General features: G+C 50.7%; 44 protein-coding genes and 1 tRNA gene (2 of these 45 cut by a window edge). 18 read left to right on the plus strand and 27 right to left on the minus strand.

Going from position 1 to position 57,671, the window contains the following annotated elements; genetic code table 11:
* The 3 genes in view from ACYVH9_RS23305 to ACYVH9_RS23315 are tightly spaced (at most 7 nt apart) and all read left to right on the plus strand, a layout consistent with a single transcriptional unit that may run on beyond the window.
* Nucleotides 1–564, plus strand: the 3' portion of a protein-coding gene (locus ACYVH9_RS23305) for an ABC transporter transmembrane domain-containing protein (protein ID WP_460638820.1). It extends 477 nt beyond the left edge of the window; the window shows 564 of its 1,041 coding nt (coding positions 478–1,041); its start codon lies beyond the left edge, outside the window; it ends in the stop codon at nucleotides 562–564.
* A 7-nt stretch (nucleotides 565–571) separates the two neighbouring features.
* A complete protein-coding gene (locus ACYVH9_RS23310) occupies nucleotides 572–1,933 on the plus strand; it encodes an HlyD family secretion protein (protein WP_460638821.1) in 1,362 nt (453 codons plus the stop codon).
* Entirely contained in the window at nucleotides 1,930–3,372 is a 1,443-nt protein-coding gene (locus ACYVH9_RS23315) for a TolC family protein (protein WP_460638822.1), read from the plus strand. The genes ACYVH9_RS23310 and ACYVH9_RS23315 overlap by 4 nt, the downstream gene beginning before the upstream one ends.
* A 325-nt stretch (nucleotides 3,373–3,697) precedes the next feature.
* On the opposite strand, the gene ACYVH9_RS23320 is transcribed toward ACYVH9_RS23315, so the two are convergent.
* Complete coding sequence (locus tag ACYVH9_RS23320; RefSeq protein WP_460638823.1) at nucleotides 3,698–4,387, minus strand: hypothetical protein; 690 nt, start codon at nucleotides 4,385–4,387, stop codon at nucleotides 3,698–3,700.
* Nucleotides 4,388–4,421: 34 nt separating this feature from the next.
* The gene (locus tag ACYVH9_RS23325; RefSeq protein ID WP_460638824.1) at nucleotides 4,422–4,763 is read right to left on the minus strand and encodes a PadR family transcriptional regulator; all 342 of its coding nucleotides are present in this window, start codon (nucleotides 4,761–4,763) and stop codon (nucleotides 4,422–4,424) included.
* 315 nt (nucleotides 4,764–5,078) lie between these two features.
* Between ACYVH9_RS23325 and ACYVH9_RS23330 the strand changes: the two genes are divergently transcribed.
* Nucleotides 5,079–5,474, plus strand: coding sequence for a BLUF domain-containing protein (locus ACYVH9_RS23330; protein ID WP_460638825.1), 396 nt, complete (start codon nucleotides 5,079–5,081; stop codon nucleotides 5,472–5,474).
* Nucleotides 5,475–5,509: 35 nt separating this feature from the next.
* On the opposite strand, the gene ACYVH9_RS23335 is transcribed toward ACYVH9_RS23330, so the two are convergent.
* From ACYVH9_RS23335 to hflX, 5 genes are all read right to left on the minus strand, one after another.
* On the minus strand, nucleotides 5,510–7,528 hold the full coding sequence (locus ACYVH9_RS23335) for a family 20 glycosylhydrolase (RefSeq protein ID WP_460638826.1): 2,019 nt from the start codon (nucleotides 7,526–7,528) through the stop codon (nucleotides 5,510–5,512).
* Between the two features lie 874 nt (nucleotides 7,529–8,402).
* Complete coding sequence (locus tag ACYVH9_RS23340) at nucleotides 8,403–9,230, minus strand: helix-turn-helix domain-containing protein (RefSeq protein ID WP_460638827.1); 828 nt, start codon at nucleotides 9,228–9,230, stop codon at nucleotides 8,403–8,405.
* Nucleotides 9,231–10,202: an aldo/keto reductase gene (locus ACYVH9_RS23345; protein ID WP_460638828.1), complete on the minus strand. Its 972-nt coding sequence runs from the start codon at nucleotides 10,200–10,202 to the stop codon at nucleotides 9,231–9,233.
* A 370-nt stretch (nucleotides 10,203–10,572) separates the two neighbouring features.
* Nucleotides 10,573–10,647, minus strand: a tRNA-Arg gene (locus ACYVH9_RS23350).
* Nucleotides 10,648–10,711: 64 nt separating this feature from the next.
* Nucleotides 10,712–11,980 (minus strand): GTPase HflX, encoded by a 1,269-nt coding sequence (hflX, locus tag ACYVH9_RS23355; protein WP_460638829.1) that lies wholly within the window; start codon nucleotides 11,978–11,980, stop codon nucleotides 10,712–10,714.
* 445 nt (nucleotides 11,981–12,425) lie between these two features.
* On the opposite strand from hflX, the gene ACYVH9_RS23360 reads away from it, so the two are divergent.
* The 3 genes from ACYVH9_RS23360 (at nucleotide 12,426) to ACYVH9_RS23370 (ending at nucleotide 18,569) form a co-directional block, all read left to right on the plus strand.
* Nucleotides 12,426–13,811, plus strand: coding sequence for an MATE family efflux transporter (locus ACYVH9_RS23360; protein ID WP_460638830.1), 1,386 nt, complete (start codon nucleotides 12,426–12,428; stop codon nucleotides 13,809–13,811).
* 165 nt (nucleotides 13,812–13,976) lie between these two features.
* The gene (locus tag ACYVH9_RS23365; RefSeq protein ID WP_460638831.1) at nucleotides 13,977–14,903 is read left to right on the plus strand and encodes a DUF389 domain-containing protein; all 927 of its coding nucleotides are present in this window, start codon (nucleotides 13,977–13,979) and stop codon (nucleotides 14,901–14,903) included.
* A 213-nt stretch (nucleotides 14,904–15,116) separates the two neighbouring features.
* Complete coding sequence (locus ACYVH9_RS23370; RefSeq protein WP_460638832.1) at nucleotides 15,117–18,569, plus strand: pyruvate carboxylase; 3,453 nt, start codon at nucleotides 15,117–15,119, stop codon at nucleotides 18,567–18,569.
* A gap of 61 nt (nucleotides 18,570–18,630) precedes the next feature.
* Here ACYVH9_RS23370 and ACYVH9_RS23375 read toward each other — a convergent pair whose 3' ends face one another.
* Entirely contained in the window at nucleotides 18,631–18,909 is a 279-nt protein-coding gene (locus ACYVH9_RS23375) for an Rdx family protein (protein WP_460638833.1), read from the minus strand.
* A gap of 174 nt (nucleotides 18,910–19,083) precedes the next feature.
* Here ACYVH9_RS23375 and ACYVH9_RS23380 point away from each other — a divergent pair, with 174 nt between their 5' ends.
* Both ACYVH9_RS23380 and ACYVH9_RS23385 read left to right on the plus strand, forming a co-directional pair.
* The gene (locus ACYVH9_RS23380) at nucleotides 19,084–19,476 is read left to right on the plus strand and encodes a DUF4870 domain-containing protein (protein ID WP_460638834.1); all 393 of its coding nucleotides are present in this window, start codon (nucleotides 19,084–19,086) and stop codon (nucleotides 19,474–19,476) included.
* An 84-nt stretch (nucleotides 19,477–19,560) separates the two neighbouring features.
* The gene (locus ACYVH9_RS23385) at nucleotides 19,561–20,385 is read left to right on the plus strand and encodes a DUF2490 domain-containing protein (protein ID WP_460638835.1); all 825 of its coding nucleotides are present in this window, start codon (nucleotides 19,561–19,563) and stop codon (nucleotides 20,383–20,385) included.
* 6 nt (nucleotides 20,386–20,391) lie between these two features.
* On the opposite strand, the gene ACYVH9_RS23390 is transcribed toward ACYVH9_RS23385, so the two are convergent.
* The 9 genes from ACYVH9_RS23390 to tamL form a co-directional block, all read right to left on the minus strand.
* Entirely contained in the window at nucleotides 20,392–21,504 is a 1,113-nt protein-coding gene (locus tag ACYVH9_RS23390) for an oxidoreductase (protein ID WP_460638836.1), read from the minus strand.
* Nucleotides 21,505–21,589: 85 nt separating this feature from the next.
* Complete coding sequence (locus ACYVH9_RS23395; protein WP_460638837.1) at nucleotides 21,590–22,168, minus strand: Crp/Fnr family transcriptional regulator; 579 nt, start codon at nucleotides 22,166–22,168, stop codon at nucleotides 21,590–21,592.
* 32 nt (nucleotides 22,169–22,200) lie between these two features.
* A complete protein-coding gene (locus ACYVH9_RS23400) occupies nucleotides 22,201–22,794 on the minus strand; it encodes a hypothetical protein (protein ID WP_460638838.1) in 594 nt (197 codons plus the stop codon).
* A gap of 166 nt (nucleotides 22,795–22,960) precedes the next feature.
* The gene (gene secG / locus ACYVH9_RS23405; protein ID WP_460638839.1) at nucleotides 22,961–23,278 is read right to left on the minus strand and encodes a preprotein translocase subunit SecG; all 318 of its coding nucleotides are present in this window, start codon (nucleotides 23,276–23,278) and stop codon (nucleotides 22,961–22,963) included.
* A 101-nt stretch (nucleotides 23,279–23,379) separates the two neighbouring features.
* The gene (locus tag ACYVH9_RS23410; protein WP_460638840.1) at nucleotides 23,380–24,255 is read right to left on the minus strand and encodes a hypothetical protein; all 876 of its coding nucleotides are present in this window, start codon (nucleotides 24,253–24,255) and stop codon (nucleotides 23,380–23,382) included.
* 115 nt (nucleotides 24,256–24,370) lie between these two features.
* Nucleotides 24,371–24,931 (minus strand): LptE family protein, encoded by a 561-nt coding sequence (locus ACYVH9_RS23415; RefSeq protein WP_460638841.1) that lies wholly within the window; start codon nucleotides 24,929–24,931, stop codon nucleotides 24,371–24,373.
* Nucleotides 24,918–26,222 carry a sigma-54 interaction domain-containing protein gene (locus ACYVH9_RS23420; RefSeq protein ID WP_460638842.1) on the minus strand — a complete coding sequence of 435 codons (1,305 nt, stop codon included), beginning with the start codon at nucleotides 26,220–26,222 and terminating at the stop codon, nucleotides 24,918–24,920. Before ACYVH9_RS23420 ends, ACYVH9_RS23415 begins: the two co-directional genes overlap by 14 nt.
* A 22-nt stretch (nucleotides 26,223–26,244) precedes the next feature.
* Nucleotides 26,245–27,669: a tRNA (N6-isopentenyl adenosine(37)-C2)-methylthiotransferase MiaB gene (gene miaB, locus ACYVH9_RS23425; protein ID WP_460638843.1), complete on the minus strand. Its 1,425-nt coding sequence runs from the start codon at nucleotides 27,667–27,669 to the stop codon at nucleotides 26,245–26,247.
* Between the two features lie 184 nt (nucleotides 27,670–27,853).
* Nucleotides 27,854–30,574: a translocation and assembly module lipoprotein TamL gene (gene tamL, locus ACYVH9_RS23430; protein ID WP_460638844.1), complete on the minus strand. Its 2,721-nt coding sequence runs from the start codon at nucleotides 30,572–30,574 to the stop codon at nucleotides 27,854–27,856.
* Between tamL and ACYVH9_RS23435 the strand changes: the two genes are divergently transcribed.
* The 5 genes from ACYVH9_RS23435 (at nucleotide 30,573) to ACYVH9_RS23455 (ending at nucleotide 36,461) form a co-directional block, all read left to right on the plus strand.
* A complete protein-coding gene (locus tag ACYVH9_RS23435) occupies nucleotides 30,573–31,328 on the plus strand; it encodes a TrmH family RNA methyltransferase (RefSeq protein ID WP_460638845.1) in 756 nt (251 codons plus the stop codon). The two genes, tamL and ACYVH9_RS23435, sit on opposite strands and share 2 nt — an antisense overlap.
* Nucleotides 31,329–31,508: 180 nt before the next feature.
* A complete protein-coding gene (locus ACYVH9_RS23440; RefSeq protein ID WP_460638846.1) occupies nucleotides 31,509–34,736 on the plus strand; it encodes a sensor histidine kinase in 3,228 nt (1,075 codons plus the stop codon).
* Between the two features lie 121 nt (nucleotides 34,737–34,857).
* Nucleotides 34,858–35,508 carry a response regulator gene (locus ACYVH9_RS23445; RefSeq protein ID WP_460638847.1) on the plus strand — a complete coding sequence of 217 codons (651 nt, stop codon included), beginning with the start codon at nucleotides 34,858–34,860 and terminating at the stop codon, nucleotides 35,506–35,508.
* Between the two features lie 137 nt (nucleotides 35,509–35,645).
* Entirely contained in the window at nucleotides 35,646–35,954 is a 309-nt protein-coding gene (locus ACYVH9_RS23450) for a hypothetical protein (protein ID WP_460638848.1), read from the plus strand.
* Between the two features lie 66 nt (nucleotides 35,955–36,020).
* A complete protein-coding gene (locus ACYVH9_RS23455; protein WP_460638849.1) occupies nucleotides 36,021–36,461 on the plus strand; it encodes a hypothetical protein in 441 nt (146 codons plus the stop codon).
* Between the two features lie 56 nt (nucleotides 36,462–36,517).
* On the opposite strand, the gene ACYVH9_RS23460 is transcribed toward ACYVH9_RS23455, so the two are convergent.
* The 7 genes from ACYVH9_RS23460 to gltB form a co-directional block, all read right to left on the minus strand.
* Nucleotides 36,518–37,864, minus strand: coding sequence for a tetratricopeptide repeat protein (locus ACYVH9_RS23460; protein WP_460638850.1), 1,347 nt, complete (start codon nucleotides 37,862–37,864; stop codon nucleotides 36,518–36,520).
* Between the two features lie 121 nt (nucleotides 37,865–37,985).
* On the minus strand, nucleotides 37,986–38,777 hold the full coding sequence (locus ACYVH9_RS23465; RefSeq protein ID WP_460638851.1) for a hypothetical protein: 792 nt from the start codon (nucleotides 38,775–38,777) through the stop codon (nucleotides 37,986–37,988).
* Between the two features lie 741 nt (nucleotides 38,778–39,518).
* Nucleotides 39,519–40,388 (minus strand): YybH family protein, encoded by an 870-nt coding sequence (locus ACYVH9_RS23470; RefSeq protein WP_460638852.1) that lies wholly within the window; start codon nucleotides 40,386–40,388, stop codon nucleotides 39,519–39,521.
* Nucleotide 40,389: 1 nt separating this feature from the next.
* The gene (locus ACYVH9_RS23475) at nucleotides 40,390–41,175 is read right to left on the minus strand and encodes a queuosine precursor transporter (RefSeq protein ID WP_460638853.1); all 786 of its coding nucleotides are present in this window, start codon (nucleotides 41,173–41,175) and stop codon (nucleotides 40,390–40,392) included.
* A 96-nt stretch (nucleotides 41,176–41,271) separates the two neighbouring features.
* Nucleotides 41,272–42,483: a pyridoxal phosphate-dependent aminotransferase gene (locus tag ACYVH9_RS23480; protein WP_460638854.1), complete on the minus strand. Its 1,212-nt coding sequence runs from the start codon at nucleotides 42,481–42,483 to the stop codon at nucleotides 41,272–41,274.
* A 141-nt stretch (nucleotides 42,484–42,624) separates the two neighbouring features.
* On the minus strand, nucleotides 42,625–44,112 hold the full coding sequence (locus ACYVH9_RS23485) for a glutamate synthase subunit beta (protein WP_460638855.1): 1,488 nt from the start codon (nucleotides 44,110–44,112) through the stop codon (nucleotides 42,625–42,627).
* A gap of 89 nt (nucleotides 44,113–44,201) precedes the next feature.
* A complete protein-coding gene (gene gltB, locus ACYVH9_RS23490; protein WP_460638856.1) occupies nucleotides 44,202–48,776 on the minus strand; it encodes a glutamate synthase large subunit in 4,575 nt (1,524 codons plus the stop codon).
* A 639-nt stretch (nucleotides 48,777–49,415) separates the two neighbouring features.
* Here gltB and ACYVH9_RS23495 point away from each other — a divergent pair.
* Both ACYVH9_RS23495 and ACYVH9_RS23500 read left to right on the plus strand, forming a co-directional pair.
* Nucleotides 49,416–49,865: an FAD-binding oxidoreductase gene (locus ACYVH9_RS23495; protein ID WP_460638857.1), complete on the plus strand. Its 450-nt coding sequence runs from the start codon at nucleotides 49,416–49,418 to the stop codon at nucleotides 49,863–49,865.
* 24 nt (nucleotides 49,866–49,889) lie between these two features.
* Nucleotides 49,890–53,150, plus strand: a complete 3,261-nt coding sequence (locus ACYVH9_RS23500) for a M4 family metallopeptidase (protein WP_460638858.1) — start codon at nucleotides 49,890–49,892, stop codon at nucleotides 53,148–53,150.
* 85 nt (nucleotides 53,151–53,235) lie between these two features.
* Here the strand turns inward: ACYVH9_RS23500 and ACYVH9_RS23505 are convergent, their stop codons facing one another.
* Nucleotides 53,236–54,147 carry a ribonuclease Z gene (locus ACYVH9_RS23505; RefSeq protein WP_460638859.1) on the minus strand — a complete coding sequence of 304 codons (912 nt, stop codon included), beginning with the start codon at nucleotides 54,145–54,147 and terminating at the stop codon, nucleotides 53,236–53,238.
* 138 nt (nucleotides 54,148–54,285) lie between these two features.
* Here ACYVH9_RS23505 and ACYVH9_RS23510 point away from each other — a divergent pair, with 138 nt between their 5' ends.
* Together ACYVH9_RS23510 and ACYVH9_RS23515 are read left to right on the plus strand one after the other, a co-directional pair.
* Nucleotides 54,286–55,200: a sugar phosphate isomerase/epimerase family protein gene (locus tag ACYVH9_RS23510; RefSeq protein ID WP_460638860.1), complete on the plus strand. Its 915-nt coding sequence runs from the start codon at nucleotides 54,286–54,288 to the stop codon at nucleotides 55,198–55,200.
* Nucleotides 55,201–55,320: 120 nt separating this feature from the next.
* Nucleotides 55,321–56,352, plus strand: coding sequence for a Gfo/Idh/MocA family protein (locus tag ACYVH9_RS23515; protein WP_460638861.1), 1,032 nt, complete (start codon nucleotides 55,321–55,323; stop codon nucleotides 56,350–56,352).
* Nucleotides 56,353–56,434: 82 nt separating this feature from the next.
* Here ACYVH9_RS23515 and ACYVH9_RS23520 read toward each other — a convergent pair whose 3' ends face one another.
* Nucleotides 56,435–56,842: an STAS domain-containing protein gene (locus ACYVH9_RS23520; protein WP_460638862.1), complete on the minus strand. Its 408-nt coding sequence runs from the start codon at nucleotides 56,840–56,842 to the stop codon at nucleotides 56,435–56,437.
* A gap of 22 nt (nucleotides 56,843–56,864) precedes the next feature.
* A protein-coding gene (locus ACYVH9_RS23525; RefSeq protein WP_460638863.1) for a phosphoribosylaminoimidazolesuccinocarboxamide synthase crosses the window boundary here: on the minus strand, nucleotides 56,865–57,671 show its 3' portion. Its footprint extends 153 nt past the window's final position; only the last 807 of its 960 coding nucleotides appear in the window; the start codon falls outside the window, past its right edge — the gene reads right to left on this strand; it ends in the stop codon at nucleotides 56,865–56,867.

Genomic DNA, 57,671 nt, shown 5'->3' on the forward strand with positions numbered 1-57,671 from the left:
TTTTACCACCCGGTTTTTTTGGCATTCGGTCTGTTTACGCTGGTAACGATTACGATTATTGCCTGGATCCTGGGTCCCAGTGGCTTACGGACCAGTCTGAACGAATCGAAGTACAAATACAAGATGGCGGCCTGGCTGGAAGACATCGCCACCCGGCTGGCCGACTACCGGACGTCAGAAAAAGTGAACGAGCCGCTTACGCAAACGGATGAATATGTTGGGCATTACCTCGAATACCGCGAACAACACTTTAAAGTCCTGAAACGGTTTTATTATAACTCGCTGGCTTTTAAAACCGTCGTTACCGGTGGCTTGCTGATTCTGGGAACAGCTCTGGTGGTCGACCGGCAAATGACGCTGGGCCAGTTTGTGGCGGCTGAATTGGTGATTGTATTGATTACTAGCTCCGTTGAAAAGCTGATTTCGGGAATTGATACGGTTTTTGACATGCTGACGGCCGTTGAAAAAATGGGTAGCGTCACGGATTTACCGCTGGATGATATTGGACCTGATGCGTTTGAAAGTAATCCAACCCAATCTCCGGTTCTAACCCCAACTACGTAATCTATCTATGCTGAATATATCAAATCAACAGATTGATAACCAGCTAATTGACGGTTTGCCGCTGAAGAATTTACGGCAATTGCCCGATATAAAAGCCGGTCGTCGGCTAGGACGCTGGATGCTGGTCATACTAGCCATCTGCCTGGGCGGATTGTTTCTGCCCTGGCGTCAAAATATCAACGGCGAAGGGACGGTAACAGCCCTAACGCCCCAAGACCGGCCCCAGACGTTGCAGAATGCCATTGCCGGCCGAATTGAACAATGGAAAGTCCGCGAAGGGCAATACGTAAAGCGCAACGATACGCTGCTGGTTATTTCCGAGATCAAGGATGAATACTTTGATCCCAAACTGCCCCTTCGGCTGCAGGAACAGTTAGAAGCCAAGGAGGCCAGCCTGGTCGCAAACAACGCCAAGATCGAGGCCCTTGGAGAGCAGCTGACAGCCTTACAAACCGGTTTGCAAGTCAAGCTGTCGGCGGCTCGCAACAAGGTACAGCAGGCACGGTTTAAGGTTATCAGTGATAGTACAGACCTGATTGCCCTTCAAAATACTTTCAAAATTGCGCAGGACCGGCTCCAGCGTTACGAGAAAGGCCATCAGGGGGGGCTGTTTTCGCTAACCGACCTCGAATCGCGCCGGTTGAAGGTGCAGGAAGACTATGCCAAAGTGATTGCGCAGGAAAACAAACTGAACGTTACGCGGCAGGAATTGCTCAATGCTCAACTGGACCTGGGCACCATTCAGGCGGATTACCAGGAAAAAATTGCCAAAACACAATCGGATCGTAGCTCGGCGATTTCGTACCGGACCGATATCGAAGGGGAGATTTCAAAGCTGGTAAACAAAGTCAGCAGCGTGGATGTGCGCCGGGGTATGTACGTTATCCGGGCTCCGCAGGACGGTTATGTTGTCCGTGCCCTGAAAGCCGGTATTGGCGAGACAATCAAAGAAGGGGAGTCCATCGCGACGCTGCAACCGGACAAACCGCTGGTGGCGGTGGAGTTGTATGTTCGCCCGAATGATGTTCCGTTGATCCAGCCGGGGCGACACGTTCGTCTGGAGTTTGACGGTTGGCCAGCTGTGCAGTTTTCGGGTTGGCCCAACGTGGCCGTCGGAACGTTCGGAGGAACGGTTTCGGTGATCGATGCCGTCAGCAGTACGAATGGAAAATACCGGTTGCTGGTTGAACCCCAGCCAAGTGAAAAAGACCCCAACTGGCCCCGACAACTGCGCGTTGGGTCGGGCGTGTATGGCTGGGTCATGCTTGACAATGTACCAATCTGGTACGAAATCTGGCGACAGCTTAACGGGTTCCCGCCTAGCCTGAAAGCGGAGCCTACGCATCCCGGGGAGGGGGCTAAAAAATGAAAAAGCAGGCTTGGATACATTTGTTACAACAAGTCCTGATCGCAGTAGCGGTATTGTCGGGCTGGAGCCGGGCGGTTGCCCAGCCTGCCGACACCGTTGCGTTTTCGGCGGAAGAATTTTATGAGGTCGTGACGCGATACCACCCGATCGTCCGGCTGTCGTCGCTGCTGAGCCGGGAAGCGCAGCAGGAAGTTTTGCAGGCTCGCGGGGCGTTTGATCCAAAGCTGTTTTCGTATTACGACAAAAAGCAGTTTGGCAACACCCTCTATTATGATAAGTGGCAAACGGGGCTGGCAGTGCCGATTCTGCCGGGAGGAATCGACCTGAAGATCACGCACGATCGCAACGGAGGGCGGTATGTCAACGCCGAAGAGCGGCTGGCTACTCCGGGGCTCACCAGTGTAGGCATATCGATACCCGTTGGTCAGGGCTTGTTGATCGACGCCCGGCGGAATGCGCTTCGCCAGGCGCAATTGGCGATCAATCTGGCCGAAGCGGAGCAGATTAAGCTGATTAACAAAACGCTGTTTGATGCGGCCAAGACGTACTGGGACTGGTTTTTTGCCCACCAGCAATTCCGTTTGCTGGATGATGGGTTCCGCTTGGCCGATACGCGTTTCCGGGCCACGCGCGACCGGGCGTTGTTGGGCGATGTGGCGGCTATCGATACCACGGAGGCCCTGATTACCGTTCAGGACCGACAGGTCCAGCGTGATCAGGCCGTAGCTGCCCTGCAAAATACCCGGCTTCGGCTAATTGCTTTTTTATGGAATGCCGATCAGCAGCCGGTCGATTTACCCGAAACCGTAATTCCTCAGCCGGCACTGATAAACCGTATCGACGAAGCGGTTTTGCAAAATCTGTTGGGGCGGGCCGCCGAGAATCATCCGGAACTGACCAAATTGGTGACAAAGCAGCAGCAGCTTGTCATCGAGGGGCGCTACCGTCGGTCGTTGCTCATGCCGCAGCTCAACGTTAGTGGAAGTTTGTTGAGTGGGGTGCCGGTTTGGGGGGAGTTGAATGGGCTGCCGGCCTATTACAACTTTCGGGCCGACAACTACAAAGTTGGGTTTGATTTCGCTTTTCCGTTGTTTCTACGGAAAGAACGAGGGAAATTACGGCAAATTCAGCTCAAGGCCCAACAGGTGAGTCTGGAACGGCAGCAGGTTAGCCGGGACATCGCCAACGATGTTCAGACCGCCTGGAATGACCTCAAGATGCTCGAACGCCAGTTGGGCGTTCAACAGCAAACGGTTCAGAACCAGCAGCGGCTGGTGGAAGCGGAGCAGCAAAAGTTTGACATGGGTGAAAGCTCGCTTTTCCTGATCAATACCCGAGAAACGAAACTGATCGACTTGCAGGTTAAGTGGGAGGAGATGAAAACCAAATACCAGAAAGCGGTTGCGGATCTGTATTACCGGGCGGGAACAACCCTGTAATCAGCGTTGCGAACGATCCACATCTTGTAGCTGAAAAGCCCTACGCGGACATAAGCTCGTCCGCGTAGGGCTTTTTCGTTGCTATTACGTTTACGCGAGTTGGTGAGTCTTAACACTTTTTTACTACTCGTTGAGAAGATTGGGAATGTTGTATAGAATTAATCGAGCAGACAAAAAATTAAGGCAGGTATCGTAAATGTGCAAGCGATAACCTGTTTTTTTCTATACAATGTCCCTTTTAACGCGCCTTGACGAGACGATAGAGCTGCCCGCTGCCTGATTCTAATATCGGGCGTTGATGCAGGCTTTGGCATCTGCTACTCGCTTATCTGGTTTGGTACCACGATTCAGGGTTTGTTTTCATTGAGTAATCCCAGAAGGCCAGATACAATACGGCCAGCGTAGACCAGAGGATGGAGTAGCTAAGGTTTTTAATGAGCATGGAAATTTCCAGGCTACTGATACCTAGAAAGAGCAACAAAGACCCCGCCCACAGAAAGTAGGAAAGCAGTGTTCTCAACAGGGGGGGAGTCCGTATAATCCCCACTTTCTTGAATTGGGGAACAACACGTTGAAGTAAAAACAAGGTCAGCGAAATAACTGATAGAACACTACCAAACTGAACCGAAGACCATAAAACGTTCCGTTCAATTACACCCACAAAATCGGTCCTCAGGCCCAAATAGAGGCTTGCCAACGTAAGCAGGCCGACGACCACCAGCGTGCGGAGCCGGTTGGACGTAGCGAATTGGGATTTAACCAGCGCCCACCAGTCTCGAAGCAGACTTTTCAGAAACACCTTCCGGTAGGTCCATTCCATCTTTCGGATATTTTTTCGCCCGCCAAAGTCATCAATCGTACGCTGGAGTGCCTCTTCAAAGGAAAGAGAATCAGTCATCTGGGCTTCTACGGAAGCTACAAAATGGTCGGTCATCTCTTCGATAAAGGCGGTTTCAATTAACTGACATTTCTGGGTCAGAAAGCTAACGATAACCGAATGTTGGGACTGGGTCATAGCTATAAGGCTGTTTAGGTAATAGGAAGCTTCTTTAAATTGCTGGGCTGGCGGTTAGTATGCGTTGTAACTGAACAAGAAACTGTTCAATCTGAGCCAGTCGATCCACGGCGTTGCCTTGCTGATCTTGGGCAATTGAATAATATTTACGGGCGCGACCCTCCACTACCTGGGTTTTGGTGATCAGCATGCCGTCTGCTTCCAGCTTGTACAAAGCAGGATAGAGAGCTCCCTCGGTAATCCTAAGCTGGCCATCAGTTAGCTGCTTCACTTTTTGACAAATTTCATAGCCATACATCCATTCAGAATTGGCCAGCAGTTTGAGAATGATGGCATTTAGACTGCCTTTGAGCAGCTGATGAGAAGTAGCGTTCATTCACAAATATACCAAATATTTACATACTACTGAATCTTAGGTATTATTTTTTTGCGGAATTGGCTTGTAGGCCAAAGGAGGTACAAAAGGGTATTTCTCCGAGCTGAAAACCACGAAACAGCTTTAACGTTGATTAAAATCAATAGATGTTTACGTTGCGCCACTCCAGGATATAGACTGCTGTTAACCAGGGATCATGCCCATCCAAATTGGGGCGCAGGAGACATGATGTCTCCTGATTTAATTTTTAGGTCTTATCTTTATTGGCTGAATTACAGAGGTATTTTTGAAGCTATGGAGCACTGTATAGTATATATGAGCCATCTAAGTCCAAAGGTTACGGAGACGGATCTGATTGAATTGCTGACTCGAAGCCGACAAAACAATCAACAAACCGGTATCAGTGGAGTGCTACTAGCGGTTGGCGGTAGCATTTTGCAAGTACTAGAGGGCCCTCAGGCGGTTGTGGAGACGCTTTATGAACGGATTCGGCGGGATGCTCGCCATTCTAATGTATCAACGGTGCTTCAACGGTCGATCCAACAGCGTCAATTTTCTAATATGGCGATGGGCTACCAAACACTCACACTTCAGCAACTGGATCAAATCCAGGCATTGGTGGATTTGGACCAGCCTGAGGGGTTGGACCGACGCTCTCAAGAGGCTTTGTTACTTCGGACTGTTCGGCTGTTTTACCAAAGTAATCGGTAAAATTCATTACTTTGATAAACTAGTCTAATTGCCATTTACTTCTCTTTTTCAGGAGAAACCCGTATCGTCCTCAATTGTCTATCCGGTGAGAAAATCAGGTTGGGCACTTCCGTATAATGCGTCCCTTTCCGCTGCACAAAGGCGCAGGTATAAAGCCACTTCACCAAACGGGTCTGCTTTGTGGAGAACGTACTCACCGGTAATTTGAGGAGCAGCTTGTTCCAACCTTTCTTTAGCGTAATGGGTATTGGTGGCCGAAGTTCATATGCTTCGTCCTGGTATGGCTCTTCATGGCTGGCTGGGTGATGGCCCGCATTTGACCAGGCAGGTGGGGTGATTTTCTGGTCATTCAACCAGATACAACTGCTTTTATAATCCCATTGACCCGCTGGAGGTGACGCATCTTTTTCAGAGCGTCCATAGTTGTGAAAATCAATCCAGGCACCAACCGTTTGTTTTTTAGGTGAATACACATAGGTATAGGCATAAGCCGTATGATTGGGTTGCGGATTGTCGAGGTAGGCTCGCGTCATACTTGGCCCCCAGGTATGGCGGAGATAAATGGTTGCCCCGGTGGCATCCACCGCCGGGAAATCAAGGTTGCCCTGTTCGGGTGGAAACGCAGTGCTTAAATTGCCGCCGTTGGAAAACGGTTGCAGAATGCGCCACGTTTGATGACGCTGACCGGCATAGGGAAATAGCAGGCCCTGAAAATTCCGGTGTTTATGGGCCAGCAGGCGCTGCTCAAAATCGGTGAATCCATCCGCATCGACCAACACCACCCCGGCTTTGTCTAAAGGAGAACCGCCCCCTCGCCAGCTCCGTTCGGCGAGCGTCAGCATGAGCGGATAAAAACCGCTTAACAACTCAAGCTGGTCTGCGTCGGTTGGACGACGGTCGTTCCATACGCAACCAATGGCTCCAAGCCGGTAAGCCGAGCCGGTCGTCGTGTCGCACAGGGTGCGTTGAAACAAACTGATGAGGTCAGCTTGGGTGCTGTAATGATTAAAGTACAAGTCGCGCGAGTCAATGACGCGCTGGCCGGGGCGAGGGCGGACAGTGCCCATCCACATTTGCCGGATAATGGACGTATCGAGTTTTGCACCGGGCAGCCAACCCATTACTTCTTTACCACAGCCGCGCACAACGGCTACCATCTCGGGCACAAATGTTGTGTCGGTAAAGGCAACCTCGTCCGTTCCTAAGTGAATGTACGGAACGTCAAAAATGCTGCATACTTCCCGCAACAGCTTCTTAACGAGTATTTTTCCCGGCTCCGACTGCATTTCATGACCCGTTGCCCGTTTGAACGCTCCACTATGGCCAGGCATGTCGATTTCGGGTATAAGCAGCACATGACGCTGCTGGCAGAATTGGACCAGTTCGCGCGCTTGTTGCTTGGTGTAAAACTGCCCGGGTGAGCGTAATGTAACCGAAGAATCCGTTAGAGCAGGGATGCTATCACTTTGTAGACGCCAGGCAAGGTCTTCCGTCAGGTGCCAGTGAAACGTGTTTATCTTATAGCGGGATAATTGATCGATGTGCTGCTTAAGCCGTTCGATTGGGATAAAACTACGGCCCACATCGTGCATAAATCCCCGGATCGGGAACGCCGGGTAGTCGGTAATGAGGCAGCCCGCCAGCGTGGGACGGGGCGTTGGCTGATAGAGCTGTCGAAGGGATTGATAGCCCCAGAATAGCCCCCGCAGGGTGGCCGCCCGGAGTTGTACCGACTGGGCAGCCACCCGTAGTTCGTATCCTTCGGGACGCTGGTGAAAGGCTCCATCCGGCTCCAGCACCACTTCGATTTTCCTGGTGGATTTTCCTGGATTCGCGGCCGAAATAACCTTCGCACGACTTACCTGCTGCACAAACAGGGCAATAGAATCGGCAATGGACTTGGCTTCATTATGATTGGTTTGGAGGACGATGGTGCCCGTCAGCAAGAACGAAGGTTTCGTCCAGGTTAATTCGCGGGGCAGCGGCAATAAGGCCGGATGTTGAGCGTAGCCGGACAGGGAGAGAAGCAGGAAAAGGAATACGAGTCGGTTCATGATAAGGGATTGGGATAGGCGGGGGGCGACAACCCTGCCCAATTGCCCACTTTGGTCATGCTGAAGGGTTGCCTGTAATAGATACGTTTCCGTTGTCTAGTTCACTGATTTTAGATCATTTGTTAATGGAAATAGAGGAACGACTATCGTTTTTAGTCGCGGTTTTCCAGTTTGTTCCTTTCACGGTCGTGTTGACGCCGGATAGGGCCTTGCTTGTACGCTTGTTCCGATTGATTTCTACACGCGTAGCCATTTGAGTTAAGCGATCTAAATAAACCAATAGGCAAAAAATAAGTATTACATATTTGCGGCTGTCGCTGAAAAAAGGAGTCATTATCTAGCCACAGTTACGATGAACCATCACCATTTTGATCATACAAAGCTATTATGTAATACTTAATAAACAAAAACAAGGAATATAGATTCTATTATTTATGGGTCAAAACCGTATTTTGGTTAATTCACGAAAGCAATAGTCTTTTTAAGTCAGACATAATTTTGTGGGTAGGGATGCTAGTGGAGAGGCAGAGAGAAGAGATAACCCGTCTTCGTTTGTGATTGAGATAGAAGCGGACCGGTTCTAACTATTCAATACTATGCTGTAAAAAAGCGGACTTCAAAAGGAATGAAGTCCGCTTTTTTTACACAAAACGCTGTCTATCTTAATGGATGAGGTAGTCTGGAGCAATAAAGAGTTTTAACCTTTGGGCTAAAGGTTATGATGTAAACTCAATGAAAAATTCCAAAGTGTGCAGTCTGAACGCTGGTGAGAAGCAAACAAGCATTGTACAAAGACCTTAAGAAAGACGCCTTTATTAGACGCCAGATCTGTTTTGTTGAATGGGTATTTGAAGAGACTGTCACTCGCCAAAAATTACTTTGGCGAGTGACTATAAGCCAGGGCCGTTGGCGCCATGCCAAACTTTTTCTTGAAGGAATGGGAGAAGTGTGAAATGCTCTCAAAGCCCAAATCGAGGTAAATTGCCGAGGGTTTTTGACGCTTGGTTTCGATGAGGTACTTGGCTTCGCTCAGCCGTTTGTCCTGAAGCCAATGACGGGGTGGTACACCGAATGTTTTCAGAAAATCGCGTTTAAAAGCGGCCAGACTGCGGCCAGTTAGCTGCGCGAATTTTTCAATAGGAACATTGAAATGAAAGTTGCTAAGCATGAACTTTTCGAGGTCGATTTTGTAAGGGGCGGAAAAGTCGAACAGCAAGTTGCGAAGTTGGGGCAGGGCAAGCAAGAGTAATTTGACGCCCTCTTTTAGTTTCAGGATTCCCATGTCGTCGGTCAGGCTCGCTCCCGAGCTGCGGGCGTAGGGAACAATCGATTGAAAATACCCCTGAAGGAATTCATTCGAGGGAATCAAGATATTGGGTAAACCACTGTATTTCTGGTCTGCTTCAAGCTTTTCCTCTAACGCAATCTTGCGCAAAAGATCCTCCTGCAGCGATATGACGATTGTTTCATAAATATCGCCGGGTGGTGGTGTTTTGGTGAGCGTACCCAGCTGATTTTTGCCGATCAGCAGCATTTCTCCCCCGGTCATCGAAACGGTTTGCCCGGAGGTTTCTAAGATAAACTGTCCTGAAACCTGCAATATTAAGGTATGGTGGTTCCATAAACACACTTTTTCTTTCCGTTCAGCAGAGTGATACGAATAAAAAATCACGCCGGGCAATATTTCAGCTGGACTGGTCATTTAGCGTTGTAAGTACGTGCCGCCACGCAGGGCACCGATGGCAAAAGTAGTGTTCAAGGTATTCATCTCTTCCGGTGTGAATACAATGTTCATAGCGGTAATGTTTTCTGGTAAGCGCGATCGGCGGCTCATGCTAACCAACGGCATAACCTGATCGCCTTGTTCTTTTACCCAGGCAATCGCCAGCTGGGTTGGCGTACAGCCTTTGTGACGAGCTACTTGTTTTAAAACGTCGACTTTCTGCAGATTATGAAGTAAGTTTCCCCCTTGAAAACGAGAGAAATGGTTTCGGTAATCGTTTTGCGCCAGCGGGGCTTGCAGTTCGCCGGTTAATAAGCCCTCCGCCGTATTGGCGAAGGCCACTATGGCAATGCCTAATTCTTTTGCGGTTGGCAATAAGTCGTTTTCTATTTGACGGTCAGCCAGCGAATAGCCGATCTCCAGCGCACTGATGGGATGAACTCGGTTGGCCTGACGAAGTTGGTCCGCCGTAACTTCCGAAACGCCAATGTACCGCACTTTTCCTTCTTGAATCAGGTCGGCAACCGTTCCAATGATGTCTTCCACCGGTATGCTGCCATCCATTCTGCTGGGTTGGTAGAGATCAATGGTGTCAATACCCAAACGAGTCAGCGAGTAATTGATAAAGTTCTTGATCGACATGGGACGCAGATCCATTCCCAGCCATTGTCCATTGTGAAAGATGGCACCAAATTTTACACTGATGAACGCCTTGTCACGCTTTCCTTTGATGGCTTTGCCGATCAGCAGCTCATTATGGCCTGCCCCGTAAAAGTCTCCGGTGTTCAAAAAATTAATATCCTTCTCCAGGGCTTCATGGATGGTGGCCACGCTTTCGGTTTCGTCAGGTATGGCCCCGCCCCAGATCGAAGACATACGCATACAGCCTAAACCAAGTTTGGAGACGAACGGGCCATTTTGGCCCAGTTGAATTTTTGGGATGTTTTTCATGACGCAAAGATCAAACTTTACAAGACGGGCTAGTTTCTTGTACGGCTCAGATATTTTGCTTGTACGGCTCACCGAAACCGTACCAAACTTTACAACGGCAAGGTGATCGATACCCAATTTCGACATGGTCAGCATCATGGTAAAGATTTTTTGCCTGAATACCAATCCTCGTTTATTGGCCTCATACCGTTGTAATGATTAGCCAAAAACGGAAAATTGACTGTACGGAATGGAGTGAGTTGGTGGGACATGGTCGGCACCATGATTTACCGTACTTTGAGAGGACAAAAGCGGAGTGTTCAGGAAAGCATAGGGGAAGACAGGATTTGCTCCCATTATTTACAATTTCCTTTTGTCAGAAAACGGTATTTGGTGGTCCCGCCGGGAATCGAACCCAGATCTAAAGTTTAGGAAACTTCTATTCTATCCGTTGAACTACGAGACCATAAAAAACCTGCAAGGTTTTTGGAACCCTACAGGTTTATTGTGCAAAAATGCTTAGAAATTGGCTATTTACCAAAATCATCGCTGAAACCCGTATCTTCGTTCCAGTCGCCAAGCGGCACCTCCATCCAGTTCGGATAAATGGTGTAGTGCTTTTCTTTTACTAAAGTATACAGCAGATTTCGCAGTTCGTCGACGTTCTCACGCTTTTCGGCCGAAATAAAAACCACGTGCTCGGCTTTTTGAGTTAGGTACGTTTTCTTGAGGTAATCCAGTGCGGTTTGCTTGCGGATCGCTACCGGCAGGTCATCGTCAAAATCATCGTCCTGATGCATCCATTCATCACGAGGCTCAAACTGATCGATCTTGTTGAAAACCAGAATCGTCGGCTTCTCACCTGATGTGCCGCCAACACCGATTTCCGAAAGAATATCGCTGACAACCCCAATATGTTCTTCAAACGATGGGTGCGATACGTCAACGACGTGCAATAGAATGTCGGCTTCGCGTACCTCATCCAGAGTCGATTTAAAGGCTTCGATCAGCGTTGTCGGAAGTTTGCGAATAAACCCAACGGTATCCGTCAGCAAAAACGGGATATTGCCCAGCACAACCTTCCGAACCGTCGAATCGACCGTGGCAAACAATTTGTTTTCGGCAAAAACCTCGGCTTTGGCCAGCGTTCGCATCAGCGTGGACTTCCCGACGTTCGTGTAACCCACCAGTGCCACACGGACGAGCCGATCCCGTTCTTTCCGGCGGGTAGCGCTCTGCTTGTCAATCTTTTCCAGTTTTTCTTTCAGGAAGGCAATGCGGTCCTGTACAATCCGGCGGTCCGTTTCAAGTTCCTTTTCCCCCGGACCCCGTGTACCAACCCCGGCTTTCATCCGGCTCAAGTGGGTCCACATCCGGGTCAGGCGCGGGTACATATACTGGTATTGGGCCAGCTCGACCTGCAATTTAGCCTGAGCGGTCTGGGCGCGCATGGAAAAGATAGTCAGGATCAGCAAGCTGCGGTCCAATACCTTGATGTTCGGTAGAGCGGCTTCCAGGTTTCGCACCTGCGAGGGCGACAAATCGTCGTCGAAAATAACCGTATCAACCGGGTTGTCGATAATGAACGTACTAATTTCTTCCAGTTTCCCTTTTCCTACATACGTACGGGTATCCGGCCGATCAAGCTTCTGAATAAACGACTTGACAGTTACTACACCCGATGTTTCAGCCAGAAATGCCAATTCTTCCAGATACTCCTGTGTTTTTTCAGCCGACTGTTTTTGGGTAACCAGGGCTACCAGAACAGCGGTTTCGGGCTGTTTATGTGTTTCAATCATAGATGGAATGGATTTAATAAGGAGCCAAACGAGCGACGGCAATGTGCACGTAACAACGCGTACCAGAGCCAACCCTACGCTGGTTCAACAACCTTAAGTTACAAATGAGAATAAAAATAACAACCGTTGGATGAGAAAACGGTTTTCAAAGAAAGCGGAAGGGGCCGTAAGCGGCTAAAATTTTCATTGGCGTAATACCTTTAAGCGCTGCAAAGATAACAAACTATTCGTATAAAAAATTACCGTTGCCTCAAACTTCCTTTTTGGTTTGTGAACTTTCCGTACATTTGCGGTCTCAAAGCGAAACGACGATGAACACCGCTGCCCTCGCCCGCTAACGGGCCTCTTCATTTTTCTACTTCCCGTCCTGTCTGATTGACTGACGGTTTTCATTCCTTTTTAGCTGTTTTACCCGACGTGCCAGCGCCTGTTTCTATCTTTTGTCATGACGAAATTTTTTCGCCTGTTGATGGCCGCTTTGCGCGGTTCGGAAGGGCATTATACGTCCGGAAGTATTAACCGGGCTATTTTTATGCTATCAGTGCCGATGGTGCTGGAAATGGTCATGGAGTCGCTTTTTGCAATTGTTGATGTCTTTTTTGTGGCCAGAATCAGTACCGAAGCCGTCGCTACGGTCGGGTTGACCGAATCGGTTTTGACGGTTGTTTATTCCATTGCTATTGGGTTAAGCACAGCCGCCACGGCCTTAGTGTCCCGTCGGGTGGGCGAGGGCAACGCCCGAGAAGCCGGCAAATCCGTGGCACAGGTTATTCTGGTATCCCTGGCTATTGCGGTAACGGTCGGTATTCCCGGAGCGGTTTTTGCCAATGACATTCTGCGGTTGATGGGGGCCGATGAGCACCTGATTGCCAATGGTTCCGGGTTTACCCGGTTGATTTTCGCCAGCTCGCCCGCTATTGTGTTGCTGTACACCCTGAGCGGCTGTTTGCGTGGAGCGGGAGAAGCTTCCACCGCCATGCGGTCACTCTGGATTGCAAATGGTTTCAACATTGTATTGTGCCCATTATTCATTTTTGGGTGGGGACCCATTCCCGAAATGGGCGTAATTGGGTCGGCCGTTGCCACAACCATCGGTCGTTCGGCCGGAGCTTTCTACCAGTTAAGGAAGTTGATGCGCAATGGCCGGAGCGTAAAAGTTGACAGGGCCGACTTTCTGCCGGATACGGCGATCATCCGGAATCTTCTCAGTATCGCGGCTGGCGGCACGGCGCAGTTTTTGGTCGGTTCGGCCAGCTGGGTATTCCTGACCCGAATTCTGTCAACCTTCGGCAGTGATGTTGTTGCGGGATATACCATCGCTATTCGCATCATGATTTTTACCATTATGCCGTCGTGGGGGATGGCAAACGCTGCGGCAACGCTGGTTGGACAAAACCTGGGCGCTCAAAAGCCAGACCGGGCCGAAACCTCCGCCTGGCGGGCTGCTTTCTGCAATATGGTGTTTCTGCTGACAGTTGGCATTGTGTTTTACATCGGGTCGGCAGAAATTGTCGGCTTCTTTAACCGCGATCCGAAAGTGGTGGACATTGCCGTACAGTGCCTCCGGATTTTTTGCCTTGGCTACGTCTTTTTTGCGTACGGAATGGTCATCAGTCAGGCTCTCAATGGAGCGGGGGATACTCGAACACCAACTCTGATTAATGTGGTGTGCTTCTGGCTGATTGAAATACCGTTGGCCTACCTGCTGGCAAATACGCTGGGGTGGGGGCCGGAGGGCGTGTTCTGGTCAGTTGCGTTTAGTGAATCATTGCTGGCCGTAATCGCCGTGCTGGTGTTTCGTCGGGGACGCTGGAAACTGGTGCGAGTCTAACGGAAAGCACAGGAGAGAATTGGCAACTGAACGAGCGAAATAGTAAAAACACAGACAGGTGTGGGATCGGGGATTGGTCAGAGCCTGATTAGAATTTGATTAGAAAGTAAACGCTTGGTCCGATCACGGGTTACGGTAAGTACCATCTGTTTACGCCTGATTTTCATGCAACGTGTTTTCACTGTTTCGCTCACAGCTGCCTACACTGATCCGCTCATCGATCAGCTTCAGCCGCTCCAGGATGTCGTTAGTCTATCACTTCAGCGGGGCGGTTCGGTAAAGCCGGTTGGCGATGTGCTGACCTTACACGTGCTCAATGCGGGTGCCGACGAAGTACTACGTCGTATCGAGCGGGTTTGTCCGGCTGATACCTATTCCATTGCCACGGGAGAGCTGGCCAGCCTGATTGATCCCCGGAAGCAGGAGCACATTCGGATGGACATTGACGAAGCGACCTGGGAGGAGATGGAAACCGGTTTACGGTATCAGGGGCGACTGACGGGTAATTTTGTGACCCTGATGGCGTTGGGTGGTGGCCTGTCAGCCGTTGGGCTGGTTTCTGAACCCGGCCCCCAGACGCTGGCGTTCGTAGCTGCCTCCATTATTGCTCCGGGTTTCGAACCGCTTGCCAAAGTGCCGTTAGGGCTGGTTCTGAAAAATTTTCGGGCGGCTATGTTCGGTTTGAGGTCTTCGTTGATCGGTTACGGGCTCGTTGGGTTGGGCGCGGCACTGACCTTCCTGGTGTTGCAATGGTTGAAGGTGACACACGCGGAGGAATTTATCCGAAACCCTGAAGTGGATGCGATTGCCCACCCGTCCGGGAAAAACATCGCTGTTTCGCTCTACGGAACGCTGGCGGGCTGTATTATCGTTGCTGCTTACCGGCGCAGTGTCATTGCTGGCGCACTGATTGCCATGGTGGTGATTACGGCGATGGCGATGGTGGGCGTCTCCATCGCGTGTGGGCGACTGGACCTGGCGTGGCTGGGCGTAAAGCGGGTGGTGATCGACATCGGGTTGATTATTCTCATGGGGGTTCTGGTGTTTGGTCTGAAGCAATGGATCATGCGTCGGCGCAAACCCCTAGTGTAAACTTCCTGCCAACTTCGGATGAGAAATATGATCCTATAATCAGCTTAAACGAACCCTCAAACAGGTCAAGAAAAAGAAAAGTGCTGCAATATCCTGGGAAAAAGCATTCTTTTCCGATGAACATTCGGTAAAACCTGATTTTTACGAACTTTTCCCTAAACTTGCCAAATTGTTCACCAGTTACAAGAACCCATCCTGCTTTTATTGGGAAATATGAAAGATTACATTCGCCCGATTTACCGCCTGCTCGTTGCCAACCGGGGCGAAATCGCCATCCGCATCATGCGGGCTGCGACCGAGCTGGGGATTACTACCGTCGCTGTTTACACGTATGAAGATCGTTATTCGCTTCACCGCTACAAAGCCGATGAAGCCTATCAGATTGGTCGCGATGATGAGCCTTTGAAGCCTTACCTGGATATTGAAGGTATTATTCAACTCGCCAAACGAAAAAAGATTGATGCGATTCATCCGGGATACGGTTTTCTGTCGGAAAACGTAACGCTGGCGCGCCGGTGCCGGGAGGAAGGCATCATTTTCGTTGGGCCGACGCCGGAGGCAATGGATGCACTGGGCGATAAAGTCCGGGCCAAAAACCTGGCAACCGAAGCCGATGTGCCGATGATTCCCGATAGCCGGATTGATTTGTCGGACTTTTCAGTGGCGCTGTCAGAAGCCAAACGGATCGGTTTTCCGGTAATGGTCAAGGCCGTCGCTGGTGGAGGAGGTCGCGGAATGCGGGTTGTTCGGCAGGAAGAAGACCTGGAAAAAGCCTACAACGAAGCGCGGAACGAAGCGAAAAATGCGTTTGGGGACGACACGATCTTCCTGGAAAAATTCGTGGTTGACCCCAAGCACATCGAAGTGCAGTTACTGGGTGATACCCACGGCAATATTGTTCACCTTTATGAGCGGGATTGTTCGGTACAACGTCGTTTTCAGAAGGTTGTTGAAGTGGCCCCTTCGTTCGGGCTACGGCAGGCTACCAAAAATAAGCTCTACGAGTACGCCCTGAAAATTGGAAAACAGGCGAATTATTCGAACGCCGGAACGGTGGAGTTTCTGGTTGATCGGAATGAGAACATTTACTTCATCGAAGTCAATCCGCGGATTCAGGTCGAACACACCATCACGGAAGAAGTGACAGGTATCGATCTGGTACGTACGCAGATTCTAATTGCGATGGGGTATAAGTTGTCGGACAACGGTATTTACATCAATCATCAGGATGAAATTCCGCTGAATGGATACGCCATTCAGTGTCGGGTCACTACCGAAGATCCCGCCAACGGTTTCCGTCCCGACTTTGGAACCATCATTGCCTACCGCAATGCTGCCGGTTTCGGGATTCGGCTGGACGAAGGCAGTTCGTATCCCGGCGTGAAAATTTCTCCTTATTTCGACTCGATGATCGTGAAAGTGTCATCGCGGGGCCGTACCCTCCGAGGGGCTACCCAGCGGTTGCTTCGGGCACTGGTCGAATTCCGGATTCGGGGGGTGAAAACGAATATTCCGTTTTTGCTGAATGTGATTGCGCACCCCATTTTCCAGCAGGGCGAGGCTCGGGTGTCGTTCATCGAAAATCATCCCGAACTGTTTGACTTACGCAAACCACAGGACCGTTCGACGCGGGCACTGAATTACCTGGCCGATGTGATTGTCAACGGCAATCCTGAGGTGAAAGTAAAGCCCGGTGCCAAGGATAAATTCCGCACGCCGGTTGTTCCGGTGTATGACAAATACGGCGACTGTCCCAAGGGCAACAAAGACCGGCTGAACGAGATGGGTCGGGAAAAATTCGTGGAGTGGGTTCGTGACCAAAAGCCGGTTTTGTACACCGATACGACGTTCCGCGATGGCCACCAATCACTGCTGGCAACCCGAGTCAGAACGCGGGATTTGCTGAACGTAGCCGAAGGATTCGCCAAAAATCACCCCGAACTTTTCTCCATGGAAGTATGGGGGGGGGCCACGTTTGATGTGGCCATGCGGTTTTTACACGAAAGCCCGTGGACGCGTCTGCAAAAATTCCGCGAAGCCATGCCGAATATGCTGCTACAGATGCTGTTTCGGGGGTCTAACGCGGTGGGGTACTCGGCTTATCCGGATAACCTGATTGAGAAATTTGTCGAGAAATCCTGGGAAAACGGGATCGACGTATTCCGGATTTTTGACTCGCTGAACTGGGTAGAAGCCATGAAGGTGAGCATCCGGGCCGTTCGCGAGCGTACCAATGCGCTGGCCGAAGCCGCCATCTGCTACACGGGTGATATGCTGGCTCCAGATCAGCAAAAATATACATTGCAGTATTACCTCGACATGGCTCGTCAGCTGGAAGACGAAGGGGCGCACCTGCTGGCCATCAAGGATATGGCGGGTTTGCTGAAACCGTTGGCGGCTGAGGTGTTGGTCCGGGAATTGAAAAAAGCCGTCAGCATTCCCATTCACCTGCACACGCACGATACATCGTCAATTCAGGCGGCAACGTACCTGAAAGCGGTCGATGCGGGGGTTGATATTATCGACTGTGCCCTGGGCGCGTTGTCGGGACTGACCTCGCAGCCGAACTTCAACTCAGTGGTGGCGATGTTGCAGGGCCACGAGCGCGAAAGTGCCATTGATCTGAACTCCCTGAATGCCTACTCGAATTATTGGGAAGATGTTCGGGAGTGGTATTATCCGTTTGAGTCAGGGATGAAAGCCGGAAGCGCGGAAGTGTACCAGAACGAAATCCCGGGTGGGCAGTATTCCAACCTGAAACCGCAGTCGATTGCGCTGGGGCTGGGCGATAAGTTCGAGACGTTGAAGAAGAATTACAGTGTTGTCAATCAAATGTTTGGCGACATTGTGAAGGTGACGCCTTCGTCGAAAGTGGTGGGCGACATGGCGCTGTTCATGACTTCGAACAACCTTACGGCCGACGATGTGATGAAAAAGGGTGCGTCGCTTTCGTTTCCGGAATCGGTGAAAGGCTTCTTCAAAGGCGAACTGGGGCAACCCTACGGCGGTTTTCCCCATGAACTTCAGGAAGTGATTCTGAAAGGAGATGACCCCCTGACCGGCCGGCCGAATGAAGAACTGAAGCCCATCAATTTTGACGAGGATTTCAAAAAATTCGAGGAGAAGTTTCCGCAAAACGAAGGTTTTCTGGATTACCTCTCGTACCAGATGTACCCGAAAGTGTACGAAGAATATTACAAAGCCGTTCAGGAACACGGCGACGTGAGTATTATTCCAACACCGGCCTTCCTGTACGGGTTGAAGGAAAATGAGGAAATTCTGATTGAGATTGACGAAGGGAAAAATATTCTGGTGCGGCTGTTGTACGTATCGGAGCCCGACGAGCAGGGATTGCGGACGGTTACGTTTGAACTCAACGGACAAAGCCGTCAGGTTCAGGTGCGCGACAAGTCGCAGAAGGTAGATTTCCAGGCCAACGCAAAAGTAAGCAAGGATGGCGATGTGGGTTCACCGTTGCAAGGGCGGTTGACAAAAATCCTGGTTAAGCCCGGCGATACCGTCAAGAAAAACCAGCCGTTATTTGTGATCGAAGCCATGAAAATGGAAAGCATTGTAGCGGCTCCCAAAGCAGGAACGGTCAAACAGGTGGTGCTCAAAGAAGGAACCGTTGTGGTTCAGGACGACTGGGTAATCGAACTGGAGTAATTCAATACCCTCCCCGAAACGCCAGTCTGGCGTTTCGGGGAGAAATTTCACCCTAAGTACGTCATTTGCGATCCGAGTGCCCGAGCGATTTTTCGGGATTCACCACATCGCGGATCAATTGCTTCAATTCTTTGATTTCCGGAAACCGTCCCGCTTCTTTCCGGTCGAAAATCTTCGTTCCGTCAATTTGCACCGAAAACCGTCCGCTGATTTCAGATGGGTGCAGCATAACGCCGTGAATATCATCCGTAAAGGTGGTTAAAATTTCCTGCGCCATCCAGGCCGAGCGCATCAGCCAGCCACACTTCGGGCAGTATTCGAGCGTAATTACGGGTTTCATTAATAGTGAAGAAAGGGGGTAGAAAGGAAGGAAGGAATAAAAACAGAAAAGGCAGTAAAGCCATTCATCCTTTCGTTCTTTTAACCTTTCCTTCCTTTTTTCCTTTCGTAAGCGCAAAGATTGTAAAAATCATTTCTTTAATCGTATTTACCTGTCACTAAACCATCTACGATTATGGAAAACCAACCGTATAACAACCCCGGTACACCTCCGCCTTATTCTCAGCTGAGCCCTTCTGACGAACGGCTGTGGGCGATGCTCGCGCACCTGAGTGCGCTGGGCGGTTTTATCATTCCTTTCGGGAACGTCATCGGGCCGCTGGTGGTCTGGCAAATTCAAAAGGATAAGTCAGCATTTGTAGATTACCACGGCAAGGAGTCAGTTAACTTTCAGATTACGGTAACAATTGGGTATTGCATTGGGCTGCTGCTCATCATTATCTTCATCGGTGTTCCAATACTGGTTGTGCTGGGCCTGCTTAGCGTTATTTTTTCTGTTCTGGCCGGTGTCAAAGCCAATAATGGGGAGTTTTACAACTATCCATTTTCCTTTCGCTTTATAAATTAACATTTCAGACGGAGCGGGTAGTCCTTCATAGGGTTAGTTTCGTATTTTTGTTGCTATCCTATTCGACACCAAGCTACTTTCTGAATGACTGTGTTTCCCACTGGCTTGCCAACCGCCGGACTGTTTTTTGGGGGCTTGCCCCGCATGGCCTTGTTAAAACTACTGCGACGGTTTGCGGCCTTTTTTCTGCCTTTTCTTTTTTTTCCGGATGTAGCCCTGGCGCAACAACATCCGTGGGGTACCTGGTTTATCGGTATTGTTCAACTGCCTGCCCGGGAACGGGGCTGGGGTGGTTTTTTTGAAGGACAACTCCGTTCCAATTCGCTGTTTGACGAGGTAAATTATTACGAGCTAAAAGGGGGTGTCAGTTACGATCTGGGCCCTGCTTTCTCGGCCATGATTGCCGGTGGACGGTACCATACCTATAATTACCGGGACCTGTCTGAAGGGCCACAATTGCTGGAAACCCGCTTGTGGGAGCAGCTCACTATGAGTCAGAATGTGGGCCGTCTGAAGTTTGAACACCGCTACCGGGTTGAACAACGTTGGTTTGGCGAGTCAACCCCCGAGCAGCTTGGTATTCAGGGGCGTTTCCGAAACCGGGCCCGTTACCGGCTCAATCTGATGATTCCGTTGAACGAAGAAACCATCAAGCCCGGAACGGTTTTCGTATCGCTGTACGACGAACTTTTCCTGAATCTGAAAGCGCCCCATTTGGAGCGAAACCGGGTGTATGCCGGATTGGGTTATCAGCTCGACCGAAACTGGATTGTACAGGGAGGTTGGGTGAGCCAGTATGATCAGGCTCCGGTTCGGTTGGGAACCAAAGACAATGTTGTCATCTCGATTATGTACCGGTTTGACCGCAAAAATGGCGCACGCATGCGCCTGCCTACTCCCGTTGATTGACATTTTTCAGCAGGGCAGGGTAGACAGATACGCCCGCGTATTGGCAAGTGAAACCGAAGGCTTGATCATGGCGGTCTGAAAGGGACGAAGCGGTTTGTTGTGCAGAACCTTATTCGGGAAATCCGGATTGGCAATGGCGTAGCGACCAATCGCCAGCAGATCGCCATGTCCGTCGTTGAGAATTGAGCTGGCCAGGTTCAGATCATGTAAACCGCCGTTGGCCATGACCGGACACGTCAGCAGGCTCCGGGCAATTCCGGTGGAAGAACGCCCATCGGCGTACTGGCATTCACGCTGCCAGTCACCGCCTTCGGCGGCAATGTGCAGGTAATCCGGAGCCGATTTTTTGACTTCCGCAAAAAGTGCTTCCGCCATTTCAGCCCCCTCTTCCCAGCGGTAAGCCAGGTTGTTTACTTTTCCTTCCGATAAGCGTACTCCAACGATAAAATTACTCGGTACAACGGCCCGGATGCCGGCAATAATTTCCGCCAGAAACCGAAACCGATTGGCCACTGTGCCGCCGTAGTGATCGGTGCGCTGGTTGGTATAAGAGGTGATAAACTGGTCGGGCAAATAGCCGTTGGCACCGTGAATTTCCACCCCATCGAAGCCCGCTGCAAGGGCGTTGCGGGCGGCTTGAATATACCCGTCGATGGTCATCTGAATGTCGGCCTGGCTCATCTCAGTCGGGCGCGTAAAGTGGGGGCGACCACCGGACGAAGCCGACGGTTTTCCGAGTGGCTGAATGGCCGAAGGAGCCAGGGTATGAGAGAGCACCTGCGACAACGCTCCGGCGTGCATGAGTTGACAGAGAAAAACCACCGGGTGTTTTTTGGTCCGTTGGGTGATTTTCTGCCAGGCATTTACCTGCTCCGGAGTAACGATGCCGGGCTGATTCGGATTACAAACGGAAGCGATAGCGTCGGTATAAACCCCTTCGGATAAAATGACCGCAAAACCGCCTGCGGCAAATGCCTCGTAATAATCACTCATCTCGTTGGTGGGGACACCCTGAGAGCTGGCACTGGTTCGGGTCATGGGGGCCACTACGAATCGGTTTACCAGCGAGTGATGACCTAGTGGGATCGTGTCGAAAAAAGAGCGCTGAGAATGTGTCATGCCTGTACTGATTGGTCGGCACAAAATTCCTCCGGACAGCGGACTTTTATCTTAAAGTAGGTTAATAAATTGGCTAAACCTGGTTTTAGAATTCGGACCGTTCCCGCCGGAGTTTGCTCAAAAAAACGGGAGTAATACCCAGATAGGCTGCAATATCTTTCAACGGAATCCGCTGAGCAAGGTGGGGGTAAATCGTCAGAAACTGCTCATACCGCTCTTTAGCAGGGATGCTAAAGGTAGTAATCACTCGCCGGGAAGTAGCAATGAGCGCATTCTGGTTGAGGAGCCGAAAGAAGGTCTCGATCTTGGGTACAACTTGGTAAAGCTGGTCCAGTGACGGTTTGTCAATCACCAGCAGCGTAACCGGTTCAACAGCCTGGATATTGAAAGAAGATGGCGTTTGGTTGATAAAGCTGTCTAAATCACCCGCCCACCAATCTTCCACCGAAAACCGCAAGATATGATCGGCTCCCTGATCATCGGTGTGGTAGGATTTCAGGCAACCTTTTACAACAAAACTTTCGTAGCGGCATACATCGCCCTGTTGCAGCAGATACTGTTTTTTCTTAAGAGTTCGGGGCGTAAAAAGCGTCTTGACGTGCGCAAACTCATCATCCGTCAGGGCGATTTTCTTCTCAATATGGGCCTGTAAAGCATCAAACATGGGTCAGTAGGTCGCCGGACGAACGGGTTACTTTAAAACCACGGGCGCCGAACCTTAAAGGAGCGTTTCAGTCCCCGAATGAGCAGAAAAGCGCCAAGTAAGCCAAAAATAATGGCCAGAACGCTGATGTGCAGAATCGCGAAAATAATAGCAACTCCAATAACCGGGATGGATGCTTTGAGCTGCCACGGGATGCGTTGCCACCAGTTCAGTTTTTTGCGCGGCTTGAGCCCCAGCATTTCCCGGAAGGTTTTCTTCTGACCGGGCTTCGGTTTGGGCCGTGGCTGCTGGGCCAGGGGAGTTGTTTGGGGGGCATGGGCTGAAGAGTTCACCAGGGTTGTGGTTGCCTGACGAATCCGTTGCGAAACCGATTGGCTGGGCAGAATCGCGGCTGATGAAGCATACGCTTCCGGCCCGGGTTTGGGCTGGGGGGCTTCTGCAACCAGCTGAGCCCAATCATCCGTCGGAAGATTGACTGAATCCGGCATCACTGGGGTTGGGTGTGCTGCCTTGACCGAGCGAAAAGACTCAACGGGAATAGGCTGAAATCGCGCATACGGACGATGACAGGAAGCGGCAAAAAAACAGCAGGCAACGGCAAGGGGGGCAAGGGCACTTTTTCTCATCAGGCTGAATAACGATTCAGAATGCAAAACCTTCACTTACAACGAAACCAATCCGCCGGTTTATACTTTCCAAACCAGAAATTATGGTCCAAAAAAAGACCTGTACGGTTTTTTATTCCTTACAGGTCTGATAGCCAATGGCTTAAGATCGTTTTCTTTTTGCAGATTATTTGGGCGCCGTACCACTCTGCGGAGCGGTTGCTGGCTGCTGCTGGGCCGGTGCCTGCAAGCCCGGACCCGTCGTTGTTTTCGAGGAGGCTGCATCAACGTTCGCGCTGTTGATGGTAGACCCAACGGGATTACGGTCGATGATGATGTAGGTCGAGAGCGTCAGAACCATGATTGCCAGACCAAGTCCCCAGGTAATCTGCTCCAGAATATCCGTCGTTTTTTTGACACCCATCAGCTGGTTGGAACCCAGACCACCGAATTCGCCGGCCAAACCGCCCCCTTTGGAGTTTTGAATCAGTACTGCCAGAATCAACAGTACGGTACAGATACAAATTAATACAATGATTGCCGTTAGCATTTTTGATTCAACCTTACGGTTATTTTAAGAGATGCGTATATATAAAAGGAGTAAAATTACTGGTCTTGCGGTTTCTTTAATGCTGCAATTTTCTCCGCAAAATAAACCTTTTTTTCCGGATTTTTCAACATTAGTTTGACGTAAATGTCAATGGCACGGTCGGGCTTTCCCTGCTGAGCAAGGATTCGGGCAAAGGCCTCGGTAACCGGTGTTCCGCTGTTGGTGGGCATTCGGCGGGTCAGATCTTCCTGATCGGTCTGCTCACTGGCGTGGGGGCGTGGGCGCTGAATAGACGGTTCCCGTTTGATGAAATCGTCGATGATCTGAAGTTGCCGGTTTCGCTCGGGATCAACTGGTGCAGCGGCTGGCGCTGGCTCTTCCGGTTCGCGTTGCTCCAGCGTGGTTTGAACGGCGTTTTCGGTCAGAATGGCCTTGTCAATGATCGGGAGACGATCATCAACCGGCTCGGGAGCTGCTTCTACGGTTTCGTTTGCCACGCTTTCTTCAATCCGTGGCTCTTCAAAACCGACAGATTTTGCAAAATCAAAGATCGGATTGGCAAAGAATGTATGGCTTTGTTCGGCTTTCTTCTTGAAGAGCTCGTAGCTTTCTTTCTTGTAATCGTCGGGAATCGGGACCTGCTTGAGCGAGAGTTCGTTCAGGCGACTCAGCAGATTTTCGGACCACTGAAATTCGTTTTCGATTAGCTTGCGGAGCGCGTTCCGACTCAGGGCGTGGGCGGCTGCCTGCCGAATGGGTTCGACGGCGTGGCTTTTCTGATGAATAGAAGTGGCTTTGGCCGCCAGCAGGTACAGCGACTGACAATAGGGAAAGGCGCCAATGGCGTCCTTCAGGGGTTGTAAATCCGCGGGCAATAGTTCTTCGGGGTGGGTTACCCAAAAAGAAAAGGTTTCTTTATCCAATTTGTTCATTGGAAGCAGGATTCGGGAGGTGGTGTCGCTGTGGTCAAATTTAACAAATTGTTACCACTTTCGCCTTCCGATGTTCAGTTAAAAATTAAACGATGAAACAGCCTGGCTACGGTGGCTACCAATCGGCGGCTGTTTTATTAAAAATATCTAAAACGAGTTGGTCCTGAATTTTGGGCAGCAAACTGCCTTCGCTCTGGGAGAGAGTTCGGTTGGCCGGGAAATCCTGGTAAAATGAAAACGGCTGATCAAAATTTTTGCTTTCGTCTTTGGCGTTGGAAAACCGTACCTGAACCGTCACCTGCAAGCGGTTTTGGGCCGCCTGATCCGAAGCCGTTGCCGCCACCGGAAGTACATCATAACCAGAAATCGAGCCTTCCAGGATGATATCACCGTTGTTCGGAACCACCTTCAGGCTGGTATAGCGCTGGTAGTATTCCTTCAGCTTTTCCGTAAACTGAATCGGTAGATTGGCCGGTCCTCCCGCTGCGGTCGTGGTAAAGGTATTGACCGTAATGGTTTTGATGTTTGGGTCCAGCGTGGTTCCGGTAAACGAATATTTCCCGCAGGAGAGAATGAAAAATGAAGCGTTAAAAAGTAAAAACAAAGCAAAGCTGCTTTTGAAGCTCTTCGTTTTACTTTTTAACGCTTCACCATTGATTGACTTAATCTTCTTCATCAATTTGGTATTGTTTGATCTTCCGGTATAATGTCCGTTCGGAGATGCCAAGTGCCTGAGCTGCGTATTTTCGTTTGTTATTATTGCGCCGTAAAGCCTTGACAATCATTTCCTTTTCCTTTTTCTCCAGCGACAACGAATCATCTTCTTCCGTTTCGTGCGTGATGTCTTCGACCGTCACATCGTTGGCGTGGTCATCGGAGTCATACTCATCCACGTCGATCCGGTTGCTGGGGGGTAACAGGCGCGGCAGGCTCGATTCCGGCTCGGGCATCAGGTCGTTGGTCTGCAACGTCTCGAAGAGTTCCTTGTTGTTTTTCAGGATTTCGTGCCCGTTTTGTTCGTTTTTCAGCACATCGAGCACCAGCCGCTTCAGATCGTTCATGTCCCGGCGCATATCGAACAGCACTTTATACAGGAGTTCGCGCTCGGAAATAGCGTTGGCATCGGTGGGGGCTCCGGGCCAGACCATCGGTGCCTGGGGGGCCTGCGATGAAACCGCCGGCAAGTATTTGGCCAGCGTTTCAGCTTCAATGATCCGGTTGCTTTCCGACTCAAGAATAGAAATCTGCTCCGCAATGTTTTTTAGTTGCCGGATGTTGCCCGGAAACGGATACCGCAGCAGCAACAGCTTGGCGGCTTCCGACAACTGGACCGGATTGATGCGGTACCGCTCGGCAAAATCAGTTGTAAACTTCCGGAACAGCAGTTCAATATCTTCACCCCGTTCGCGTAAGGGCGGAACGAAGATCGGCACGGTGTTCAGACGGTAGTACAAATCTTCCCGAAATTTGCCCTGTTCGACCGCTGCCAGCAAGTTGACATTGGTAGCCGCCACTACGCGCACGTCCGTCTTTTGCACTTTGGACGAACCAACGCGGATGAACTCCCCGTTTTCGAGGACCCGCAGCAGCCGGGCTTGGGTTCCCATTGGCATTTCTCCAATTTCGTCGAGGAAAATGGTGCCGCCGTTGGTGGTTTCGAAGTAGCCCTTCCGCTGGTCGACCGCCCCGGTAAAGGACCCCTTTTCGTGTCCAAACAGTTCAGAATCAATGGTTCCCTCGGGAATGGCTCCGCAGTTGATGGCAATAAACTGACCATGTTTGCGGCTGCTCAGGCTATGAATAATTTTGGAAAAAGACTCTTTTCCGCTTCCGCTTTCGCCTGTTATCAATACGGTCAGATCTGTGGCGGCCACCTGAATGCCTACGTTGATGGCGTAATTCAGACTCGGCGCATTCCCAATGATGCCGAACCGCTGCTTAACCGACTGTATTTCTCGTAAATCCATAGGGTAGGAAAATGGGGAACGCTTACACCACGGTACCCAGCAACGTTGCAGCCGTGCAATCCGTTACCAGCACATTGACGTACTGTCCTTTCTGGTGATTTCCTTTCGGAAAAACCACCATTTTATTTTGATCATTACGGCCACTCAGAAAATCGTCGGAACGCTTCGAAGGCCCTTCGATCAGCACGCGCTGTACGTTGCCGATGTGGCGCTGGTTGCGTTCGAGCGACATATTCCGTTGCAGGGCAATAATTTCGTTCAGGCGACGGATTTTGACCTCATACGGCACATCGTCGGCGTATTTTCGGGCCGCGGGCGTTCCGGGGCGTTCCGAATAGGCAAACATGTACCCATAATCGTACCGGGCGTATTCCATCAGCGAGAGCGTATCCTGGTGTTCTTCCTCGGTTTCGGAGCAGAAACCTGAAATCATATCGTGAGAAATACCGCAGTCCTCACCCAGAATGGTGCGAATCCGGTCGATTTTCTGCATGTACCAGGCCCGGTCGTAGGTTCGGTTCATGAGCTTGAGAATCCGGTCGTTACCGCTCTGGGCGGGCAGGTGAATGTAGTTGCAAATGTTAGCGTATTTCGCCATCGTATGCAATACATCGTCGGTAATGTCCTTCGGGTGCGAAGTTGAAAACCGTACGCGCAGCTCCGGATCGACGAGGGCCACCCGCTCCAGCAGCTGGGCAAAATTGACGTTCTCGGTACCATCGGCGGAAGTCCACTTGTAACTATCCACGTTCTGGCCCAGCAACGTTACTTCTTTGTAGCCAGCCGCTGCCAGCTCCTGGGCTTCCCGCACGATGGAAAGAGCGTCGCGGCTGCGTTCGCGGCCTCGCGTGTAGGGAACCACGCAGAAGCTGCACATGTTGTCGCACCCCCGCATGATGGAAATAAACGCCGTTACGCCGTTGGAATTCAGGCGGATTGGCGAGATGTCGGCGTACGTTTCTTCCCGTGATAAAAACACATTGACGGCTTTCTGCCCCGTTTCGGCATCTTCCACCAATTTTGGAATATCGCGGTAGGCATCCGGCCCGGCCACAATATCCACTATTTTTTCTTCTTCCAGCAACTTCGCTTTCAAGCGTTCGGCCATACAGCCAAGCATGCCGACGAGCAGTTCCGGTTTTCGTTTTTTCAGCGTGTTCAATTGTTTCAGCCGGTTGCGAACCTTCTGCTCGGCATTGTCGCGAATAGCGCAGGTATTCAGGAAAATAACATCGGCTTCGTCGGCGGTTGCGGTGGTGGCAAAGCCTGCATTCCGCATCACCGATGCAACGATTTCACTATCCGAGAAATTCATCTGGCAGCCGTAGCTTTCGATGTAAAGCCGTTTTTTGCCCACTGCCAGTTCTTCCTCCAGGACGCGCGGTTCGTCCGTGCTTACTTTATCGGCTTCCGTTAATATGGATAAGGTCTCCGTAATGCGTTCCATACAATAATTGGGTCTGAGCAGTTTTTCGGTGAACGGTTTTCTAGTTACGGTTTGAAGCTACTTTAAAACCGAAAACTGTATACCGCAAACCAATCCCTACCCGTCAAATTAAGCGGCAAAGATACGAAGATTTTGGGGAACTGTGACAGTTTGTCAGGTAGGAAAGTGAGGGCACCGCAAACTGTTAGAAGGGATAGCCAATTCCGAAGTTGATAACGAGCGGGTTGGGCCCCCGAAACAGTTTGTCGAAACGGAATTTGGGCAGAATAAACCGTTCATCAATGAATTCGCCGGGACTTTTTCCTTCTACAATATAGTTGTTTTGGGTGGGATCGTAAATGAAATACCGGGCGGGATCAAACACTTTGATGGCACCGTCGAACCGAATAATGAAAAATGAAAAGTCAATGCGTAAACCAATGCCCGTGCCGACGGCAATCTGCTGGAGAAAATTACGGGATATATAATCGCTGTTCGATTTACGGAACAGGAAGTTTTCACCCATCCGGTTGGCATTGTCGCGCAAGGTCCAGACGTTTCCAGCGTCGATAAAAAAGGCTCCGTTGATATCACCGCCCAGGTGAAAGAGGTGGGTTCGCAATTCGGCCGATGCTTCGATAAGCACATCGCCCGGCTGTTCAAAATCGTAGCGGAATTGGCCGTTTGACTTGCTATCCGGATCTTCATTTCGATTCCTTCTGAAGTCGGGAACCAGAATATCTTCGGGCTGGGTATACGGAATGGAGGAGCCAGGGCCAAGTCGGCGCGGAAGCCAGGCCCGAACGCTGTTACTCCCACCGGCAAAAAATAATTTTTCGTAAGGGGCGGTTTTGTTGGCACCGTAGCCGTAGATAAGACCCGTGTTGAAACGGAAGGCCAGCGAAGTTTTGGAACGTAAAGGAATGTAATGCCGAAAATCGACATTGGCTCGCAGGTATTTGTAGTACTGCAAACCGGTTGAATCGGTTCGGTTAAAGAAGGAGTCCAGTTGTTTCTCATTGAATAAATTCAGAGTTGTTCCTCCCGACTCCATCGACATGCGTAAAAAGTTCGCCCGGCGATTCTGTCCCTGCACATTGGTGTTGCGTGTGTAGATGAAACCGATACTGGAAGCAAAGGCATTCTGAAAACTGGTTTTGATGGTACTTCCTTGACCGGCTAAATCGTCTAAATATTTGCGGAAAGAATTACCAACCGCATCATTTTTTATGCTGGCTTTCAAGTAGTTAATATCGGAAATGATAAAGTTGAACTGTTCCGTATTATTTTTTAACCAGTTGTAGGACATCGTCGCGCGTAATAGCCTTCGTCCGTATTCCGGGCGGCTGGCATAATTATAACCCAGGCTAATCTGGGTGCGAGGGCTAAGTCGATTGAAAAGAAAACGGCTCTTTCCGGGAAATAGAATGTGCGGGAATATCAGAGAGGTGTTCAAGCCAAATTCCTGCGCAAAGTATATTTTCCCCCGATTAACATCGGTAAAGCCCGTTGTTGCTTCAATACCGTAGCGCAGCGCGGTTTCGAAAGTGCCGAGGCCACCGAAAATGTTGTGAATACGAAACGAGAAGTTGCCGAAAGGTCCGGGAAATCCCTGCCCCTGATACAAAACAAAAATGCCGCCCTCAGTGGTTAGTTCGTATTTGTCGATGGGAATCAGGTTAATCCGGGTTCGCAACTGACGGTTGGTCGTGTCCGTAAAGCTGATGTTGGCAAAACTGAATTGGTTGAGCAGAAACAACTGCCGTTGTGTATCCTGAAAATTCTTGAGACGATACAGGCTGTCGGGCCGCAGAAAAATTCGGCTGTCGAGCAACCGCATCGAATACTGCTGCCGCCCCATGTAAAACCATAACCGGTCGTGACGCACCGTATCAACCGAGAAGCGATCTTCCGAACGAACGACGCGAACTTCCACTTCGCCGATTTTAAAAACCGGGTGCTCGGATTTACCCGGCGGGTTGGCAATCCGGACCCACATGTTGAGGTTGCGCCGATTGGAGTCGATGCTGCGTACCGAATCCACATCGAGGGGCAACGGAATGTATTGCCGGGTAAAACCGTAGTATCCGTTGTTGCGAAGTAATTCTTCGATCCGGATGCGTTCGGCTTCGATTTTGTCGGCATCGTAGCGTTCGCCGGTTTTAAGATGGGAAGCACGGTCGAGGGTCGGGCGGACAATGGAGTCGACGCGCGGATCGGCAATTTCGTACGTAATCTGGTTGAGGTGGAACGGAATATTTTCCTGAATCCGGTACGTAACCCGAATCCGGCGGCCCAGCGCCCGGGTGCTGTCGATGGTATAAGATACGTTGCCCCGCAAAAAGCCCTTGTTAAACAGATACCGCTGCATTTTCTGCGCGTTTTCTTTGGCATCTTCCTCGTAGAAGTAGGCTGGAGGTTCGCCCAGCGAGCGCATCACCCAGTTGCCTTCATCCACCCGCCGACGCAGGCGGGTCAGCGCGCGATTGTAGCGCTTGAGCTGCCGCCGGTACGACCGGGTAGAATCCGGTTTTTCGGTGAACTGGTCGTATTCTTTGCGCTTTTCGTCCAGTGCACGTTGGGCGGCTTCTTTGTCGAACGTGCGTGCCCCCAGTTGGTAAAACCAGAGCGCGGGTGTGATGGGCAAACGCAGAATCCGGCGGTTGGGACGTTGCGGAATCAGGGCATCCAGTTCGGAGCTTGGAAGCGTCTTGTTACCCCTGATAGTCTGACTGTAGAGCAGGTATTGATTTTTTTGTAACTTTTCCGAACTAACACAGCCTGCTACCAACGCAAGCAGCCCAAGTAGCAGAAGCAAAGAAGTGGCTGAATTACGGAGTCGAAGCGACGGATTACGGTAATTTCGCCGTAATTCGCAGTTTGTACGCATACCGGTACCCCGGTTGTAATCCAATTTTCTCTTCATGCTCTCAAAATCACTTAGCAAATATATTCAGTCCCTGCATCAGAAAAAATACCGGCAGGAGCACGGGGCTTTTTTGGTCGAAGGAAGTATCAACGTTCTCGAACTTTGTGCGTCGAATTATCAAATCGAACTTCTGCTGGTAACGGAGGACTTTTACCGGGAAAACGGTCCGCAACTCGATAAACAACGGACTCGCCTGGAAATAGTTACGGCGGATGAGCTGAAACGCGTTGGTTCGCTGGTGGTCAACGACAGCAGCCTGGCCGTTGCGAAAACGAAAGAAAACCACTTTTTGAGCGCCGATCCCGACGAGTTTGTGCTGATGCTGGACGATATCCGCGACCCGGGTAACCTGGGAACGATCATCCGCATTGCCGACTGGTACGGCATTCGGAAGCTGATCTGTTCGCCATCAACGGCGGATGTCTACAATCCCAAGGTTATTTCGGCCAGCAAGGGTTCCTTCACGCGGGTCGAGTGGTATTACTGCCCGCTCAGTACCTACCTGAGCGAACGGGCTGGTCAGCCGGTTTTCGGCGCTTTTTTGGACGGAGCCAATGTGCACACACAGGTCTTCGGGAAGTCGGGATACATCATTCTGGGAAATGAAGCCAACGGAATTAGTGAGGAGGTTGAGCGGTTTGTTAATCAGCGGATTACGATTCCGCGGTACGGCCAAGCTGAGTCGTTGAATGTCGGCATTGCTACGGCGGTGATCTGCGACAACCTGCGCCGGTCGGTCGGCCCAAAATAAAAGTAGCCCTGTTCAGAGCAAGGCTACTTTTACTACTTTCTTAACCTAAACTAAATGTACATAGTACATACAAAAGTACAACGGGAAGCCTGCTGTGCATTTACCCCAATTTGGGGGATTTATGGAACCGGATCGATGGCGTAATTTTGCGAAATAGGGGGATTTTATCCCCCAAACCGGATGAGGACGATTCTGTGCATTTTATGGCTCTTCCTGAACGGGGTGACGGTGTTCGCCCAGGTTACTAATAATTTGCCGCGTGGCAATTCAATCGAGTCGCGGGGGGCGGTGATGCAGTTCCTCGATCAGATCTCGGTCGACAATGGGTTGTCACAGAGTGAAGTATACTGTATTTTAAAAGATAGCCGTGGCTATGTCTGGTTTGGAACCCAGGACGGTTTGAATCGGTACGATGGATACCAGATTACGCATTTCAAACACAATCCTTTCGATACCACCTCGCTTTCCCACGATCAGATTACATCGTTGCACGAAGATGCCCGCGGAAAAATCTGGGTGGGCACGGTTAATGGCCTGAATCAGTATGATCCGCTGACCGGGCAGTTTCGGCGCAGCTGGGATTTGCTCGAATCCGGACAGCGACGCTATAGCCTGACCACCATCAACGCCATCAAGTCGGATCGCTTCGGAACCTTGTGGCTGGCCACCAGCTGGGGACTCAAACGACTGGTTATTCGGGATAATACCCACTACGACGTTACGCATTACACGGTTGAAAGCGATGACGACCGGCGGGCGCAAATGGTGAATGCCCTGCTGATCGACTCAACGGGGATGCTGTGGATCGGAACGGGCGATGGACTGGCCCAGCTGCCCATTACCCGGCCTGTTGCTACCACCGATCCCATCAGGGTAACGCTCGTTGCCTACACGCTGAACCGGCAGTATCGACTGCCCGATACCTGGGTGAAAACCATGGCGCAGGACGACTACGGGACGATTTGGGTGGGAACGGCCGCCGGGGTGGCGCGCATCAACCCCGTATTGAAACAATCTGAAAGCTACCCCGAGATTGATGCCCTGACGGGGAATAAAGCCGTGGCTTCCCTCCACATCGACCGGTATCGCATGTTGTGGATCGGAACCGCCCAGGGGGGGATTTTTCGGTATAAAATTGCCAGTGACCAGCATGTACGCTACGTCAATAGCATTCAGGAAGATTTGTACGGCAAGAAAGGCTTGAAAACCAGTTTTATCAACACGATTTACGAAGGGCCAGCCCCACGCGAAGATGTTGTCTGGATCGGGACGCACGATGCCGGGGTGCAGGTCTACAGTCGTTCTAAAAATTCCTTCCGGCAATGGCCCATTATCACAAATCAAAAGCAATCGTCGGCGGCTGGTCTGGTGTTTGCGGTATCAACCGATCATGCCGGTAAACTGTGGATTGGAACGCATGAAGGCTTGCTCCAGGTTGATCGCCTAACCTCGGCCACGCAACGGTTTCGGGCCAATCCGACCGATCCGCACAGCATTGGCAGTGATAAAATCCAGAGCCTGCTCGAAGACCGGGAGGGTAATTTCTGGGTGGGCAACACCGAAGGGCTGTTTCGGTACGACCGGGCGCGGAACCGTTTTGATCGCCGGTTGTCCGGCATGGGCCGGGTGATGACCGCCAAAGGCATCGAAAAAGGGGACGGCGTGTTGAGTTTATACCAGGACAAGGCGGGGAATCTGTGGGTTGGGGGCTACTCCAGCTTGCGCCGGATTGACGCCAGAACCGGCCAGGTGACCAGCTATTTCCACGATCCGAAAGACCCCAACAGCCTGCGGGCTTTTATCGTATACGCTATTCAGGAAGATCGCCGGGGCATGATCTGGGTAGGAACGGGTTTTGGTCTGAACAGAATAGACGTTAAAACCGGCAAAATCACTCATTACAAAAACAACCCGAAAGATCCGCACAGCCTGATGGGGGAGCAGGTGCTGGGTTTTCTGCGGGACAGCAAAGAACGGTTTTGGGTTTGCAGCAACAAGGGCCTGAGTCAAATGGTAGTTGGCCCCCGGGGGCAAGAACGGTTTATCCATTACACCGAGCAGAACGGTTTGCCGAACGAACTGGTATACGGAGCCCTGGAAGATGAGCGGGGGCGGATCTGGATGAGTACCAACCTCGGGTTATCGTGTTTTGATCCGGAAGCCAAGAAATTTGAAAACTACGACATCAATGACGGACTAACGATCAACGAATTCAACATGAATGCCTACCACCGGGCCGCCGACGGGGAACTGTTTTTTGGCGGCATTGGGTCGCTGGTGAGCTTCCTGCCGATGCGCATGGTTCGGAACCGCCATTTACCCCGCACGGTTTTAACCTCCTTCAAGAAGTTTGAAAAACCGGTGTATGTCGACAGCCTGCTGGCCCGCAACGGTCGAATTGAAATCCTGCCGGGCGAAAACTTCTTTTCGTTTTCGTTTGCCGCCCTTGATTACACCAACTCCCACAAGAACCAGTATGCGTATAAACTGGAGGGCTTTCATGAAGGCTGGATCGACAGCGGAACGCGCCGGTACGTGAGTTTTACGAATCTGAAGCCGGGCGATTACGTCCTGAAAGTGCGGGGGTCCAACAGCGATGGGGTGTGGAACGATGCCAACATGCTCCGGATTCCGATTACGGTGCTGCCTCCTTTCTGGCAAACTTGGTGGTTTCTGGTGGTGCTCGTGACGGTACTCAGCGGCATAATCTGGCTGGTTTACAACTACCGGGTGCGGAAACGGGTCAAACACCTGCTGGAACTGGAACGGGTGACGCTGGCTGAAAACGAACGGGTACGGAAAATGGCTGCTCAGGATTTGCACGACGAGTTTGGTAACACGATTACGCGCATTTCGATGCTGACCGAAATCATCAAAAGTAAATTGAACGGTCACGGGGCCGACATTGCCCCCCTGCTGACCAAAATCAGCGACAACAGCAACCGGCTCTACCAGGGAACCAAAGATTTTATCTGGGCGATCAACCCCGAGCACGATAATTTTCTGGAAATTGCCATTCGATTGAAAGATTTCGGCGACGACGTGTTTGATCGAAGCCACATTACGTTTGAAGCCGTTGGCATAACGGACGATTTGCGAAAAGCCGTACTGCCGATGGGCACGAGTCGCCACCTGATTTTTCTGTTCAAGGAAGCCATGAGCAACACCTTGAAACATTCGCAGGCCACGGTTTCGCAGATTCATTTTGCGATGCTGAATCGGCGGATCGAGGTGCAGTGGAAAGACAATGGCATCGGCATGCAGGCTACCAGCAAATCGTCGGTCGGCAATGGCCTGCACAACATCCGTAGCCGGGCCGAAAAAATTGGTGGCAAGGTTGATATTTCGTCCGAAGCTATGATCGGCACCACGATCCTGTTTCGGATGGATATCCCGCACATTGGGTGAAAAACCCGCTCTATCTTCATCAACATTCCTTTCGTTAACTGAATTACCCGCTGGTGTAATATCGGAGCCGTATGGCCCAAAAAAGTAGTTAATTACCCTGTAAACTCTAATGAACACACGTATGAATGGACCTCAACTATTGCGTAACCCGCAAACGATACGAATATGTATTGTGGAGGATGACAACCTGATTCGGGACGGCTTTGCGTTACTGATCAACAGCACCTACGGTTTTAAGATCGTCAATACGTATTATCGTTGTGAGGATGCCATCAAAAACATTCATGCTGATTCGCCCGATGTGGTGTTGATGGACATTGAACTGCCGGGCATGAACGGCATCGAGGGAATTGCCCGAATCAAGAAAATGCGGCCGAAAACCAACATCATCGTGGTGACGGTTTACGAAAACGATGACCTGGTTTTTAAAGCGCTCTGCGCGGGCGCGGGCGGTTACCTCACCAAAAACATGCAGCCGGGCCGGTTGCTGGATGCGATTCGGGATATCCAGGATGGCGGGGCGCCCATGAGCACCAACATTGCCCGCATGGTAGTGGCGTCGTTTCAGAAAAACCGTAATTCGCCCCTGACTGCCCGCGAAACCGAAGTGCTCGAGCTGCTCTCCAAAGGAAAAAGCTACACAACCATCGCCGAGCAGTTGTTTGTGGACAAGGAAACCATCCGGACGCACATCAAGAACATCTACTGGAAGCTCGAAGTCCATTCGAAGGCCGAAGCTATCGAGAAAGCCATTAAAGAGCGGTTGATTTAATCCCAAATATCCCCTTTACTGGGGTAGAATACCGTCGAAAAAGCAGGGTATTTTTGTGAAGCTGGTATTGCCGGGTAAAACCGTGTACGCACTGGCGAAAGTGCAAGGTTCTGGGCAATCCGAACCTAATCTATGAGATGAAAACGAGCAAAAAACCAGTCGGTCAGGCTGGTTTTTTTGTTGGGCAGGTGCCTGTCCGGCTCCGGGCTGAGGGGCGGGCCGAATGGGCCGCGCATTTCGGGAGTGCCCCCCGTTTGGTGGGATGGCGGTTGAAGCGGTTAGGCACCAAGTACCTGGGCAGCGTAGCAAACAAGGCTCCTAACAACGGAAAAAGCCCGCTAATTCTCCTTTATCCCGCCATTTTACCATTCATCCCGGCTTCAGCTTATTCCGCAATATCACCTCATTTGCGGTACAAGAGGCCGGTTTTGTTCCGCTACTTTTAGCCCATCAAATGAATTATTTCAAGTGCATCTGTGATTGCTAAGCCCAACAGAAAACAACAAATAGCTATGAAACGCGCATGTAAAATGGCCGCCCTTCTGCTCGTGATGAGCGCACCGGTTATGGCTGGCTTGTCGTCAACGTTACCGGACCCCGACGAAAAAGAAAAGAATGCTTCCGCATCGCCCAATGTGAGCCGAACCAATTCAATGGGAGTGGCCATTTACCAGTCTATCAGTTCTGCCAGAATGAATCTGATGATTGAAAACTACATCGAAGTTCCGTTGCAGGTAACGTTGCGGGATGAAAACAACGAAGTGCTGCACGCGGAGAAAGTGAACAAGCGACTGAAAAAGTACTGGCGGAAATTCAACATGGAAAGCATGAAGGATGGTTTGTACACGTTTGAAGTGAGTGACGGTTTTACCCGGATCGTGAAGTCATTCCGGCTGGAAACGCAAAAAGTGCAGGTCCAAGAACCTATCCGGGCTGTATCGTTAATTAATTAACCCAAAAGGAGGAAAGTACTATCGCCAGGTACTTTCCTCCTTTTTAGGTTGGTTCGTTACAAGTTGAATACCTTTACCTGCAAAGCGGATTTGGCGAGCATATTGCCCCGGTTCGCGGCTTCGACGTATAAGTTGTGGGCTTTTCCCGGATTAATGTTTAAGCCCAGTAAGCCCAGGTAGTACGCTTCCGCCAGTTCGAATGTCGCATCGGAATGGTGTTGGGCCACCGCCTGACACAACTGCTTATAGGCGCTTTTGGTATCGACCAGGCAATAGTAGTAAACCTTATAGGCCTGATAAGCACCTTCCGGATGTTGTTTATTGGCGGCCTGCAAAAACCATTTCAATGCCTGATTGCAATCCTTGGTAACGCCTTTTCCTTCACTGTACAGTAGTCCCAGGCCGATGGCTCCTTCACTATGTCCCTGGTTGGCGGCCAATTGAAACCATTTTAACGCTTCGTCGTAATTAGCGTCCGTCCCTTTGCCTTTGTAGTAACAGTGGCCCAGGTGATACTGCCCCAATGCCAACCCTTTTTCTGCTGCCGCCTGGTAATACTTCAGGGCTTCGGTATAATTCGGTAGGCCATCAATTCCCTTTTCGTGCAAGGTGCCAATTTGTACAAGCGCCAGTGTTTCACCGCGATCCGACGCTGCCTGATACCATTTCAAGGCTTCTTTATAATCTGTAGCAACCCCAGAACCGTTCTGATATAATTTGCCAAGTTGGAGCATTCCCCGCGCGTGGCCGCTTCGGGCAGATTTTTCGTACCACTTCAGGGCTTCTTTAAAATTCCTGGAAATACCCTTTTCTTCAAGGTACAAATCGCCCAGGTACGAGTAGATTGGGGTGTACGATTGCGCTGCTGCTCGCTGGTACCATTGCAAGGCTTCCTGGTGGTTCTTAGTCACTCCGGAGCCCGTATGGTACAGTTGGCCAATGGCAGCCTGTGCGGTGGCATTGCCCTGTTTGGCCGATATCTGGTACCACTTTAAAGCCTCCTCCGAATTGGCGTCAACTCCTAATCCATACTGGTAAAAATAGCCGATGGATCCCTGCGCTTTGCTGTGTCCCTGCTCTGCCGATCTGCTGTACCATTTGAGGGCTTTCAGATAATCTTTGGACACACCAATTCCAATTTGAAATAAGTAGCCGGCGTGGTTTTGCGCATCAGTGTTTCCCTGCTCGGCAGCCAGAAAGATGAGTCTGGTCGCTTCGTCAAGATTTTTCTTTTCTCCTTTGCCATGCCAGTAACAGAGCGACAGGTTGTATTGTCCCCAGCTGTATCCCAGTTCAGCCGCTTTTCTGAACGATTCGGCGGCCTTGTCATAGAGTTTCTTATTCCAGTGAAGAATACCGGTTTCATTATACGTTACAGCCTGCCGCTTTTGCGATACGTTCATGGTGCAATCAGCCACGTACGGTTTTCGGACCAATAAGGCGGGAGAACTTTTGCATTCACAGAAGAACAGGAAAACACACAACGATAACAATAGGAGGTTTCTGCCTTTCATGGTTTTACCGTTATTGGTATTGAACAATGACTTTATCCATGTAGCTGAACAGACGGTTTTCCGCTTTCGACTCTTCGTTACTATCGTTCATTGCAATCAGGTCATCTCCCTTCTTTTTTTGCAAAAGCGTGCGGATTTTAACCAGCGTTTTCATCTCGTTGACCGGATTGGGATTGAACGTCAGAATGTGCGTAGCCTGGATATTGACCGATTTGTTGATGAAAAGGAAGACCTTCGTTTTTTTGCTGTATAATTCCTGAACGGTCATTTCCTGTTCGCTATTTCGGGTGATCTCATACGGCGAGTGGCTTTTGGAAAGTGACGCCAGCAGAATGCTCAAGACTTTTTCGTAGGGCTGTCTGTACTCGCGGGGTGCAAGAGAAAGTGTTGATATATAGCCTTTTATGAGTTCAAGGTCGCGTTTTACAACCCGGTAGGTATTGAGTGTATCGTGGAGAGCCTGCAACTCACCCGACATACCCTTGATGCGGGTTTCGTACGCTTCTACCAGGTTTTTATTAACCGTTAAGGCATCACTTAATTTGAGGGATAATTGCAGGCTGTCGTACTTCAACTTCTCGACCCGAATCACCAAACGCTTGTTCGCGGAGGAGACCGTAGCTACTTTATACCTTAGTTTTTTTGAATAATTAGATAATCGCTGTGCTTCTTTTTGATAATGATTGAGCTGATCGGACAGATCCTCGGTTTGTGGTTGTTTGCTTTGCGATTTATTTCCTTGGGCCATTGCCGAAGCAGAAATCAATGAAATGAAAGCAAAGACCAGTAAACTTTTATTCATAACACGGTGAAAATAAATGATTAAACATACACGTCTATTTCGGTCGCAGGCGAGGAAATAGAAGACCTCATATATACTTGAGTAAGCTACCTATAGTGATATATCAATGCTGGTATTTATAACTAAGTCCATCTTTGTAGATGAGGCTTTTTGTCAGACAGAAATTTACTACAGGTTGTAGCGTACAACCTGTGGCTTATAGAAGGATTCAAACCAGGATCACAGCTGTAAATAAGCATTCAAAGGCATTTAGCGCAAAAAACTAGCTAAAAGGCGCGTTGGTTCTTCCGGTTCTTACTAGTTACATAATACGTGTAACTACTTATGGTGCAATGATAATGAAATTTTAGTTTCTACTCAAATTAATTAACAGACAAAAATTTCTTGCGGAGATGTCGCTTTTTGACTTGATTGAAATAGGTATAAATGCTTAATATAATTTGTGGTGAGCGGACGTTGAATAATTGTAGTACTAAGGTTGAGTGCAGGCATTTAGGTTGTAATAGAGGAAGTTAGTATCATATAAAATAGCCGGAGAGGGAGCGAAAACTAAATAAGCGTCAGGAAAATTTTATTGGGATGGCCGACAAATAGAGCGCAAAAAGGTCAATTTTTTTTTCTTGGTGAGCAGATTTGGGGGGAATAAAGTTAGCCAACGCAACTCGGGTAACCGAAAGATCGCGTTGGCTTATTTCCTGAAAAACTGGAAGGGTGTTGCTGGACTTGTATCAATCAGAATAGTCAGGATGCGGGTTCCAGTGTGATCAAGTCCAGGACTATTTTCCATTGGTTCTGATTTCCCTTTTTCCAAATTCTCAGGTAGTTACCGGCCTGCTTGGTGCTTTTTCCGCCCACCGTCGTCAGAACTTGGGCATTCCCATAAACATAACCCAAATCACCCGATTCGGCAACGGTTGCATTTAACGGAAAGAAACCGAGGGTTACCGGCTGTTTGAACAGCGAATCGATAGCTGTTGACTCCAGATAAGGTTGCTGATTCATCCGGTAAAGTCGGGCCTGCGGAGCCAGAAATTGCTTGTATGTTGTGGCAGCACCGTTTTTCTCCAGCGCAGCAATAAACTGCTTGTCAAAAACCAGCAGCTCTTCCCGGTTTTTAGCCGTATCGGAATTGATTACCGTGCGGATGCCGGTAATGGGCCGAATGGTGTTCACGGGTGGAGTGGGGGGCGCCGGGTGGTCAATGCCGATATCGAGGACAACCCTCCAGTTGCCGTCGGGTTGTTTTTTCCAGATGCTTACGTAGTGGCCATGTCCCGTTGGCTTGTCTGCCAGCGACTTTGGCCGAAACTCCCAGGGGCCGGTGGTGTAGCCCAGGTTGCCAGCGGCTGCCACGTCGGCAGCAGTGGGTTGCCAGGTCAGTTTACCCGGTCCCTCGGGATTTTTTTCGAATGATTCCCGGCCGTTGGTTACCTTTCCTTTTGAGAAGGTAATACCGTCCGGGGCCAGGTAGCGCAGAAAGGCGGTTTTGGTGGTGCTATCCCGGGAGAACTGCGCAAACTTCTTCTCGGTATTCACCATATCCTGCAACGGACTTTGGGCAACGGCTGACCCCGCAACGGCCAGCAAAAGAGCGCCGAAAATGTGTTTCATACTACATAAACGTACTCATGCTCGATTCGTTTGCTAATTGTTTCGCGTGTTCTTTTCCTAAATAGTTATCAATCAGATAATGAGCTAGATACAGTACCGGTGTAAGAGCAACGGCGACCGTAAATTTATAAATGTAGTTGACAATGGCGACCGCAATAATCTGCTTGAATGACCAGTTTCCGAAGATGTAGAAGGCAATCGTCAACACCACGAAGCTATCAATTAGCTGAGAGACGAGCGTTGAACCGGTGGCCCGAAGCCAGATTTTGCGGCTGCCTGTGATGCGCTTGAGCGACTGAAAAACCGTGGCGTCTAGCAATTGGGCCACCAGAAAGGCCGTTATGGAGCCGATGATAATGCCGAGGCCCTGCCGAAAAATCATGGAAAAAGCGTTGTTGATATTGACGGGATTGCCGACGGCATCCGTGGCGTTGACGTCCAGCCAGAATTGCGCCGGAGGTAGGGTGGTGACAAAGTAAATAATGACGAAACTATACGCAATAAAGCCCGCCGTAACGTACGAGATGCGTTTTACTCCTTGAATTCCGTAGTACTCATTGATGATGTCGGAGGTGACAAAAACCGCAGGCCAGATAACGACGCCCGCCGTTAGGTTAAAATCCAGGACAAAATCGCCTAATAAGTGCAACTGCGCGGGCGGAACATTGAGCAGCGTTTCCGCCGAGAAAATCTTGACGCCAATGATTTCCGCAATGATTGCATTGGTCAGAAAGATGGCGCTCAGAAAAATGTACAGATTGGTCCGTTTGCTGTAAAAAGAAGCCATTCCGGAGTTATGAGTTAAGAATGATGAGTTAAAATAGGGTGATTTTGAAAGCACAGACAAGATATAACTCTTCACTCTTAACTCATAACGCTTCATTCATTTTCGGCGGCTCTCGAAAAACGTCTCGATTCGGTCGATGGCTGGGTTTAGGTCATCAACGGAAGGCAGACAGACAATCCGGAAATGATCGTTGTGCGTGTAATTGAAACCTGTTCCGGCTACTACCAGTACTTTTTGCTCTTCCAGCAGATCAAAGACAAAATCGTCGTCGCTGGCAATGTGAAACTGCGACAGATCAATTTTGGGGAAAATGTACAGCGAACCTTTCGGTTTTACGCACGTCAGGCCCGGAATAGCCGTAATGCGGTCGTAGGCAAGTTGAATTTGCCGGTACAGCCGACCCGTCGGTAAAATCAGATCGTTGATGCTTTGGTAACCGCCCAGGGCAGTCTGAATGGCGTATTGAGTAGGTACATTGGCGCAAAGTCGCATACTCGCCAGCAAAGTCAGGCCCTCGATGTACGATTTGGCCCGGTGTTTCGCGCCACTCAGGATAAGCCACCCGCCCCGGAAACCAGCGGCCCGGTAATTTTTGGATAAGCCGCCCATCGAGATGCAGAGTGTATCTTCAACCAGGGTGGCCATCGGATGATGCACCGCGCCGTCAAACAGAATTTTGTCGTAGATCTCGTCGGCAAACACAATTAGCTGGTGCTGTTCGGCGATTCGGGCGATGCCTTCCAGAATTTTTTTGTCGTAGACCGCCCCGGTCGGGTTATTAGGATTGATGACTACTATGGCCCGGGTACGCGCTGTAATTTTGCTTTCCAAATCTTCCAGATCCGGATTCCAGTCGGCTTGTTCGTCACAGAGATAATGAACGGGCTTGCCGCCCGAAAGGGCAATGGAGGCCGTCCAGAGCGGATAATCGGGGGAGGGAACCAGCACTTCGTCGCCTTCGTTGAGCAGGGCCTGCATGGTGAGCAAAATGAGCTCGCTGACGCCGTTGCCAATAAATACGTCGTTGATGGCCACGTCTTTGATACCCAGGTTCTGGGTGTAGTGCATCACGGCTTTCCGGGCCGCAAACAGCCCCCGCGAATCGGAGTACCCTTGTGCATTGCGGATATTTAAGATGATGTCGTGGACAATTTCGTCGGGAGCATCAAAACCGAAAGGAGCCGGATTACCGATATTCAGTTTAATAATTGTGTATCCCTGACTTTCGAGATCGAGCGCCTTTTCGTAAACCGGTCCGCGGATTTCATACCGTAAATCATTGAGCCGGTTGGATTTTAAAAAATTCATAGGGGTATTTGGAATAAAAGTGGGGCAAAGGTACAAAGTTTCGAAAAATGGCGGGCCGCTGCTATCAAACGGCTTGCAGAACGGGCAATAAAAAAGCCGCTGGTGGTCAACCAGCGGCTTTCGTTTCAGCGTATCCGTGGGTCAGACCGTCGCAAACATCGACTTCGCTTTCGCTTCCAGTTGGCTTTCACCCATCAGGAAGACGTCCACCGCTCGCGCGGCTTCACGACCCTCGGAAATGGCCCATACAACCAGCGACTGACCCCGGCGCATGTCACCGGCGGCAAACACTTTCGGGTTGGACGTGGTCTGGTAGTTGACGGCTTTGACGTTGCCGCGTTCGTATTCCAGCTCGAGGGCATCGAGCAATCCTTCGTGTTGCGGGTTGACGAAACCAGCGGCCAGCAGGGCCAGCTCACAGGCGATGTCGCGCTCGGAGCCCGGCACCTCTACCATTTTCATTTTACCATCGACGTTTTGCCAGTCCAGATCGACAATCCGGAGCGCTTTCAGGTTACCGTTTTCGTCACCGATGAATTCTTTCGTGTTGATGGACCAGTGCCGGTCGCATCCTTCCTCGTGCGAGGTTGAGGTTCGGAGCATCATGGGCCAGTTGGGCCAGGGCGTGCTTTCGGCGCGCTCGGCGGGTGGCATCGGCATCAACTCGATTTGAGTCACAGACTGAGCGCCGTGCCGGTTGGAAGTACCTACGCAGTCGGAACCGGTATCACCACCACCGATGACCACCACGTTTTTACCCGTTGCCAGAATGTCTCCGTCAGCGTATTTTACACCCCGGTGATCCACTTCAACGGCACGTTCAGCCACGCGTTTGTTTTGCTGACTCAGAAATTCCATGGCGAAATGAACCCCTTTTAGGTCACGGCCCGGAATCGGAAGGTCACGCGGCACCGTCGAACCGCCCGTCAGCACAATGGCGTCGTAGTCGGACAGCAGTTCCTTTGCTTTGATGTGCTCGCCAACGTTGGTATTGGTTTTGAAGGTAATTCCTTCGGCTTCCATAACATCCAGCCGACGGTCGATCACCCATTTTTCTAATTTAAAATCGGGAATACCGTAGCGTAACAAACCGCCAACCTGATCGGCCCGTTCAAAAACCGTGACGGTATGCCCGGCTTTATTCAATTGAGCAGCTGCCGCCAGACCCGCCGGACCAGAGCCTACCACCGCAACGGTTTTTCCGGTGCGTCTGAGTGGTTTGTTTGGCTGAACCAGGCCGCGTGCATAGGCTGCTTCAATAATTGATTTTTCGATGAACTCGATGGCAACGGGCGGTTTATTGATGCCCAGCACGCAGGATGATTCACAGGGTGCGGGGCAAATACGGCCCGTAAATTCCGGAAAATTGTTAGTCGACGCCAGAATTTCGTAGGCATACTCCCAATTCTGTTCGTATACGGCGTCGTTGAACTCCGGAATGATGTTGCCGAGTGGACAACCATTGTGGCAGAACGGAATGCCGCAGTCCATGCAACGAGCCGCCTGTTTCTGGGTGTCTTCTTCCGCGTACGGTTTTTCGATTTCCTTATAATCGTGAACCCGCTCCTGAGCATCGCGCTTTTTCGGCAGTTCGCGGGTGAATTCCAAAAATCCAGTGGGTTTTCCCATTGTAGGTTAAAACGTATACGGTTTTTTATAAGTCTGAAGGACGTGAATAGCCTTCCGGGGCTATTCACGTAAAGAACATAAGGAGTGGCTTATGGATGAACCACGTCGACAACGATGTCCTGGTAAACAACATTCTTGTCGCGAATCTGGTCGGAAAGCGAAACGCCCCGGCCCGCCAGTGCTTTGCGGAAATCGCTCGGCATCACCTTGACAAACTGACTGATCAGATTTTTCCAATCCTGAATCAATTGCAGCGCGATGTTACTGGTGGTATACTGGAAATGTTTCTCCACGTATTCCTTCACGATGGCCAGGTCTTCGTCGTCCAGTTTTTCCAGGGTCACCATTTCCTGATTGACTTTAGCGGCAAAGTCGCCTTCCTGGTCCCAGACGTAGGCCACACCGCCCGACATCCCGGCGGCAAAGTTCCGGCCTACAGACCCCAGAATGATCGCCAGACCGCCCGTCATGTATTCCAGACCGTGATCACCGATGCCTTCGACGACTACCTTAGCGCCGGAGTTCCGCACGCAGAACCGCTCACCGGCCATTCCGCGGATGTAGGCTTCGCCCGAGGTCGCTCCGTAGAACGATACGTTACCAACGATGCTGTTTTCTTCCGGCTTAAACGGCGCCATCCGATCCGGATAAACAATCAGTTGAGCTCCGCAGAGACCTTTTCCGAAATAGTCGTTGGCGTCACCTTCCAGCTCCAGTTTGATACCGTTGGTGTTGAAGGCGCCAAAGCTCTGACCGGCGGTTCCCCGGAACTTAAAGTGAATGGTTCCTTCGGGGAGGCCTTTGCCCGCGTATACCTTCGAGATCTCGTTGGATAAAACCGTACCGACCGACCGGTTGAGGTTGATGATCGGGTATTCGGCATAGACCGATTCGGCATTTTTCAGCGCGGGTTGACCGGCTTCGAGTAGGCTCCAGTCCAGGATATCGGCCATGCCGTGATCCTGTTCTTCCTGCTTGAAATTGGCGACATCGAGGCTGTTGGCGTCTTTGTAAAGAACGGCCGACAGATCGACGTATTCGTATTTCCAGTGCTTGATATCTTTCCGCATCTCCAGCATTTGCGATTGGCCGACCATCTCGTTGATCGTCCGGAAGCCCAGTTCGGCCATGATCTCGCGCAATTCAGTTGCCAGGAATGTAAACATGTTCACAACATGCTCCGGTTTACCCGTGAAGAGGGCCCGCAGTTCTTTGTTTTGCGTTGCCACACCAACCGGGCAGGTGTTCAGGTGACATTTCCGCATCATGATACAACCCACACTGACCAGGGCAGCCGTGGCAACGCCGAATTCTTCGGCACCCAGCAGGGCGGCAATGGCCAGGTCGCGACCCGTCCGGATTTGACCGTCGGTTTGTACCGTCACGCGACCGCGCAGTTTGTTGCGAACCAGCGTTTGGTGCGTTTCAGCCAGACCCAGTTCCCACGGCAGACCCGCGTGGCGAATTGAGCTGAGCGGAGAGGCTCCCGTTCCGCCGTCGTGGCCCGAGATCAGGATGTGATCGGCGTGGGCCTTGGTCACCCCGGCGGCAATGGTTCCAACCCCCGCTTCCGACACCAGCTTTACGCTGATGCGCGCTTCGCGGTTGGCATTTTTCAGGTCAAAAATCAATTGGGCCAAATCCTCAATTGAGTAGATATCATGGTGGGGCGGGGGCGAAATTAAGCCCACACCGGGGGTTGAGTGGCGTGTACGGCCAATCCAGTCATCCACTTTGTGACCGGGCAGCTGACCACCTTCACCGGGTTTTGCCCCCTGCGCCATCTTGATTTGCAGTTCGCGGGCGTTGGTCAGGTAGTGGCTCGTCACCCCAAACCGACCTGATGCCACCTGCTTGATGGCGGAGTTCATGTTGTCACCATTGGCCAACAACTGGTACCGCAGTTCGTCTTCGCCACCTTCGCCGGAGTTGCTCTTGCCGCCGATGCGGTTCATGGCAATGGCCAGCGTCGTGTGTGCTTCCCACGAAATAGAACCAAAGGACATGGCACCCGTTGCAAACCGTTTGAAAATGCTTTCAATAGGTTCTACTTCTTCCAGGGGCACCGGGTTGCCTTTCTTGAACTTCATCAAACCGCGCAGCGTCAAAGCTTTACGAGTCTGGTCGTCGATCAGATTGGCGTATTTCTTGTAAATCTGGTAATCGTTTTTCCGGGTAGCCTGTTGGAGCAGGTGAATCGTGTCCGGGTTGAAAATGTGGGCTTCACCGCGTTGCTTCCATTGGTAAACACCACCTACTTCCAGGCGAGGAGCAGGTTTGGTGTTTTCGGGGAATGCCTGCCGGTGACGAACCAGAATTTCGCGGCCGATTTGCTCCAGACCCATACCGCCGATGCGGGAGATGGTACCGGTAAAGTATGTATCCACCACTTCTTTGTTCAGACCCAGGCATTCGAAGATCATAGCTCCCTGGTACGACTGAAGGGTCGAGATTCCCATTTTAGAGAAAATCTTCAGCAGCTCCTTGTTAACGGCTTTGATGTAATTCTGGTGTAGCTTTTCGATCGGATAATCCACCTGGAGCATACCGCGCTCCTTCATGTCGGTGATGGTTTCGAAAGCCATGTACGGGTTGACGCCCGAAGCGCCGTAACCGATCAGGGTAGCATAGTGGTGCGTTTCCCAAACATCTCCGGCTTCGACCAGAATGCCAATCTGGCCGCGCAATCCTTTGCGGATCAGGTGGTGGTGAATGGCCGAGGTGGCCAGCAGCGACGGAATCGGCGCGTGGTCGGAGTCGATGGCGCGGTCGGAGAGGATGATGATTTCAAAACCGTCTTCGATGGCGTCTTCGGCATAACGACAAATCCGTTCCAGAGCGCGTTCCAGACCAATTCCGCCCTGATCGGCGCGGAAATAGGTGTTGATGGTTTTTGCCTGAAAGTGGTCGCGGTCAACAAACCGCAGTTTGTCAAACTCTTCGATGGTGAGAACCGGCTGCGTCAATTCGATGAGCCGGCAGTGCTTGGGCGTTTCAGACAATAGGTTACCGGTGGCTCCCACGAACGAAATCAGCGACATAATGGCCCGCTCCCGAATCGAGTCGATGGGCGGGTTGGTCACCTGGGCAAACAGTTGTTTGAAGTAGTTGGCCAGGTGCTGGCTTTGATCCGACAGGATGGCCAGCGGGGAGTCGGTCCCCATCGAGCCAAGGGCCTCCAGACCGGTTTCGGCCATGGGGCCCAGAATCATGCGAAGATCTTCGGACGTAAATCCAAACGCCTGTTGACGCTGCGTAATGTCCTGCTTCCGCATGTGACTAAACGTGCGGACGGGCTTTGGTAATTCGGAAATTTTGATCTTGTTCTCGTCGAGCCACTGTTGGTAAGGCTGGCGGGAGCAGATATCGGCTTTAACTTCTTCGTCGCTGATGATCCGGCCCTGTTCCATGTCAACCACGAACATACGACCCGGTTGCAGACGGCCTTTTTTGACAACTTTCGCCGGATCAACGTCGTTTACCCCGGCTTCGGAAGCCATGATAACCACGTCATCGTCGGTTACCCAGTACCGCGAAGGGCGCAAACCGTTGCGGTCGAGGGTGGCACCAACAATTTTGCCATCCGTGAAGGAAATGGAGGCCGGACCGTCCCACGGTTCCATAATGGCCGCGTGGTATTCGTAGAAAGCGTGCCGATCGGGGTCCATGCTGTCGTTGCCGTCCCAGGCTTCCGGAATCAGCATCATCATCACGTGCGGCAACGACCGGCCCGACAGAACCAGCAATTCGATGGCATTGTCGAGGTTGGCCGAATCCGATTGGTTCAGGTTGCAGATCGGGCGCAGCATGGCCAGCTCTTCCTTTGTAAAGAGCTTCGACTCAAGCATGGCTTCCGCCGTTTTCATCCAGTTAACATTTCCCTTTACGGTATTGATCTCACCGTTGTGGGCAATGTACCGGAACGGCTGCGCCAGTTGCCAGGACGGGAAGGTGTTGGTTGAGAAACGGGAGTGAACAACCCCCACGGCCGATACCAGTTCTTCGCGTTGCAAATCAGGGTAGTAATCCCGCAATTGCTTGGTCGTCAGCTGCCCTTTGTAGGTGATAATCCGGCTCGAAAGCGAGGAGTAATAGAAACTATTTTGCAGGCCGGTTACGGTTTCGTTGATAATCCGGCTGCTGTAGTTGCGTACAATGTATAATTTTCGTTCAAATTCGTCGGAGGTTAAGGTTTCCGGTTTACGAATAAACACCTGCTCCATAACGGGCTCAACCGAACGGGAACCGTTTCCGAGATCGGACGAATAAACCGGGACGACACGGTAGCCAATCAGCTCCAGGTGTAATTTTTTGATCGTCCGGTTCAGGATATCGCGACATTCTTTCCGCAGACGTTCATCTTTGGGCATGTAAATCATTCCAACCCCGTATTCGCCGGCAGGAGGGAGCGAAAAACCCAATTTACGACATTCATCAACGAACAGTTCGTGGGGAATCTGAATCAAAATGCCCGCGCCATCACCCGTGTTGGTTTCGTATCCGACCGCACCCCGGTGATCCATACGCGTAAGCATCGTCAGAGCGTCTTCCACAATCTGGTGCGATTTGCGGCCCTTCACGTGCGCGACGAATCCAATTCCACAGGCGTCATGTTCAAACTCAGACCGGTACAAACCCTGTTGCGGTGCGTTAGAAGAAAACATCGGCGTAAACTCTTTGGTGGTTTATTATTGATAAAATGGCAAATTCAGCGCGCTGCAAGTAGATAAAAGAAAAACTACAAATAAGTAGCAGACATTACTGTTTTTGCATTGGAAGTGCAAGTTACATTAAAATATATTTTGTGAAAAGTTCAAAATGCGAAATTTCGTTTGCATAACCAATTTTATGATTTTGATACAAAATTGTCTTGGTTAGTGAATAGAATTTACCAAAATCTAGCCCTTGTTAAAGGAATGGCAATTCAATTTTTAAGGAATTTTAATGTTTTAAAGCCTACTATTTCTTTAGTTTACTAGTATTTATACCTCGTTTTTCGGTTTTTAGTATAAATTCCAATAATAGGTTTGAAAAATGGGCGCTTTTGGTTGAAAAACTTAAAAATTGACAGAAATAGGTCTAAAATTGGTGCTAAAATGGATAATTTTTAGCGAAAATCTATTTTTAAGGTTTGATTTTAAATAATTATTTGTTGCGTTTTAACTTCTTCAGTCCGGAGCATGGCCGACGCCGTTGCCTCAAGCATCTACATTTCAACGCTGTTTTTTGACGACTCATCCGTAGAATGATTGGGTTGCGGGCAGCTGGCGCCTACTTTCGCATCAGATCGAAGCCGTCTTCTTATGCTAAAGGGGTACATCTCAGGACTTTTTCTCCTACTCATTTCCGGAGCTTCGGTAGCCCAAACGGGTTCCCGCTATCCGATGACCTATAAAAACCGGCAGATTATTGTCGGCTCCGGCGGTGGGTTTACCGGTGCGTCAACGGCTTATTACCTGTTGGAAAACGGCTATCTCTATTCCAAATCAAACACCGATTCCCTTTATACCCGGCTGGGAAGGCAACCGACAGCAATAACCCGGCGGCTTTTTCACGAACTCGAAACTACATGCCGGATCAAAACGGCCCAATTTGATCATCCGGGAAATACTTACCGGTTTGTTGGCTGGAAAAAAGGTCCGCAAGACTACCGGGTGACGTGGGGAGAAAGCGGAAAAACCGTTCCGGCATCATTTACCAAATTTTACAATGCGTTCATGAAACGGGTACTGGTTTCAAAACGGGAAAAGTAACTATTCATAACAACAAATACCTTCATGAAATCATTTCTACTGCCTATGCTGTTGGCTGGGGCCCTTAGCGCCGTGGCTCAGCCGACCCCAACCGGTTTTGGCCGAAAGCTGAAGACGCAGGCACCCACGCCGGGTTTGGCACAGCGACTGCAGGCCGAAGTGGCACCGGTTGCTGATCGGACGAGACGCTTTCGGCTGGCCGCTGGGGAAACAACGCTGCAATTCGACGCCCAGGTATTGAAACTACGGGTTGTGCGCGATACGACGACTCACTTGCCGGTGTACATCGAAAACCGCGTAAAACCGTCGGCTTCGTCAAAAGGAGCCCGGGTGAGCGCCCGAGTATCGGCGTTTTCGTTCATGGGGCAGATCAAGGATCTGTTGAAGATTGAAAAACCGGAAGAGCAGTTTGAAATCACCAGCACGGAAACCGATCCGCTGGGCCAGACCCACATTCGGATGAAGCAGGTGCTTCAGGGAATTCCGGTGTACGGCAGCGAGCTGATAGCCCACCTGACCCACGGAACCGTAACGGTGCTCAATGGCCAGTACCGCCTTGGCAAAAGCACCTCCACCGCGCCCCGGCTTTCGCTCCAGCAAGCCACCGACCGCGCCTTCAGCGATGTGGGAAAAGAATCCATCGTGCGTTCGTTTGGACAAAATATATTCGACCTGAAACCGTCGGAAGGCGCCCTGTGCTTTTACCCGCTGGGCGAGAAGATGGTGCTGGCTTATCAACTGACCATCCGGCCCAATATGATTGAGCGCTGGGAATACATGATTGATGCCCAAAACGGCGCGGTGTTGAATAAATATAACCACACCTGCGGAGTGGATGGCCCGGTGAAAGCCACCGGCAAGGACCTGAACGGGATGATGCAGACTATCAACACTTATCAGTCGGGCACTACCTACCACCTGCTGGACGCGTCGCGTTCGATGTATGACGCTGAAAAATCGACCGTTAAGAAGCCGGTGGGCGCTATCATGACCCTGGATGCCAAAAACAAACAGGCCGAAGACGGAAGTTTTGATGTTTACTACATCACTTCAAAAGACAACAAAAACTGGGACGCCAATGCCATTTCGGCGCATACCAATGCGGGTCTGGCGTACGAGTATTACGAAAAAACGCATAAACGCAATTCGCTTGATGGAAAAGGCGGAACGATCCTTTCGATTGTCAATGTACTTGAAGACGGAAAATCCATGGACAATGCGTATTGGTCAGGGGCCTACATGGCTTATGGCAATGGTGGTATAGATTGCAAACCGTTGGCGGGTAGTCTGGATGTAGCCGGTCACGAAATGACCCACGGTGTGGTGCAGCACACGGCTAATCTGATCTATCAGGGCCAATCCGGCGCTATCAACGAATCCATGGCGGATATTTTTGGGGCCATGATGGACCGGGATGACTGGCAGGTGGGTGAAGACATCATGATTAAGAGTCGGTTTCCGTCCGGCGCGTTGCGTGATTTGTCGAACCCCCATCAGTTGGGTAAAGGTAAACCCGGCTACCAGCCCCAGGTCATGGCGGAGTACGATTTTGACGAAAAGAAGCGGGATAACGGTGGGGTTCACTCCAATAGCGGGATTATAAACTACGTGTACTATCTGATTGCAACCAAAATCGGGAAAGAAAAAGCCGAGCAGATTTATTACCGGACCCTCACTAAATACCTCACGCGAAGTTCGCAATTCCTGGACCTGCGCTTGGGCGTCATCCGGGCCACGGTAGATTTGCACGGGGAAAACGGAGCGGAAGTACAGGCCGTCAAAACCGCGTTCAGCACCGTGGGTATTGTTGAAACCGGTCAGCAGCCTGAACAACCGCAGGACGTTCCTGCCAACGATGGCCGGGACATGCTAATGGTGTATAGCGAGGGCGATCAGAAATTGTATACTGCTCCCATGAGCACCGGCGACCTGACACCCCGGATCAAGGCTAAAATTAAACACAAGCCGAGCATCACCGACGACGGGAAAGCGGCTTACTACGTAACGGAAGACGGGCGGATTCGGGCGGTGAGCCTGACCGGTGCGGTGGAGGAGGTAATCGTTTCCGATGAAACGATCTGGGATAATGTTGCTATTTCACGAGATGGTAAAAAAATAGCGGCTCTGACGAAGGAACAGGACGCATCGATTTGGGTCTACAGCTACGATTTGAAAAAATGGAAACAATTTCCGCTCTACAACCCGACAACCGCCGAAGGAATAAAAGCAGGAGACGTTCAGTACGCCGATTCATTTGAGTGGAATCATTCCGGCGAGTATTTGGTGTACGATGCCTACAATAGCCTGAAAAGTATTGAGGGAGACGATATAAATTATTGGGATGTTGGGTTTATCAGCGTGTGGGATAAAACGCAGAATACGTTCGATGACGGAAACATCCTGAAACTGTTCTCCAATCTGGAAGAAGGCGAAAGCGTTGGTAATCCGTGTTTTTCCAAAAACTCACCCGACATTATTGCATTTGATTACCTGAACGAGATCGATAATACGTACAGCATTTTGGCGGGAAATCTTAAAACCGGTAAGCTGAACGCGGTCATCACGAACGTAACGATTGGGTATCCCGGGTATTCGCGGCTGGATGATCGACTGGTATTTAATACTTTAAATACCGCTGGCGATGTGGAGATGGTGGCCATGATTGAATTGCAGGCCGACAAAATGTCTCCCAAGGGCGATGTGAAACCGTTGTATGATAATGCCAAATGGGCCGTCTGGTATGCGAACGGAACGCGGGCCGAAACGGGAAAAACCGCCCAGACCATTGCGTTCGATGCGATTCCGGATCGGTACGCTGAAGATGGCTCCTTCACGCTGACGGCCACAGCTTCGTCGAAATTACCGGTTAGTTTCGCGATTGTATCAGGGCCCGCAACGCTTTCCGGCAACCGGCTGACTCCTAGTAAACCGGGCGTGGTGACTGTGCGGGCAACGCAGGCCGGGAATGCGCAGTTTGCAGCCGCGTCGCCTGTAGAGCGGAAATTCAATGTACTCGCCATTACGGCGAATGAACCCACCTGGGCCGAGGCTCTGAAGCTGTATCCTAATCCGGTGACAACCTCGCTTTCAGTTCAATTGCCGCAGGGGGATTATTTTGAAGAAATAACCCTGACGACGGTTTCCGGCGCGACGGTTATCCGGCAACCTGCTGAAAACCTTGCGCACCAAACGACTCTGGATACCAGTCAGCTGCCGTCGGGATTTTACGTCCTGAAGGTACAAACGCCAAAAGGAGTAGCGTATCGGAAAGTGGTCAAACCGTAGTGGGGCAGGGGCGATACGGTTTGCAAACTCCCTACAGAAAGGGCGGGGCTTTAAAACCCCGCCCTTTTGCTTCTGAGATAACTGCTCAGATCTCCGTTGTTTCGCCTTCTACAGCTATGTAGGTCTCGGGGAAAACGGAGCGGGCCTGAACCAGAAATTCGTCGGTGACTTTATACCGTGACGAAAAGTGGCCAATCAACAACCGACCCGCATCAACCTGTTTGGCCGTCAGGGCGGCCTGGCGAGCGGTCGAATGGAAGTATTTCTCACTCAGGTGTTCCATGTCGTCCAGAAACGATGCTTCGTGATACAACAGATTCACTCCCCGAATCTGATCGAACATAGCCTCATTGTACCGGGTGTCCGAACAGAATGCATAGGCGCGGGGGTCGGGGGCAGGCAGGGTGTATTCTTCAACGCTGTACAATACCTGGCCCTGCTCATCGAGAATATCGTTCCCGTCTTTCAATTGCCGGTAAAATGCCACGGGCAAGTCAGCGGGTAATTTTTCGGCAATCAGCTTGCGTTTGCGTTTTTTTTCCCGGAACAGATACCCCGTGCAGTCGATGCGGTGTTGCAGCGGAATGGTTTCGACCCGAACCTGCGGATTTTCGTACAGGAAAGCGGGTTGGTGTGGATCCGTTTCCTGAAAATGAAGCGGATAATTCAGTTTGGTATCTGAATACCGAAATTGTACCGTAATAATCTCCCACAGTCCTCGGGGACCGAACAGCCACAGGTCATCGGTCCGTCCGGCCAGATTCAGGCTTGACAGCAACGGCACAAGTCCAAAATAATGGTCGCCGTGCAGATGGCTAATGAATATGTATTTTAACCGTCCCGGTCGAAAATGGTACTCGAGAAGTCGATACTGGGTACCTTCCCCACAGTCGATCAGGTAATAATCGCCCTCAACGGTCAGGAGCTGGGCGGTCGGGTGGCGGTTCAATACGGGCGTTGCCGAACTGCTGCCGAGTATGGTCAGGTTGAATGTCATATTTTTTGTAAACTTGCTGCAAATCCAATCAGTTTCCAAAATTGGATTAATTCTTTCACGGTATAGTCTACGGGTAAATTGGAGATACTGGCCCGGTTTCCCGTCTTAGCTAACCTCTAAACTGCTCAACTCATCTTTATGCTGCATCTTGGTTTTGTAAGTGCAATTCTGGCGGAATACGACCTGGAACACGTACTGGAATTTGCGTCGGAACAACGGTTTAAATGTGTTGAAGTGATGTGCTGGCCCACCGATAACGCCGATGCCCGACGCTATGCCGGGGTTTCGCACATTGACGTCGATAATCTGGACGTAAAACACATTCAGCAACTGACCCAGAAATACGGCGTTTACATTTCGGGCCTGGGGTATTACCCAAATCCGCTCGATCCGGATCCGGTAAAAGCCGAGTATTACCGCGAACACATTAAAAAAATCATCCGGGCTGCGGCCAAACTGGATGTTCCGGTGGTCAACACCTTCATTGGCCGCAATCCGGGGCTGAACATCACCGAAAATTTAAAGCTGTTTGCCAAATACTGGCCCGAAATCATCCAGGTAGCGGAAGAGAATAACGTGAAAATCGGGATCGAAAACTGCCCCATGTGGTTTACCGATGACGAGTGGCCGGGTGGTAAAAACCTGGCGACCACCCCCGCAATCTGGGATCGGATGTTTGAAATTATTCCATCGCGCATTTTGGGGCTGAATTATGATCCATCACACCTGATTTTTCAGATGATGAACGAAGTTCGGCCCATTTATGACTACAAAGACCGGCTGCACCACATTCACCTTAAAGATGTGAAAGTCTATCGCGACAAACTGGATCGCGTCGGCATCATGGCCAATCCGCTGGAATATCATTCGCCGAAGCTACCTGGTCTGGGTGATGTGCGCTGGCGGGACTTTTTTGCCGCCCTGACCGATGTGCGGTACCGTGGCCCGGTCTGCATCGAAGTGGAGGACAAAGCCTACGAAGGCAGCCCTGAAGACGTACAAAACGCTATTTTAACCGCCTGCAATTACCTGAGCCAGTTCCTGGTTTTGTAGGTTACAGCTTGTTAGTATTACGGTTTGTAGTTTACGGTTGGCTGACGCATTCGAAAATAGTGTGCGTCAGCCAACCGTAAACTACAAACCGTAACCCGTAAACCACCAACCGTAACCCGTATGCCTAAATTCAAAGCCGCCCTGATTGGAGGGGGCAACATTGCCGATAAGAATCACATTCCAGCACTGAAACAACTCGCTGATTTGGTCGAGATCGTGGCCGTTTGTAGCCGCGATGGCATCAAAGCCGGTGCGCTGGCGCAGAAACACGGTATTCCGCACGCCTTTTCCAATGCTGCCCTTATGTACCAGCAATGCCAGCCGGATGTGGTGGTGATCTGTACGCCCAACAACCTGCATTATCCTTTTGCGATGCAGGCACTCGAAAACGGATGTCACGTTTTTTGTGAAAAACCGCCCGCCATGCGCGCCCATGAAGCCCGGGAAATGGCCGATCTGGCCACGCGCAACGGACTGGTGCTGGCTTACAATCTGCAACTGCGCCAGACGAGTGAGTGGGAACTGCTAATGCGGAGCAAAGCCGATGGCCAGCTGGGCACTATTTATCACATCAAAGCGAATTTTCTGCGCCGACGGGGTATTCCGGGCTGGGGTTATTTTACCGATAAAGCCATGCAGGGCGGAGGAGCGCTAATGGATCTGGGCGTTCACGTCCTGGATCTGGCGTTGTGTGCGCTCGATTACGCGGTGCCATCCCGCATTCTGGCCAATACCTACGATTTTATTGGAAAAACCGGTGGGAAGGGACTGATGGGGGCGTGGGACCCCGCGACGTTTGGCGTGGAGGATGCCAGTATGGCCTATCTATCGTTTCCAAACAAGGCATCGATCATGTTGTCAGCCTCGTTCGCTCTAAACACCCAACTGGATATCAACCGAAACCTGGAGGTTTTCGGAAGCAAGGGTGGAGCAAAACTTTTCCCGTTTACGCTCTATACCGAAGTGGCCGGCGAACTGGCCGATGTTCATTTTCCGTACCTGGAAAATGTGGATATCCAACTTAAAAATACCGCAGCGTTTCTGGATGCCTGTCTGGGAAAACCGTCCAATGTCTGTACGGGGGCGCAGGGGGCCATTCTGCAGGAAGTCGTCGAACGGATTTATCAATCCGCGGAAAATACAGCAGACTAACCTGGTTAAACACAACGGGTCAGAAAACAGCAGGCCGGGACATGACTTCCATTTCCCGGCCTGCTGCTGAAAGCAAATTCACTTAATCGTCGGACCCACCGCCAAAATCGTAGCTGTCGTCATCTTCACTGCGAAAGTCATTTTCCAGCTCGTTCATGAAGACGGCGTCAACGGCTTCCTCAACGGTCGGAAGAATAGTCAGATCGGGAATTTTGGAACGGTCCAGAAAGTCGATCACTTCGTCGTCTTTGGTAACCAGAATGAGCAGGCCGGATTCATTGGTACACTGCCGGTTGATTTTCCGAATGACGGGAATTCCCTCGTCTTCAACTTCTTTCACCGCGCTAAAATCAACGATAATATTGCTGTAGCCTTCCCGGAACAGGTTTCGACTGAGCGTTTCGAAGGTTGTTGATACATCGGCGCCAAATACCGTTTCATTCAGCGTAATGAGCGAATATTGCTCATTCTTTTCAATCGAATAATTCATAGTGGATAGAACTTTTTCCGTTTCAAAAATACGTAACAGCCAGTGAACGACGGATATTTTCTTCGATACGGTGGTAAATAGTATCGGTTTCGGAACGAACAAACGAGTTTCCCGTCACTTTTTCGTACAATTCGATGTACCGATTGGTGATTTGCCCGATCCACTCGTCGGTCATTTCCGGCACGGTTTGTCCTTCTTTTCCCTGAAAATGATTGGCAATCAGCCATTCCCGTACAAACTCCTTCGACAACTGCTTCTGCTGAATACCCTTTTCTTGATTTTCAGCGTAGGAGTCGGCGTAAAAATACCGCGATGAGTCGGGGGTGTGAATTTCGTCGATCAGATAAACCGTTCCGTTCAGCGACCCGAATTCGTATTTGGTATCGACCAGAATTAGCCCCCGCTCGGCCGCCATTTCGGTGCCGCGTTTAAACAACGCCAGCGCATACTTTTCCAGCTGAACGTATTCGGCTTCGGAAACAAGACCCTGTTTCAGGATTTCTTCCCGCGAAATATCTTCGTCGTGGCCTTCGTGCGCTTTGGTCGTCGGCGTAATGATTGGTTTGGGCAGTTGATCGGCTTCTTTCAAACCGTCGGGCAGGGCTACTCCGCAGAGCGTCCGGTGCCCGTTGCGGTACTGGCGCCAGGCATGTCCGGCCAGGTAGCCACGAACCACCATCTCAACCGGGTACGACTGGCACTTCAGCCCGACGCTGACATTCGGGTCCGGAACATCTAATAACCAGTTGGGGACGATGTCGGCGGTAGCCCGCAAAAAATGCGCTGCCGTTTGATTCAGCACCTGTCCTTTGAACGGAATGGGTTTGGG

The organism is Larkinella harenae (assembly GCF_054780515.1).

Bases quoted from the DNA above. Each gene is read 5' to 3' on its own strand.
- ACYVH9_RS23310 (WP_460638821.1), top strand. From the start codon at position 572: ATGCTGAATATATCAAATCAACAGATTGATAACCAGCTAATTGACGGT.
- ACYVH9_RS23315 (WP_460638822.1), top strand. From the start codon at position 1,930: ATGAAAAAGCAGGCTTGGATACATTTGTTACAACAAGTCCTGATCGCA.
- ACYVH9_RS23320 (WP_460638823.1), bottom strand. From the start codon at position 4,387: ATGACCCAGTCCCAACATTCGGTTATCGTTAGCTTTCTGACCCAGAAA.
- ACYVH9_RS23325 (WP_460638824.1), bottom strand. From the start codon at position 4,763: ATGAACGCTACTTCTCATCAGCTGCTCAAAGGCAGTCTAAATGCCATC.
- ACYVH9_RS23330 (WP_460638825.1), top strand. From the start codon at position 5,079: ATGAGCCATCTAAGTCCAAAGGTTACGGAGACGGATCTGATTGAATTG.
- ACYVH9_RS23335 (WP_460638826.1), bottom strand. From the start codon at position 7,528: ATGAACCGACTCGTATTCCTTTTCCTGCTTCTCTCCCTGTCCGGCTAC.
- ACYVH9_RS23340 (WP_460638827.1), bottom strand. From the start codon at position 9,230: ATGACCAGTCCAGCTGAAATATTGCCCGGCGTGATTTTTTATTCGTAT.
- ACYVH9_RS23345 (WP_460638828.1), bottom strand. From the start codon at position 10,202: ATGAAAAACATCCCAAAAATTCAACTGGGCCAAAATGGCCCGTTCGTC.
- hflX (WP_460638829.1), bottom strand. From the start codon at position 11,980: ATGATTGAAACACATAAACAGCCCGAAACCGCTGTTCTGGTAGCCCTG.
- ACYVH9_RS23360 (WP_460638830.1), top strand. From the start codon at position 12,426: ATGACGAAATTTTTTCGCCTGTTGATGGCCGCTTTGCGCGGTTCGGAA.
- ACYVH9_RS23365 (WP_460638831.1), top strand. From the start codon at position 13,977: ATGCAACGTGTTTTCACTGTTTCGCTCACAGCTGCCTACACTGATCCG.
- ACYVH9_RS23370 (WP_460638832.1), top strand. From the start codon at position 15,117: ATGAAAGATTACATTCGCCCGATTTACCGCCTGCTCGTTGCCAACCGG.
- ACYVH9_RS23375 (WP_460638833.1), bottom strand. From the start codon at position 18,909: ATGAAACCCGTAATTACGCTCGAATACTGCCCGAAGTGTGGCTGGCTG.
- ACYVH9_RS23380 (WP_460638834.1), top strand. From the start codon at position 19,084: ATGGAAAACCAACCGTATAACAACCCCGGTACACCTCCGCCTTATTCT.
- ACYVH9_RS23385 (WP_460638835.1), top strand. From the start codon at position 19,561: ATGACTGTGTTTCCCACTGGCTTGCCAACCGCCGGACTGTTTTTTGGG.
- ACYVH9_RS23390 (WP_460638836.1), bottom strand. From the start codon at position 21,504: ATGACACATTCTCAGCGCTCTTTTTTCGACACGATCCCACTAGGTCAT.
- ACYVH9_RS23395 (WP_460638837.1), bottom strand. From the start codon at position 22,168: ATGTTTGATGCTTTACAGGCCCATATTGAGAAGAAAATCGCCCTGACG.
- ACYVH9_RS23400 (WP_460638838.1), bottom strand. From the start codon at position 22,794: ATGAGAAAAAGTGCCCTTGCCCCCCTTGCCGTTGCCTGCTGTTTTTTT.
- ACYVH9_RS23410 (WP_460638840.1), bottom strand. From the start codon at position 24,255: ATGAACAAATTGGATAAAGAAACCTTTTCTTTTTGGGTAACCCACCCC.
- ACYVH9_RS23415 (WP_460638841.1), bottom strand. From the start codon at position 24,931: ATGAAGAAGATTAAGTCAATCAATGGTGAAGCGTTAAAAAGTAAAACG.
- ACYVH9_RS23420 (WP_460638842.1), bottom strand. From the start codon at position 26,222: ATGGATTTACGAGAAATACAGTCGGTTAAGCAGCGGTTCGGCATCATT.
- miaB (WP_460638843.1), bottom strand. From the start codon at position 27,669: ATGGAACGCATTACGGAGACCTTATCCATATTAACGGAAGCCGATAAA.
- ACYVH9_RS23435 (WP_460638845.1), top strand. From the start codon at position 30,573: ATGCTCTCAAAATCACTTAGCAAATATATTCAGTCCCTGCATCAGAAA.
- tamL (WP_460638844.1), bottom strand. From the start codon at position 30,574: ATGAAGAGAAAATTGGATTACAACCGGGGTACCGGTATGCGTACAAAC.
- ACYVH9_RS23440 (WP_460638846.1), top strand. From the start codon at position 31,509: ATGAGGACGATTCTGTGCATTTTATGGCTCTTCCTGAACGGGGTGACG.
- ACYVH9_RS23445 (WP_460638847.1), top strand. From the start codon at position 34,858: ATGAATGGACCTCAACTATTGCGTAACCCGCAAACGATACGAATATGT.
- ACYVH9_RS23450 (WP_460638848.1), top strand. From the start codon at position 35,646: ATGAAAACGAGCAAAAAACCAGTCGGTCAGGCTGGTTTTTTTGTTGGG.
- ACYVH9_RS23455 (WP_460638849.1), top strand. From the start codon at position 36,021: ATGAAACGCGCATGTAAAATGGCCGCCCTTCTGCTCGTGATGAGCGCA.
- ACYVH9_RS23460 (WP_460638850.1), bottom strand. From the start codon at position 37,864: ATGAACGTATCGCAAAAGCGGCAGGCTGTAACGTATAATGAAACCGGT.
- ACYVH9_RS23465 (WP_460638851.1), bottom strand. From the start codon at position 38,777: ATGAATAAAAGTTTACTGGTCTTTGCTTTCATTTCATTGATTTCTGCT.
- ACYVH9_RS23470 (WP_460638852.1), bottom strand. From the start codon at position 40,388: ATGAAACACATTTTCGGCGCTCTTTTGCTGGCCGTTGCGGGGTCAGCC.
- ACYVH9_RS23475 (WP_460638853.1), bottom strand. From the start codon at position 41,175: ATGGCTTCTTTTTACAGCAAACGGACCAATCTGTACATTTTTCTGAGC.
- ACYVH9_RS23480 (WP_460638854.1), bottom strand. From the start codon at position 42,483: ATGAATTTTTTAAAATCCAACCGGCTCAATGATTTACGGTATGAAATC.
- ACYVH9_RS23485 (WP_460638855.1), bottom strand. From the start codon at position 44,112: ATGGGAAAACCCACTGGATTTTTGGAATTCACCCGCGAACTGCCGAAA.
- gltB (WP_460638856.1), bottom strand. From the start codon at position 48,776: ATGTTTTCTTCTAACGCACCGCAACAGGGTTTGTACCGGTCTGAGTTT.
- ACYVH9_RS23495 (WP_460638857.1), top strand. From the start codon at position 49,416: ATGCTAAAGGGGTACATCTCAGGACTTTTTCTCCTACTCATTTCCGGA.
- ACYVH9_RS23500 (WP_460638858.1), top strand. From the start codon at position 49,890: ATGAAATCATTTCTACTGCCTATGCTGTTGGCTGGGGCCCTTAGCGCC.
- ACYVH9_RS23505 (WP_460638859.1), bottom strand. From the start codon at position 54,147: ATGACATTCAACCTGACCATACTCGGCAGCAGTTCGGCAACGCCCGTA.
- ACYVH9_RS23510 (WP_460638860.1), top strand. From the start codon at position 54,286: ATGCTGCATCTTGGTTTTGTAAGTGCAATTCTGGCGGAATACGACCTG.
- ACYVH9_RS23515 (WP_460638861.1), top strand. From the start codon at position 55,321: ATGCCTAAATTCAAAGCCGCCCTGATTGGAGGGGGCAACATTGCCGAT.
- ACYVH9_RS23520 (WP_460638862.1), bottom strand. From the start codon at position 56,842: ATGAATTATTCGATTGAAAAGAATGAGCAATATTCGCTCATTACGCTG.